General features: G+C 66.7%; 56 protein-coding genes and 1 pseudogene (2 of these 57 only partly in view). 33 read left to right on the forward strand and 24 right to left on the reverse strand.

Features of this window, described 5'->3' with window-relative positions:
• Positions 1–408: the start of an ethanolamine ammonia-lyase subunit EutB gene (locus QNM97_RS25915; protein WP_283820939.1), read on the reverse strand. Its footprint begins 999 nt before the window's first position; 408 of the gene's 1,407 nt are visible here — the first part of the coding sequence; the start codon lies at positions 406–408; its stop codon lies off the left edge, out of view.
• On the reverse strand, positions 405–1,832 hold the full coding sequence (eat, locus tag QNM97_RS25920) for an ethanolamine permease (protein WP_283820940.1): 1,428 nt from the start codon (positions 1,830–1,832) through the stop codon (positions 405–407). The genes QNM97_RS25915 and eat overlap by 4 nt, the downstream gene beginning before the upstream one ends.
• A 161-nt stretch (positions 1,833–1,993) precedes the next feature.
• Between eat and QNM97_RS25925 the strand changes: the two genes are divergently transcribed.
• The 5 genes from QNM97_RS25925 (at position 1,994) to QNM97_RS25945 (ending at position 7,504) form a co-directional block, all read left to right on the forward strand.
• A complete protein-coding gene (locus QNM97_RS25925) occupies positions 1,994–3,520 on the forward strand; it encodes an APC family permease (RefSeq protein WP_283820941.1) in 1,527 nt (508 codons plus the stop codon).
• Positions 3,521–3,575: 55 nt separating this feature from the next.
• Positions 3,576–4,313, forward strand: a complete 738-nt coding sequence (locus QNM97_RS25930) for an IclR family transcriptional regulator (protein WP_283820942.1) — start codon at positions 3,576–3,578, stop codon at positions 4,311–4,313.
• Between the two features lie 160 nt (positions 4,314–4,473).
• Positions 4,474–5,994 carry a catalase gene (locus QNM97_RS25935; RefSeq protein WP_283820943.1) on the forward strand — a complete coding sequence of 507 codons (1,521 nt, stop codon included), beginning with the start codon at positions 4,474–4,476 and terminating at the stop codon, positions 5,992–5,994.
• A gap of 106 nt (positions 5,995–6,100) precedes the next feature.
• Complete coding sequence (locus QNM97_RS25940; protein ID WP_283820944.1) at positions 6,101–6,769, forward strand: nitroreductase family protein; 669 nt, start codon at positions 6,101–6,103, stop codon at positions 6,767–6,769.
• A 291-nt stretch (positions 6,770–7,060) separates the two neighbouring features.
• The gene (locus QNM97_RS25945) at positions 7,061–7,504 is read left to right on the forward strand and encodes an anti-sigma factor (protein WP_283820945.1); all 444 of its coding nucleotides are present in this window, start codon (positions 7,061–7,063) and stop codon (positions 7,502–7,504) included.
• Here QNM97_RS25945 and QNM97_RS25950 read toward each other — a convergent pair.
• A complete protein-coding gene (locus QNM97_RS25950; protein WP_283820946.1) occupies positions 7,476–7,937 on the reverse strand; it encodes an STAS domain-containing protein in 462 nt (153 codons plus the stop codon). The two genes, QNM97_RS25945 and QNM97_RS25950, sit on opposite strands and share 29 nt — an antisense overlap.
• Positions 7,938–8,249: 312 nt before the next feature.
• On the opposite strand from QNM97_RS25950, the gene QNM97_RS25955 reads away from it, so the two are divergent.
• Complete coding sequence (locus tag QNM97_RS25955; RefSeq protein WP_349632367.1) at positions 8,250–8,990, forward strand: SigB/SigF/SigG family RNA polymerase sigma factor; 741 nt, start codon at positions 8,250–8,252, stop codon at positions 8,988–8,990.
• 19 nt (positions 8,991–9,009) lie between these two features.
• Here QNM97_RS25955 and QNM97_RS25960 read toward each other — a convergent pair whose 3' ends face one another.
• Both QNM97_RS25960 and QNM97_RS25965 read right to left on the reverse strand, forming a co-directional pair.
• Positions 9,010–10,188 (reverse strand): zinc-dependent alcohol dehydrogenase, encoded by a 1,179-nt coding sequence (locus tag QNM97_RS25960; RefSeq protein ID WP_283820948.1) that lies wholly within the window; start codon positions 10,186–10,188, stop codon positions 9,010–9,012.
• Between the two features lie 71 nt (positions 10,189–10,259).
• Positions 10,260–10,970, reverse strand: coding sequence for a PAS and ANTAR domain-containing protein (locus QNM97_RS25965; protein ID WP_283823332.1), 711 nt, complete (start codon positions 10,968–10,970; stop codon positions 10,260–10,262).
• Positions 10,971–11,176: 206 nt separating this feature from the next.
• Between QNM97_RS25965 and QNM97_RS25970 the strand changes: the two genes are divergently transcribed.
• Together QNM97_RS25970 and QNM97_RS25975 are read left to right on the forward strand one after the other, a co-directional pair.
• On the forward strand, positions 11,177–11,914 hold the full coding sequence (locus QNM97_RS25970; RefSeq protein WP_283820949.1) for a GAF and ANTAR domain-containing protein: 738 nt from the start codon (positions 11,177–11,179) through the stop codon (positions 11,912–11,914).
• Between the two features lie 22 nt (positions 11,915–11,936).
• Positions 11,937–12,368 (forward strand): nuclear transport factor 2 family protein, encoded by a 432-nt coding sequence (locus tag QNM97_RS25975; RefSeq protein ID WP_283820950.1) that lies wholly within the window; start codon positions 11,937–11,939, stop codon positions 12,366–12,368.
• A 31-nt stretch (positions 12,369–12,399) separates the two neighbouring features.
• Here QNM97_RS25975 and QNM97_RS25980 read toward each other — a convergent pair whose 3' ends face one another.
• Positions 12,400–14,169, reverse strand: a complete 1,770-nt coding sequence (locus QNM97_RS25980) for a glycoside hydrolase family 15 protein (protein WP_283820951.1) — start codon at positions 14,167–14,169, stop codon at positions 12,400–12,402.
• Positions 14,170–14,278: 109 nt separating this feature from the next.
• On the opposite strand from QNM97_RS25980, the gene QNM97_RS25985 reads away from it, so the two are divergent.
• The 7 genes from QNM97_RS25985 to QNM97_RS26015 all read left to right on the forward strand — a co-directional run bounded on the left by QNM97_RS25985 (position 14,279) and on the right by QNM97_RS26015 (position 19,437).
• The gene (locus QNM97_RS25985; protein WP_283820952.1) at positions 14,279–15,640 is read left to right on the forward strand and encodes a glucose-6-phosphate dehydrogenase; all 1,362 of its coding nucleotides are present in this window, start codon (positions 14,279–14,281) and stop codon (positions 15,638–15,640) included.
• A 10-nt stretch (positions 15,641–15,650) separates the two neighbouring features.
• Positions 15,651–16,136 (forward strand): SRPBCC family protein, encoded by a 486-nt coding sequence (locus QNM97_RS25990; protein ID WP_283820953.1) that lies wholly within the window; start codon positions 15,651–15,653, stop codon positions 16,134–16,136.
• Entirely contained in the window at positions 16,133–16,507 is a 375-nt protein-coding gene (locus tag QNM97_RS25995; RefSeq protein ID WP_283820954.1) for a DUF427 domain-containing protein, read from the forward strand. Before QNM97_RS25990 ends, QNM97_RS25995 begins: the two co-directional genes overlap by 4 nt.
• 78 nt (positions 16,508–16,585) lie before the next feature.
• Positions 16,586–17,101 (forward strand): MarR family winged helix-turn-helix transcriptional regulator, encoded by a 516-nt coding sequence (locus tag QNM97_RS26000; protein WP_283820955.1) that lies wholly within the window; start codon positions 16,586–16,588, stop codon positions 17,099–17,101.
• Complete coding sequence (locus QNM97_RS26005; RefSeq protein ID WP_283820956.1) at positions 17,098–17,520, forward strand: organic hydroperoxide resistance protein; 423 nt, start codon at positions 17,098–17,100, stop codon at positions 17,518–17,520. Before QNM97_RS26000 ends, QNM97_RS26005 begins: the two co-directional genes overlap by 4 nt.
• 49 nt (positions 17,521–17,569) lie before the next feature.
• Complete coding sequence (locus tag QNM97_RS26010; protein ID WP_283820957.1) at positions 17,570–17,971, forward strand: DoxX family protein; 402 nt, start codon at positions 17,570–17,572, stop codon at positions 17,969–17,971.
• The gene (locus tag QNM97_RS26015; protein WP_283820958.1) at positions 17,968–19,437 is read left to right on the forward strand and encodes a DHA2 family efflux MFS transporter permease subunit; all 1,470 of its coding nucleotides are present in this window, start codon (positions 17,968–17,970) and stop codon (positions 19,435–19,437) included. The genes QNM97_RS26010 and QNM97_RS26015 overlap by 4 nt, the downstream gene beginning before the upstream one ends.
• Positions 19,438–19,570: 133 nt before the next feature.
• On the opposite strand, the pseudogene QNM97_RS26020 reads toward QNM97_RS26015, so the two are convergent.
• A pseudogene (locus QNM97_RS26020) lies at positions 19,571–19,912 on the reverse strand (HNH endonuclease signature motif containing protein); the annotation flags it as partial.
• 407 nt (positions 19,913–20,319) lie between these two features.
• On the opposite strand from QNM97_RS26020, the gene QNM97_RS26025 reads away from it, so the two are divergent.
• The gene (locus tag QNM97_RS26025; protein WP_283820959.1) at positions 20,320–20,826 is read left to right on the forward strand and encodes an alpha/beta fold hydrolase; all 507 of its coding nucleotides are present in this window, start codon (positions 20,320–20,322) and stop codon (positions 20,824–20,826) included.
• A gap of 17 nt (positions 20,827–20,843) precedes the next feature.
• Here the strand turns inward: QNM97_RS26025 and QNM97_RS26030 are convergent, their stop codons facing one another.
• The 5 genes from QNM97_RS26030 to efeU form a co-directional block, all read right to left on the reverse strand.
• On the reverse strand, positions 20,844–22,844 hold the full coding sequence (locus QNM97_RS26030) for a DUF2339 domain-containing protein (RefSeq protein ID WP_283820960.1): 2,001 nt from the start codon (positions 22,842–22,844) through the stop codon (positions 20,844–20,846).
• Positions 22,845–22,962: 118 nt separating this feature from the next.
• Positions 22,963–23,604, reverse strand: a complete 642-nt coding sequence (locus tag QNM97_RS26035; RefSeq protein ID WP_283820961.1) for a response regulator — start codon at positions 23,602–23,604, stop codon at positions 22,963–22,965.
• Positions 23,601–24,809: a MacS family sensor histidine kinase gene (gene macS, locus QNM97_RS26040; protein ID WP_283820962.1), complete on the reverse strand. Its 1,209-nt coding sequence runs from the start codon at positions 24,807–24,809 to the stop codon at positions 23,601–23,603. Before macS ends, QNM97_RS26035 begins: the two co-directional genes overlap by 4 nt.
• Before the next feature lie 257 nt (positions 24,810–25,066).
• Entirely contained in the window at positions 25,067–26,329 is a 1,263-nt protein-coding gene (efeB, locus tag QNM97_RS26045; RefSeq protein ID WP_283820963.1) for an iron uptake transporter deferrochelatase/peroxidase subunit, read from the reverse strand.
• Positions 26,330–26,380: 51 nt separating this feature from the next.
• Positions 26,381–28,462 (reverse strand): iron uptake transporter permease EfeU, encoded by a 2,082-nt coding sequence (gene efeU, locus QNM97_RS26050; RefSeq protein WP_283820964.1) that lies wholly within the window; start codon positions 28,460–28,462, stop codon positions 26,381–26,383.
• A gap of 177 nt (positions 28,463–28,639) precedes the next feature.
• Between efeU and QNM97_RS26055 the strand changes: the two genes are divergently transcribed.
• On the forward strand, positions 28,640–28,855 hold the full coding sequence (locus tag QNM97_RS26055; RefSeq protein WP_283820965.1) for a hypothetical protein: 216 nt from the start codon (positions 28,640–28,642) through the stop codon (positions 28,853–28,855).
• Between the two features lie 94 nt (positions 28,856–28,949).
• Positions 28,950–29,447 (forward strand): hypothetical protein, encoded by a 498-nt coding sequence (locus QNM97_RS26060; RefSeq protein ID WP_283820966.1) that lies wholly within the window; start codon positions 28,950–28,952, stop codon positions 29,445–29,447.
• 9 nt (positions 29,448–29,456) lie between these two features.
• Here the strand turns inward: QNM97_RS26060 and QNM97_RS26065 are convergent, their stop codons facing one another.
• Complete coding sequence (locus QNM97_RS26065) at positions 29,457–29,984, reverse strand: DoxX family protein (RefSeq protein ID WP_283820967.1); 528 nt, start codon at positions 29,982–29,984, stop codon at positions 29,457–29,459.
• Between the two features lie 111 nt (positions 29,985–30,095).
• Between QNM97_RS26065 and QNM97_RS26070 the strand changes: the two genes are divergently transcribed.
• The 4 genes from QNM97_RS26070 to lon all read left to right on the forward strand — a co-directional run bounded on the left by QNM97_RS26070 (position 30,096) and on the right by lon (position 34,481).
• On the forward strand, positions 30,096–30,605 hold the full coding sequence (locus QNM97_RS26070) for a phenolic acid decarboxylase (RefSeq protein WP_502874963.1): 510 nt from the start codon (positions 30,096–30,098) through the stop codon (positions 30,603–30,605).
• Between the two features lie 98 nt (positions 30,606–30,703).
• Entirely contained in the window at positions 30,704–31,147 is a 444-nt protein-coding gene (locus QNM97_RS26075) for a DUF4186 domain-containing protein (RefSeq protein ID WP_283820968.1), read from the forward strand.
• A gap of 105 nt (positions 31,148–31,252) precedes the next feature.
• Entirely contained in the window at positions 31,253–31,924 is a 672-nt protein-coding gene (locus QNM97_RS26080) for an alpha/beta hydrolase (RefSeq protein WP_283820969.1), read from the forward strand.
• Between the two features lie 217 nt (positions 31,925–32,141).
• Positions 32,142–34,481 carry an endopeptidase La gene (gene lon, locus QNM97_RS26085; RefSeq protein WP_283820970.1) on the forward strand — a complete coding sequence of 780 codons (2,340 nt, stop codon included), beginning with the start codon at positions 32,142–32,144 and terminating at the stop codon, positions 34,479–34,481.
• 82 nt (positions 34,482–34,563) lie between these two features.
• On the opposite strand, the gene QNM97_RS26090 is transcribed toward lon, so the two are convergent.
• From QNM97_RS26090 to QNM97_RS26105, 4 genes are all read right to left on the reverse strand, one after another.
• Complete coding sequence (locus QNM97_RS26090; RefSeq protein WP_208793031.1) at positions 34,564–34,971, reverse strand: PIN domain-containing protein; 408 nt, start codon at positions 34,969–34,971, stop codon at positions 34,564–34,566.
• Positions 34,968–35,180, reverse strand: coding sequence for a ribbon-helix-helix domain-containing protein (locus QNM97_RS26095; protein ID WP_208793030.1), 213 nt, complete (start codon positions 35,178–35,180; stop codon positions 34,968–34,970). The genes QNM97_RS26090 and QNM97_RS26095 overlap by 4 nt, the downstream gene beginning before the upstream one ends.
• Before the next feature lie 83 nt (positions 35,181–35,263).
• Complete coding sequence (locus QNM97_RS26100) at positions 35,264–35,716, reverse strand: hypothetical protein (protein WP_283820971.1); 453 nt, start codon at positions 35,714–35,716, stop codon at positions 35,264–35,266.
• Positions 35,717–35,759: 43 nt separating this feature from the next.
• The gene (locus tag QNM97_RS26105) at positions 35,760–36,929 is read right to left on the reverse strand and encodes an LLM class flavin-dependent oxidoreductase (protein ID WP_283820972.1); all 1,170 of its coding nucleotides are present in this window, start codon (positions 36,927–36,929) and stop codon (positions 35,760–35,762) included.
• Between the two features lie 138 nt (positions 36,930–37,067).
• Here QNM97_RS26105 and QNM97_RS26110 point away from each other — a divergent pair, with 138 nt between their 5' ends.
• The 3 genes from QNM97_RS26110 to QNM97_RS26120 are packed head-to-tail and all read left to right on the forward strand — an operon-like array spanning position 37,068 to position 38,219.
• On the forward strand, positions 37,068–37,427 hold the full coding sequence (locus tag QNM97_RS26110; protein ID WP_208793027.1) for a hypothetical protein: 360 nt from the start codon (positions 37,068–37,070) through the stop codon (positions 37,425–37,427).
• 52 nt (positions 37,428–37,479) lie between these two features.
• Entirely contained in the window at positions 37,480–37,911 is a 432-nt protein-coding gene (locus QNM97_RS26115) for a hypothetical protein (RefSeq protein WP_283820973.1), read from the forward strand.
• A 2-nt stretch (positions 37,912–37,913) separates the two neighbouring features.
• The gene (locus QNM97_RS26120) at positions 37,914–38,219 is read left to right on the forward strand and encodes a DUF6036 family nucleotidyltransferase (RefSeq protein ID WP_283820974.1); all 306 of its coding nucleotides are present in this window, start codon (positions 37,914–37,916) and stop codon (positions 38,217–38,219) included.
• Positions 38,220–38,385: 166 nt separating this feature from the next.
• On the opposite strand, the gene QNM97_RS26125 is transcribed toward QNM97_RS26120, so the two are convergent.
• Positions 38,386–39,102 carry an IclR family transcriptional regulator gene (locus QNM97_RS26125; RefSeq protein ID WP_283820975.1) on the reverse strand — a complete coding sequence of 239 codons (717 nt, stop codon included), beginning with the start codon at positions 39,100–39,102 and terminating at the stop codon, positions 38,386–38,388.
• 66 nt (positions 39,103–39,168) lie between these two features.
• Between QNM97_RS26125 and QNM97_RS26130 the strand changes: the two genes are divergently transcribed.
• Positions 39,169–40,572, forward strand: a complete 1,404-nt coding sequence (locus QNM97_RS26130) for a CoA transferase (protein ID WP_283820976.1) — start codon at positions 39,169–39,171, stop codon at positions 40,570–40,572.
• Between the two features lie 23 nt (positions 40,573–40,595).
• On the opposite strand, the gene QNM97_RS26135 is transcribed toward QNM97_RS26130, so the two are convergent.
• Complete coding sequence (locus tag QNM97_RS26135) at positions 40,596–40,766, reverse strand: hypothetical protein (protein ID WP_208793023.1); 171 nt, start codon at positions 40,764–40,766, stop codon at positions 40,596–40,598.
• Between the two features lie 408 nt (positions 40,767–41,174).
• On the opposite strand from QNM97_RS26135, the gene dnaK reads away from it, so the two are divergent.
• The 5 genes from dnaK (at position 41,175) to QNM97_RS26160 (ending at position 46,780) form a co-directional block, all read left to right on the forward strand.
• A complete protein-coding gene (dnaK, locus tag QNM97_RS26140) occupies positions 41,175–43,025 on the forward strand; it encodes a molecular chaperone DnaK (RefSeq protein WP_283820977.1) in 1,851 nt (616 codons plus the stop codon).
• Positions 43,022–43,657 carry a nucleotide exchange factor GrpE gene (gene grpE, locus QNM97_RS26145; protein WP_006369916.1) on the forward strand — a complete coding sequence of 212 codons (636 nt, stop codon included), beginning with the start codon at positions 43,022–43,024 and terminating at the stop codon, positions 43,655–43,657. Before dnaK ends, grpE begins: the two co-directional genes overlap by 4 nt.
• Before the next feature lie 111 nt (positions 43,658–43,768).
• Positions 43,769–44,980 carry a molecular chaperone DnaJ gene (gene dnaJ, locus QNM97_RS26150; RefSeq protein WP_208793021.1) on the forward strand — a complete coding sequence of 404 codons (1,212 nt, stop codon included), beginning with the start codon at positions 43,769–43,771 and terminating at the stop codon, positions 44,978–44,980.
• 105 nt (positions 44,981–45,085) lie between these two features.
• The gene (locus QNM97_RS26155) at positions 45,086–45,442 is read left to right on the forward strand and encodes a heat shock protein transcriptional repressor HspR (RefSeq protein WP_170320197.1); all 357 of its coding nucleotides are present in this window, start codon (positions 45,086–45,088) and stop codon (positions 45,440–45,442) included.
• A 162-nt stretch (positions 45,443–45,604) separates the two neighbouring features.
• Positions 45,605–46,780 (forward strand): hypothetical protein, encoded by a 1,176-nt coding sequence (locus tag QNM97_RS26160; protein WP_283820978.1) that lies wholly within the window; start codon positions 45,605–45,607, stop codon positions 46,778–46,780.
• 26 nt (positions 46,781–46,806) lie between these two features.
• On the opposite strand, the gene QNM97_RS26165 is transcribed toward QNM97_RS26160, so the two are convergent.
• Positions 46,807–47,958, reverse strand: a complete 1,152-nt coding sequence (locus tag QNM97_RS26165; RefSeq protein ID WP_283820979.1) for an FAD-binding oxidoreductase — start codon at positions 47,956–47,958, stop codon at positions 46,807–46,809.
• A 205-nt stretch (positions 47,959–48,163) separates the two neighbouring features.
• On the opposite strand from QNM97_RS26165, the gene QNM97_RS26170 reads away from it, so the two are divergent.
• Complete coding sequence (locus QNM97_RS26170; protein WP_283820980.1) at positions 48,164–49,297, forward strand: amidohydrolase family protein; 1,134 nt, start codon at positions 48,164–48,166, stop codon at positions 49,295–49,297.
• 40 nt (positions 49,298–49,337) lie between these two features.
• Here the strand turns inward: QNM97_RS26170 and QNM97_RS26175 are convergent, their stop codons facing one another.
• The 3 genes from QNM97_RS26175 to QNM97_RS26185 form a co-directional block, all read right to left on the reverse strand.
• Positions 49,338–50,837: an amino acid permease gene (locus QNM97_RS26175; RefSeq protein WP_283820981.1), complete on the reverse strand. Its 1,500-nt coding sequence runs from the start codon at positions 50,835–50,837 to the stop codon at positions 49,338–49,340.
• 276 nt (positions 50,838–51,113) lie between these two features.
• Positions 51,114–52,028, reverse strand: coding sequence for a serine/threonine-protein kinase (locus tag QNM97_RS26180; protein WP_283820982.1), 915 nt, complete (start codon positions 52,026–52,028; stop codon positions 51,114–51,116).
• Between the two features lie 28 nt (positions 52,029–52,056).
• Positions 52,057–52,485 (reverse strand): nitroreductase family deazaflavin-dependent oxidoreductase, encoded by a 429-nt coding sequence (locus tag QNM97_RS26185; protein ID WP_006369908.1) that lies wholly within the window; start codon positions 52,483–52,485, stop codon positions 52,057–52,059.
• A gap of 125 nt (positions 52,486–52,610) precedes the next feature.
• Here QNM97_RS26185 and QNM97_RS26190 point away from each other — a divergent pair, with 125 nt between their 5' ends.
• Entirely contained in the window at positions 52,611–54,005 is a 1,395-nt protein-coding gene (locus QNM97_RS26190) for an FAD-binding oxidoreductase (RefSeq protein ID WP_283820983.1), read from the forward strand.
• A gap of 541 nt (positions 54,006–54,546) precedes the next feature.
• Here the strand turns inward: QNM97_RS26190 and QNM97_RS26195 are convergent.
• Positions 54,547–56,098 carry the 3' portion of an acetyl-CoA acetyltransferase gene (locus QNM97_RS26195; protein ID WP_283820984.1) on the reverse strand. 845 nt of this gene lie beyond the right edge of the window, so the window shows 1,552 of its 2,397 coding nt (coding positions 846–2,397); the start codon falls outside the window, past its right edge; the stop codon is at positions 54,547–54,549.

Here is a 56,098-nt window from a genome sequence, read left to right on the forward strand (position 1 = left end):
ATCCTGGTTGCGCATCAGTTTGCTCACTGCCGCAACCATTTCCGGGGTCAGCCCGGGCGAGACGGCACGCAGCCGACGCGGGCCCTCCGGATCGCCGACCTGCTCGAGCAACCAGTCCCGCAGCCCGCCGACGGTCAGGTGCGACACCGGCGCGAAGGCCTCGCGGTCGTGGGTGTCGATGATCAGCCGGGTGACCTCGTCGGACTCGTACGGCACCACCGTCTGTTCGAGGAACACCGTCAGCGGGAGGTCGGCGAGCACCCAGGCGGCGGCCGCCCGCTCGGCGTCGGACTCCGCGGCGCACCCGGCCAGCTCGTCGCCCGAGCGTGCGGGCGTGGCCTTGGCCAGCACCTCGACGAGGTCGTCGAAGGTGTAGGTCTGTCCGCGCAGTGTCTGACGGTAGGTCACGAGAGTCCTTCTTCGGCGTCGGCGATGGCCTGGAACTCTTCGTCGGCGGTGGCGAAGACGAGCCGCTTGCGGCTGTAGAAGCCAAAATAGCCCATGATCACCGCGAACACGATCAGACAGCCAGTGGCGGCAGTGATGTCGACGAGGAAGGTCGCGATGACCGCGAGGACGGCGACGACGAGGGCGAACGAGGTGGTGACGATGCCACCGGGCGTCCGGTAGGGGCGCGCCAATTGCGGTTCGCGGACGCGCAGGACGATGTGGCTGATCATCATCAGCACGTAGCTGAGCGCAGCCCCGAAGACCGCCATGTTCAGCAGCATCGCGCCCTCACCGGTCAGTGACAGGCCGAATCCGATGACGCCGGGCACGATCAACGCCAGCGTCGGCGCCTTGCGGGAGTTGGTGACCGACAACGACTTCGGCAGATACCCGGCGCGCGACAGCGCGAACAGCTGCCGGGAGTAGGCGTAGATGATGGAGAAGAAGCTCGCGATCAGGCCGGCGAGGCCGATGTAGTTGACGACGGTGTGCGCCGCGCCGCTACCCAGCGCCTCGACCAGCGGGTTACCCGAATCCTGCATGGCCTCGGCGCCACCGGCCCCCGACACCAGGAACAGCACCAGCGCGCAGGTGAACATCAGTGCGCACATCGCCGCGATGATGCCGCGCGGCACGTTGCGGGCCGGGTCCTTGGCCTCCTCGGCGGCCAGCGGGACACCCTCGACCGCGAGGAAGAACCAGATCGCGAACGGGATCGCCGACCAGATGCCCAGATATCCGTGCGGGAGGAACGAACTCGCGCCTGCGGCGTCGGTGGGCGCGATGTCGGTCAGGTTGGCCCACGAGAAGTCGCCGAGCGCCGCGATCGCGAAGATCAGCAGCCCGAGCAGGGCGATCGCGGTGATCACGAACATCACCTTGAGTGCTTCGCCGACGCCGGCGAGGTGAATGCCGATGAACAGTGCGTACGCGGCGAGGTAGACCCACCAGCCGTCGGTGATGCCGAACAGATGCAGGGATTCGACGTAGGACCCGATGAACGTCGCGATGGCAGCCGGGGCGATCGCGTACTCGATGAGCACGGCGGTACCGGTGGCCATCCCGCCCCACGGCCCGAGCGCACGACGGGCGAAGGTGTATCCGCCGCCGGCCGCGGGCAGCGCCGAACTCATCTCGGCCATGCCCAGCACCATGGCCAGATACATCGCGGCGATGATGACCGCAGCGATCGCGAGACCTCCGAAACCGCCCTGGGCGAGGCCGAAGTTCCAGCCGGAGTAGTCACCGCTGATGACGTAGCTGACGCCGAGTCCGGCGAGCAGCACCCACCCGGCGGTGCCCGTCGCGAGTCGGCGTTTGTCCAGGTAGTCGGTGGTGGCAGCGGTGGCGTCGGCGACGCGGCCGCGGTCGGTGGTGCTCATGGGCGCCTCTTTCGGTGGGAGGCGAGATCGGCGTCGGTCTCGCCAAGAAGGGAACGAGAATCGACGCTACGAGGTGTGTGTCACATCACAATGGCGCTCATGTAAGGCATGTCGAGAATCGTGGGCAGCGACATTCTCACGCTGGTTAACACGGATGAAACATGAAAACGATGCGCGGAAACGCGCTCTCGGTCACCGTGGAGGGCGCCATGTCCTCGTCGATCTCTCGCCGTCGCGCCACCGGATCGCCACTCGTCGCCGACGAGTCGCCCGTCCGGGGGCTCACGCGTCGTCAACTCCCCTTCATACCCGTCTTCGCGCAATCGGTGGCGGCCATCGCCCCGGCCGGCACGTCGGCGGTGACGCCACTGTTCGTGATCGCGGCGATCAGTGGTTCCGGCGGTGTGCTTGCCTTCGCCACGGCCGCCGTCGTCATCATGCTCGTCGCCGCATGCATCCGACCGATGGCCCAGCGACTGGCGGTGGTCGGCGGGCTGTATTCCTATGTGGCCCAAGGGTTCGGGCCTCGTGTGGCGTTGCCGACGGCGTGGTCGGCGATCCTCGGCTACGGCTCGGTGAGCATGGCCGGACTACTCGCCGTCGGGCTGTATCTGAGCCACATCGCGGTGAGCCTCGGCGTGGCCGCCGCGCCGTCGGTGATCGCGATGTGCGTCATCGTCGTCGTGTCCGCGGCGGTGATGACGGTACTGATGGTGCGCGGGGTCAAGGTCTCGGCGACGGCGATTCTCGGCATCGAGGTCGTCGCCGTCGTCATCATGGTCGGGCTGATGCTGTGGTTGGGGATCACCCACCGCGGTGCCGGGTACTCGGCGGCCTTCACCTCGCACATCGACCCCGGCTCGATGGGTCTCAACATCGTCGTTGCGGTCAGCGCCTTCGTCGGATTCGAATCGGCGACCACCCTGTCCGCCGAAGCCCGACGGCCCTTCCGCAGCGTTCCCCGCACCCTGATGTGGACGCCGCCCGCGGCCGCGGTGATCTATCTGCTCGCGGTCACCTCGCAGTCGGTGGCGATGGCCGGCGCCCCCGAGCGCATCCGCGAGAGCCCCACGCCGCTGGCTGCCCTGTTCTTGTCCGAAGGCACCCGCGTCGCGTCGGTGATCCTCGACCTCGGCATCGCCACCTCCTTCTTCGCCTGCGCGCTGGCCTCGGTGAATGCGCTGGTCCGGGTGCTGTTCACGCTCGGCCGCGAGCAGGTCGTGCCCGCCGGTTTCGGCCGGGCCCACCGACGGTTCCACACCCCGGCGTTCGCGACGGTGTGCGCGATGGGCGTCGTCGTCGCCGGGCCGCTGATCTTCCTGTGGTGCGGCGGCAACCCGCAGACCGGTATCCGCGACTTCTTGACGCTGAGTGCGCTGGGCTACATGGGCAGCTACCTCACCGCGTGTCTCGCGGCGCCGGCGATGTTGCGTCGGATCGGCGAGGCGAGCCGCGCGATCACCGTGCTGGGTGCGGTGACGGCGACGATCCTCGTGGTGCTCCTCGTCACCGGATTCACCACCGACGTCGGCAGCGGGCGGGCGCTGTGCGCGATCTACGTGACCTCGATGATCGTTGTCGTCGCCGCGGTGGCCGTGATCGCGCGATACGCGCCGACCCGATTCGGCCGCGTCGGTGTCTTCGACGCCACGAGTCGCGACGACATCCTCACGGTCACACTGCGATGACCCGGGAGACTGCGATGACGCGGGACCCTGCGATGACGCGGCGGCAGGTGTTCTCGTGGCGATAGGCCGACCCGACCGCGCCGACTCGGTGGCGCGGGCACTGCAGATCATCGAGGCGGTCGCCGACCTGGGGCTGGGCACCACCGGCAGCGAGATCGCCCGCAATCTCGGGTTCCCGCAGGCCAGTACCTACCGGCTGCTCAACGGGCTGGTCGCCGACGAGTACCTGGTGCGGACCGCCGACCTGCGCGGCTTCGCGCTGGGTACCCGGCTCTCGACGATGCTGTCGGGGGTGCTGCCACCACCGGTGCCCGCACGGGCGCGGGAGCTGATCGACGAGTTCCGGTCGTCGGTGCGCTTCGCGGTGCACCTGGTCTACTTCCGGCCCACCACGCTGCGGGTCCTCGACCCCGACCCCGACCATCCGCTGACCGGTATCGGTGAACTCATGCGCTATCCGCACGCGTCGGCGCCCGGCAAGATCCTGCTTGCGTCGCTGTCGCAATGGCGGGAGGTGGTCGGCACCTCACCGGCACCTCTCACCCCGGCAACGATCATCGACCTCACCCGCCTCGGCGATGAGATCGCACAGATTCGCCGGACCGATGTCGCGATCGACGACGGTGAGCTCGTCTGCGATCACGCCCACGTCGCCGTGCCGATCCTCGACGTCGACGGCGATGTCCGTGGCGCGGTGATGATCGGCGGCGTCTCCACCCGGCTCGACGCGATCCGTTCGCTGGTCGACGCGGCGAAGGGACTCTCCTCGGCGCTCGGTCCGCTGCTGTTCTGACCCCGACATGGACAGCGGGAACCGGTGAGCGGTTACCCTCGAAGCAGTGGTGCTCGAGAAGCCTGGCACCCTCGCGCTCGCCTTTGCGATGCGAGCCGGCGCCACAGCCCGGCGTCGGCGATGGACACAACCAATCCGGCTCAACGCCGTTGGAGGCGATATGTCCGAGAACAACGATTTCTACACCACCCGCGACTCCGGAGCCCCCGCGGGCAGCGACGAACATTCGCTGACCGTCGGCGTCGGCGGGCCGATCGTGCTGCACGATCACTATCTGATCGAGCAGATGGCCCAGTTCAACCGGGAACGCATCCCGGAGCGACAGCCACACGCCAAGGGCAGCGGTGCCTTCGGCACCTTCGAGACCACCGAGGACGTCTCGGCATACACGTGCGCCGGGTTGTTCCAACCAGGGGTGAAAACCGAGATGGTGGCCCGGTTCTCCACCGTGGCGGGGGAGCGTGGTAGCCCCGACACCTGGCGTGACCCAAGGGGTTTCGCGCTCAAGTTCTATACCGACGAGGGCATCTACGACATGGTCGGCAACAACACGCCGGTCTTCTTCGTCAAGGATCCGATGAAGTTCCAGCATTTCATCCGCTCGCAGAAACGCCGCGCCGACAACAACCTTCGAGACCACGACATGCAGTGGGACTTCTGGACCCTCTCGCCCGAGTCGGCCCATCAGGTCACCTGGCTGATGGGTGACCGGGGCATCCCGAAGACGTGGCGGCACATGAACGGTTACAGCTCGCACACCTATCTGTGGGTCAACGCGCAGGGTGTGAAGTCCTGGGTCAAGTACCACTTCATCAGTGATCAGGGCATCGAGTTCTTCACCCAACACGAGGGCGATCAGATGGCCGCGGCGGACACCGATTTCCACACCCGGGATCTGTTCGAGTCCATCGCCGGCGGCGACCATCCGAGCTGGACGCTGAAGGTTCAGATCATGCCCTACGACGACGCCGTGTCGTACCGGTTCAATCCGTTCGACCTGACCAAGGTGTGGCCGCACGGCGACTATCCGTTGCAGGAGGTGGGCCGGATGACGTTGCACACCAACCCCACCGACAATCACGCTCAGATCGAGCAGGTCGCCTTCGAGCCGAACAACGTGGTGCCGGGCATCGGGTTCAGTCCCGACCGGATGCTGCTGGGCCGGGTGTTCTCCTACGCCGACGCGCACCGGCACCGTCTGGGCGCCAACTACAAGCAGATCCCGGTCAACGCCCCGCGCAACGAGGTGCACACCTACTCCAAAGACGGTGCGATGCGGATCAATCCGGTGACCGACCCGGTGTATGCGCCGAACTCCAAGGGTGGTCCAGCAGCGACGTTCGCCGGGCAGGCCGAGCCGCAGTGGGCCGCCGACGGCGACATCATTCGCAGCGCCTACGTCGATCATCCCGAGGACGACGACTGGGGTCAGGCGGGCACGATGGTGCGCGAGGTCCTCGACGATGCCGCCCGGGATCGTTTGGTGGACAACATTGTCGGGCATCTGCTCAACGGTGTCAGCGAGCCCGTGCTGGCCCGGGCCTTCGAGTACTGGAGCCGGGTCGACACTGATCTCGGCGCCAAGATCAAGAAGGGCGTCACCGAGAAGGCCGACGAGCCCGACCCGAAGAAGGACGAGCAAGGCAATCCGGCGCGCTCGTCGATGCAGCAGAAGGTCTAGCTCGGCAGCCGAATACAGATACCACGTGAGCGGGCTCCGACCCCCGATTTTCCGGGGTCGGAGCCCGCTCACGTGGAAGCCGTATTCGTGGTGGGAGGATTGGGGTATGGAATTCGACGACGTCATCCGCACGACCTTCGCCGCACGCGAGTTCACCGACGACCCGGTGTCCGACGAGGTGCTGTGGGACATCCTCGACACCGCACGCTTTGCGCCCAGCGGTGGTAACCGCCAGGGTGCGCATGTGATCGCGGTGCGCGACCCGGACACCAAGCAGGCGATCGCCGAATTGAGCAAGACCGGTGCCCGCCGCTACCTGGCCCAGCGTGCCGTGGGTGAAATGCCGTGGAACGTCGTGCATCCCAGTACGGTCACCGACGCCGACCTCGCCGCCACCGAAGGCGTCGACGAGTTCGTCGCACCGCTCGCCGCCGCGCCGGTGCTCCTGGTGGTGACGGTCAACCTGGAGGTCGTGGCGTCGATGGACAAGGATCTCGACCGCATCGGGGTGGTCCCCGGCGGCTCGATCTATCCGCTGGTGTGGAACATCCTCACCACCGCGCGCTCCCGCGGATGCGGCGGCACGATCACCACGATGGCCGTCACCGAGGAACCCGGCGTCCGCGAACTCCTGGCGATCCCCGACACCCACGCGGTGGCGGCGGTACTGCCGCTGGGCAAGCCGGTCAAGCAACTCACCCGGCTGCGGCGGGAACCCGTCGAGGACTTCGTGACGCGAGAACGCTTCGACGGCAACCCGTTCACGCCGATGTGATCGACCAGGCCGCGATGGCCGGCCTCGCGTGCGCAATGCGCGCAGCAGAAGACGTCGTTGCCGCACATGTCGCAGATGGCCATCGCCGTCTCCTCGTCTGATGGTGGCCTCCTGCACCCGGAGATCCCGCAGTGAGAGATACCCTCGGGCAGCGGCGTCACACCCAGCTCATGACTGCCGAAGCGTGGTCGGAGGCGGGTGCAGACATCTCCGGCACGCAACGGGGGTTTTGCCCGGCGAAGGGATGGGTAAGAACCAAGTCAGAAGCCAACCATCGTGAGGAGAGGATCAGTGACAGACAGCGGCGTGAGTGGCGGCGGCGGGCAGACGGTGATCGTCGACCTGTTGGAGGCCTCCGGAGAACCGGTGGAACTCGCCGTTGGCGCGGAGTCCGACCGGCTCTCGATCATCCGGTCGGTCGTCGAGCGCACCCTGTATCTCGCCGACTGGACCGTCGACGAGGTCACCGACGTCAAGATCGCGATCGACGAGATCTGCTCGCAGCTCATCGCGGCCGCCGTTGCCGGTGCGCGGGTGCAGCTGTCGCTGACCGTCGGCCCGACCGGTGCGGTGGCTCGCGCGGCGGGCGCGGTGATTCCCGGATTCGAGATCGACACAACAGGTTTCGGGTGGCGGGTGGTGACCACGCTCACCGACGCGCACACCATCGAACGCGTCGATCGTCCCGATCACCGAGATCTCGCCGTCACGATCGGCAAGACGCGGCAGCGGTGATCACCGCCCACCCGGCGGCCTCGACCGAATCGTAGACGTCGATACCCGCCTCTCCGGCGCATGCGCGGATCGGCCGTGCGATCGGGGTACCGCCGACCACGGCGACCGGAATGCCCTGGTGAGCGGCCTCGCCATGGAAACCGACCAGAACCCCCAGACCGGATGCGCTGAGGAATCGGACCTGCGTGAGGTCGAGGACGACACCCTCGGGTTGCTTGGCCAGCACCCTGTCGAGGGCCACCGCGAAATCGGCGGTGGTCTGCATGTCGATGGCGCCGGAGAGTTGCTGCACGCAGAACGAACGCCCGACGGCCATGGGTGTCGACGCGCAGTCTCGATGCGCCGCTGAGAGATTCGGTGCGTCCTGGTCCGGGGTGTGGGTGTCCGGGGCGCTCGCCGGATGGAAGGTGAGGTTGGTGTCGAGCTGTTTCATGGCGGCCTCCGTCGCATAGGTGACATCGGAGTCAGTGAAAGATCGGAGTCGGTGAAAGGATGCGACGAGACGAAAAATGGTTCAGTCCGCGCCGCTCGCAGCTGCTTGACTGAACCGCTGTGCTCAACCGTACGGACCGGCGGGTAGGTCTTCAAGGGGGTTTCGGGTCCGGAGCAACTGGGTACGGTGACAAGAGAGCCATATCTGCCGGTCAACCGCCCGAGAATGCTCCTCGGGCCATGGAGGATTTGTTTGTCGTCGTCTACGCAAGGACAGGATCGCCGTGATGACGAGTACGCCGACGTCATCCCGATGCTGGCGGAGATGCGGGCCGAATCCGACGCCGACCATCGTTCGGTTCTGCGGGATCGGGTGATCGAGCGCTGCCTGCCGCTGGCCGAGCATGTGGCCCGCCGTTTCGCCGACCGTGGGGAGGCCTTCGACGATCTCGTCCAGGTCGCCCGGATCGGGTTGGTGAACGCGGTGGATCGCTTCGACGTCGAGCGCGGAGCGAATTTCCTGTCGTTCGCCGTGCCGACCGTGATGGGTGAGGTCCGACGGCACTTCCGCGACGGCACCTGGAGTATGCGCGTGCCGCGTCGCAGCAAGGAGATCTCACTACGGATCGGCCGGGCCGCCGATGAATTGGTGCAGCGTCTCGGGCGTTCGCCGCGGCCCAGCGAACTCGCCGAATTCCTCGACCTGTCCGTCGACGAGGTCATCGACGGTCTGATGGCCCGGTTGGCCTACAACTCCATCTCCATCGACGCCGAGGCCGACGAGCAACGGCAGTCGATCGGCGACACCCTCGGCGACGACGACGAACACCTCGCTCAGGTGGAGGACTACGTCACGCTGGCCCCGGCGATGGCCCGACTCCCCGAACGTGAACGAAACATTCTGTCGCTGCGCTTCTTTCGTGGGATGTCGCAGAGTGAGATCGCCGCGGAGGTGGGCATCTCGCAGATGCACGTGTCGCGGCTGCTCTCCCGGACCTTACGCGCCCTGCGGGAGGAGCTGTCCGATCCCGAGGACGCTCCTTCCGCCGGGTGACCGCGATCGCCGTGTGCCCTCAGGGCTTGAGGGTGATCTTGACCGCGCCGTCCTGCTTGTTCTGGAAGATGTCGTAGGCGTGCGACGCCTCGTCGAGCGAGAGTTCGTGGGTGGCAAAGGAATCCACTCCGAGCGGGTCGTCGTCGCCGAGGAGCGGCAGGATGTCGGGGACCCAGCGTTTCACGTTCGCCTGACCCATCCGGAGCTGGATCTGCTTGTCGAACAACGTGAGCATCGGGATCGGGTCGGCCGTGCCCCCGTACACGCCGCTCAACGAGATGGTGCCACCGCGGCGGACGGCGTCGATCGCGGTGTAGAAGGCGGCCATCCGGTCCACACCGGCGTGCTGCATGAGTGGCTCGGCCACCGCGTCGGGGAGCAGACCGACCAGCCGCTGGGCCATCTGATTGACCGGCGAGCCATGGGCTTCCATGCCGACGGCGTCGATCACCGAGTCGCTGCCGCGTCCGTCGGTCCGTTCCCGGACCGCCTCGGCCACGTCGTCGACGGCGTCGAGGTCGATGGTGGTGATGCCGCGGGCTTCGGCACGGGCCAGGCGTTCGGGTACCCGGTCGACGGCGATCACCCGCGCACCCCGATGGGCGGCGATGCGGGCGGCCATGTCACCGATAGGTCCGAGGCCGAGCACCGTGACGGTGCCGTTGTCGGGGATGCCCGCGTACTCCACGCCCTGCCAGGCGGTTGGCAGCACGTCGGACAGGTAGACGTACCGGGAGTCCGGTGCGTCGTCGGGCACCTTGATGTGGGTGAACTGTGCTTGCGGCACACGGAGGTACTCGGCCTGCCCGCCGGGCACCGACCCGTAGAGCTTCGAGTAGCCGAACAGGGCCGCGCCCATCCCCTGATCGCGGACTTGTGTTGTCTCACATTGGGTGTAGAGCCGGTCATCGCACATGCGGCAGGTGCCGCACGAGATCTGGAACGGGATCACCACACGGTCGCCGACCCGCAGCTCGCCGGTGTCGGCGCCGACTTCCTCGACGACCCCCATCGCCTCGTGACCGAGGATGTCCCCGGGACGCATGAAGGCGCCGAGGACCTCGTACAGGTGCAGATCGGACCCACAGATGTTGGTGGAGGTGACCTTGATGATCGCGTCCGAGGGTTCTTCGATCTTCGGATCGGGTACCTCGTCCACCGACACCGTGCGCTTGCCCTGCCATGTCACCGCTCGCATGTGATCCTCCTGGTCGCTGATGGTCTCCCCTCAGCGTGCCCAGGTTGTCGGTGCGTCAAACATGGGGTGCGTCAAACATGTTCGGCCGGGCCGTGATTGGACGGTGGTGGCTCGCCCGGCACCGATCCGTCCGGCACCGACTCGTGGGCGGTGAGCAGCAGGTGGTCGAAGTTTTGCCGGACGGCGTCGGGTACCTCGATCGCCTGGCTGCCGGTGAGGATGCTGCGGCACAGGCTGCTGATCTTCATGTTCGTGGTCTGCGATCGCCACTTGAGTACCTCGAAGGCCTGCTCCGCGCTGACGCGGTAGGCGAACATGATCATGCCCTTCGTCTGCTCGATGACACCCTGGCTTTCGCGAAAACGGTTGATGTGGTGGTCGATCTGGTCCTTGACGACGTTCGTCTCCCACCCGTCCATGTCCAGGTAGACGCCCTTGGTGCCGATCGCGGTACCCGACGCGTCGAGGAGCGGATGCCCGATCACGACGACGTGATGGAGAACGCCGCGCGTGTCGATGATGCGGTGCCGGCTGGAGAACGGGCTGTGCTCGGAGAGCATCCGCCCCACCAGGCGCTCGAAGTCCTCGCGATCGTCGGGATGTTTGTGACCGACCATCAGTTCGGTCGTCGGCTCGACCTCGCCGGGAGCATAGCCGTGCAGGGCGGCGACCTCGTCGGACCATTCCCATCGCTGCGTGGCGAAGACGAAACGGAAACTCCCGACATTGTGGACGCGCGCCGACGCATCGAAGGCAGCGTCACGTCCGGCATCATCGAGCACTGAGAAACCTCCACAAGCGAGTTCAGTAGAAGTGCCAGCGGTCTCGGGCATGATCACCTTACTCACCCGCCCCACCGCCGTCATCTTCGTCTCGTCCGCCCATCCCCCGTGTCCAGGGGTTTTGCCGGAGGCGGCCGCCGATTCGGGACCTTGGTCCCGCCGGACGGCTGCGAGCGGGGGTGAATGGGAGTACGCAGGGAGGGATGATGCACTCCGAGGATTCCGGCGCAGCCATCCACGCGAAGATCGCCGAACTCGCGCGCGCCGTGCACGGGGTGTCCGAGGCCGAGTTCGGGCCGGACCGCGTCATCCGTCACGTCACCGAGTCGGCGGTGCAGATCCTGCCCGACGTCGACCATGCCGGGTTCACCATGGTCGTGCGTGATGCGGCGGGCACACCCACGCTCGAGTCGACGGCCGAGACCGATCTGATCGCCCGTCAATTCGACGTGCTGCAACACGAGTACGGTGACGGGCCGTGCTTCGCGGCCATCTGGAATGAGCGAATCGTCGGCATCGACGACGTCGAGACCGAGCCGCGGTGGCCCGAACTCATGCGGGCGGTGCGTGAACGCACCCCGATCCGGTCCAATATGTCGATCCAGCTGTATGTGTCCGACCGGGAACTCGGTGCGCTCAACCTGTTCTCCGGCACGCCGCACGCCTTCGGCGAGCAGACCCGCGATCTGGCCGAGACCCTCGCGACGCATGCGGCGATCGCGCTCAACACCGCGCACCGTGGCGAGCAGTTCCGCAGTGCTCTGGCCAGCCGAGACCTCATCGGGCAGGCGAAGGGCATGATCATGGAGCGCTTCCGCGTGGACGCGGTGCGGGCCTTCGAGATCATCAGGCGCCTCTCCCAGGAGTCCAACACCCCGGTCGCGGAGGTGGCGGCGCGGATCGTCGCGGCCGAGGAGTTCGACGATCGGGAACGCAGTTCGTGAGCGCCGGGTAGCGTCGGACGCCATGGATGCGCAGCGCGTGGCCGACACGCTGGAGATACAGCAACTGTTGACCGGGTACGCCAGGGCCGTGGACACCCGCGACTGGCCGCGGTACCGCTCGCTGTTCACCGCCGATGCGACGATCGATTACCGCTCATCGCCATTCGGGATCGTCGGGACCGTCGACGAGGTGGTCGAGTGGCTGGAAGCGGGGCTCTCGGCGCTGCCGATGACCATGCATTACGTGATGAACATCGACGCGACCATCGACGGCGATACCGCCACCGTCACCGCGCAGTTCTACAACCCGATGCAGATACCGGGCTTCGACGAGTTGAGCACGTGCGGCGGCTACTACCACCACACGATGGTCCGCACCGCCGACGGCTGGCGCAGCAGCGGTATGCGCGAGGAGATTCTCTGGTTCGTCAATTCGCCTGTGCCGCAGCAATGATCACGGTGTGCGCCGGCTTCCGCGGGCGCGTTCAGTCGACCGCACCGGCCAACGCGTCGGCGGCGCGAACAAAGGCCAGGTGCGACAAGGCCTGAGGGACGTTGCCCACCTGTCGCCGGTCGCCCGGATCGTATTCCTCGGAGAACAACCCGAGGTCACTGGCGGAGTCACAGGCCCGCGTCATGAGTGTCTCGGCGTCGTCGATGCGTCCGCTGCGGGCGTACTGTTCGACGAGCCAGAATGTGCACGCCAGGAACGGGTGTTCGGTGCCGGAGACGCCGTCGACGCCCGATTCGGAGCGGTAGCGGGCGACCAGTCCGTCGGGCATCAGGTCGCGTTCGATGCGTTCGACGCAGGCGAGCATCCGCGGGTCGTCCGGCGCGCAGAATCCGATCTGCGGCAGTTGTAGGAGTGCGGCATCGACCTCACTGGTTCCGGCATATTGCACGAAGTACCCGCCGTCGGGATCGACCATGCGGCTGTCGATCTCGGCGCGCAGATCGTCGCGGTGCCGCTTCCACTTGTCCAGCGGGCCGGTCAGGCCGAAGTCCTCGATCGCCTTCACACCGCGGTCGAAGGCCGCCCACTCCTGGGCCCGCGAGTGGGTGAAGAACTTCGGTTCGCCACGCATCTCCCAGATGCCCTGGTCGGGCTGGTCGAGGTAGGCCTCGACGCGCTTGAGCAGGTGCCGTTGCAGGGGCCAGGAGAAATCCGTCTCGGGGAGTCCGGCCGTCCGCGCGGTGTGCAGTGCGACCATCACCTCGCCGATGGTGTCGGCCTGGAACTGGTCGACGGCGGCGTTGCCGACCCGGACCGGGGTCGAGTTCTCGTAACCGGGCAGCGGCAACTCGCGTTCGGGCAGATCACGTTCTCCGGCAATGCCGTAGAGGATCTGTACCCGTTTCGGGTCACCGGCGATCGCACGCATCAACCAGGTGCGCCAGTGGTCGGCCACATGCAGGAAGCCGTGGCAGATCAGGACGTCCAGCGTCAGTGCCGCGTCCCGTAGCCACACATACCGGTAGTCCCAGTTGCGTTCCCCGCCAGGCATTTCCGGTAGTGAGGTGGTGGCGGCGGCGACGATGCCACCGGTGTCGAGGTTCGACAGTGCGCGCAGGGTGACCAGGGACCGGACCACCCGATCGCGATGCGGCCCTTGATGTTCGATGTGGCTCGCCCACTCGGTCCACCACTGTCGTGTCGTCTCGAGGGCGGTGTCGACGTCGAGTGGCTCCGGTTGCGGCCGGTAGGAGTGATACCAGGTGAGGACGAGGTCGCGGTGCTCGCCGGCGTCGACGGAGAAGCCTGCGCGGTGGACGTGATCGGTGGCGCGCAGGGTGACACCACGGAGTATCACGGCATCCGGTCCCGCGATCGCCAGGAGGGCGGGTTCGTCCTCGCCGACCTGGCGTACCCAGGGGACCGACCGGGCGTAGTCGAAGCGCATGCGCAGAGACGTCGTGAACTCGACGGTGCCGGTGATCCCGACGACGCGGCGCACCAGGTCGACGCGCCCGCCGTCGACGGGCATGAAGTCGTGGACCTCGGCGACACCGGTCTCGGTTTCCCACCGGGTGACCAGGATGAGCGTGTTGCCGTCGTAGTGGCGGCCGACCGGGGTCGCGTCGCCTGCCGGTTTCAGCGACCAGCTGCCGTGTTCGTGGGAGCCGAGCAGCGACGCGAAGATCGACGGGGAGTCGAATCGTGGGACGCACAGCCAGTTCACGCGTCCGGTGCGGGAGATCAATGCCCCCGTCCGGCAGTCGCCGACGAATCCGAGGTCCTCGATGCGGGTGGTCATCAGACGATTCTGCACGGACTCGCGCCGCTCCGGGTGTGAGTAGGCTTCGGACGAGGCCTGTTGCGTCCACCGGTCCGGTGTTCACCGGACATGATCACCAGGAGAAGCCATGACGGATACCACCCTGATCATCTTCGGAGCCACCGGTGATCTGACCAAGCGGCTGCTGCTGCCCGCCCTGGGGCAGCTGCTCGACCGCGAGCCGGATCGCCGGGTACATCTCATCGGGGTCGGCCGATCGGAGCGCGACGCCGACACCTGGCGCGGCGAGGTACGTGAGGCGTTCGGTGACGATGCCGGCGCCACTGCGCGGGCTCTTGCCGAGGAGACCGTGTATCGGCAGGGTGACCTGACCAGCTCCGACGATCTGTCGCGGCTCCTCGGCGAGGCCAAGGGACGTCCGGTGCTGTACTTCGCGGTGCCGCCGGCGGTCACCGAGAAATCGTGTGAAGCGTTGCGGGATGTGGACATTCCGGACGGAACGATCCTCGCTCCGGAGAAGCCGTTCGGCACCGACGAGGCCAGCGCGCACGCGCTGAACCAATTGCTCACCCAACTCGTCCCCGAGGAGCAGGTCTTCCGCGTCGACCACTTCCTCGGGCAGTCGGTGCTGCTCGATCTGCTGAGCGTGCGCTTCGCGAACCGGATGTTCGAGCCGGTCTGGTCGGCCGACCACATCGAATCCGTCGTCATCCGCTACGACGAGGATCTCGGGTTGGAGGGGCGCGCCGATTTCTACGAGGGCACCGGCGCATTGCGGGACATGGTGCAGAGCCACCTGTTGCAACTGCTCGCGGTGGTGGCGATGGATTCGCCGGCGACACTCGGTGAACGTGACCTGCGTGATGCGACGGGCGCGGCGCTGCGTGCGGTGCAGATCTGGGACGACGACGCGGTCGCCCATTCCCGTCGGGCGCGCTACACCGCGGGAGAGGTCGACGGCAAGCAGTTGCCGTCCTATGTCGACGAGAAGGGTGTCGACCCCGCGCGGAACACCGAGACGCTGGCCGAGGCGACGTTCGGCGTGCGCACCGCACGCTGGGATGGGGTGCCGTTCACGTTGCGCTCCGGCAAGGCCCTGGCTCCTCCGGTCAAGGAGATCGCGCTGACGTTCCGGCCGGTGCGCCATCTACCCGAGCAGTTCGGCGCCGAGGTGGCACCGAATGTGTTGCGGCTCAAGCTCGGTCCGGATGTGATGAACCTGCAGCTGAACATCCACGACGGCACCAACCCGTTCGCCGTCAAGACCATCGACTTCGACGCCGATCTCGGTCACGGGTCGGTCCGGGCCTACGCCGAGGTGCTCTCGGGCATCCTCGACGGCGACGCCACCCTCGCGGTCCGCGGGGATGCGGCCGAACAATGCTGGCGCATCGTGCAACCGGTGATCGACGCGTGGGAGGCGAACAAGGTGCCGCTGGAGGACTATCCGGCGGGCAGTTCGGGCCCGCAGTCCTGGCCCAGGCTCTGACGGCGTCGGGATGAAATCGACCGCCCGACTGCAGATCGCCGATGTGACAGTACAATTCGGTGTCGCCGCTGAGGTTGCCTACGACTATCTCAGCGATCCCGGCCGCCGCGCCGAATGGCAGGCCAGCCTGCTCCGGGTGGCCGACGAGGCCGATGTGGGCGAACCGGGTGAGGCCGGCTCGAGTTGGATCGACGTCACCGCGGTCCCCTTCGTCCGGCCGACGATGGAGGTCGTGGAGAGCCGCCGCGCGCAGCGGTGGCGCGAGATCGGGCGGTGGGGGCCGGTCGATGCCGTACTGAGTCTCGACTTCGAGGCGCAGGGCGACCATTCGACGCTCGTGCGTGCCCGTGCGCATCTGACCGTTCCGATTGTCGCCGCACCCGGGCTGCTCGGTATCCGCGTCCTCGCTCCCGCCGCGCTCGCCGCCGATCTCCGCACTGCGGCAGGGATTCTCGAAAACAAGCAGACAACCGATCCGCACCAGGAGGCATCATGAGCGACCGACCACGACTCACCCCGGACGCCACCCATCCGATCACCGTCGAACCGACGCCCGGCCGGGTGCGGGTGTGGCTGGGCGAACAACTTATCGCCGACACCACGCACGCGATGACGCTGCGCGAGGCCACTTATCCTCCGGTGCAGTATATTCCGCGCGACGACGTCGTCGCCGACGTGCTCACCGCGAGTGCGCACAGCACGTACTGCCCGTACAAGGGTGACGCCGGCTATCACGGTCTGCGCGGAACCGACGGCTCCGAGGCGCCGGACAAGGCGTGGTTCTACGCCGAGCCCTATCGGGCGGTGGCCGAGATCGCCGATCATCTGGCCTTCTATCCCGATGCGGTGCGCGTCGAGATCGACTGACCGGCGGAACCGTGTTGCGCAACTAGGTTGTGCAACACATAGTTGCGTGGCACCTGGTTGAGGGTTATCGTCGGACCCATGGCGACTCCTCGTCTCGACGACCAACTGTGTTTCGCGCTGTACGCCGCCTCGCGCGCGGTCATCGCCGCGCAACGCCCTGGGCTACGAGAACTCGGACTGACGTATCCGCAGTATCTGGTGATGCTGGTGATGTGGGAGGAACGGTCGGTGCCGGTCGGTCGGCTCTGTGAACGTCTGCACCTCGATTCCGGAACCGTGTCGCCACTGGTCCGAAGGCTCGAGGGGGCCGGTCTCGTCGAACGTCGGCGTTCGGTCGAGGACGAGCGGTCGATCATCGTCGAGCTGACGCCCGCCGGGTCGGCGTTGGGGGAGCGGTCGGATTGCGTTCTGGCGGCACTGCTGGAGGGTCTGACCGCGGCGGCCGACCAGTCCGTGCAGCCGGAGTTCGTTCCCGACGACGTCGTTCCGCTTCGATCGTTGCTCCACAACTTGATCGGAGAGCTCGACAGGCTCAACAACCTCGACACGTCCGACAAGACCGATAAGTCCGACAACAAGGGAGTATCAGCATGAACCATCTCTATACCGCCGAGGCGCTCGCCACCGGTGACGGCCGAAACGGGCACGGGCGCAGTGCCGATGGCCGTCTCGATCTCGATCTGGCCACGCCGAAGGAACTCGGCGGAAGCGGGGAGGGCACCAATCCCGAGGAACTGTTCGCGATCGGATATGCGGCGTGTTTTCACAGTGCACTGCGGATGGTGGCGCGGTCGGAGAAAGCCGACGTCACGGATTCGGCTGTGGGCGCACGGGTATCGCTGGATTCCGACGAGGCCGGGAAGTTCGGTATCTCCGTGGATCTGGAGATCAGCCTGCCCGCGGTGGACGCCGCCGCGGCCCGCGATCTGGTCGAGAAGGCGCATCAGGTGTGCCCGTACTCGAACGCGACCCGCGGCAACGTCGAGGTCACGCTCTCTCTGGCCGACGACTGAGAACGGGCCACCGATGACCTCGACGAGTAGTCTGCCAGCCCCATCCCCGATGCCCCAAACCCGTGGCCGTGCCGTCGCCCGAATCGCGTTGGGTGCTGTTCTCGCGCTTGCCGGCATCGGACACATGACATTCCAGCGCAACGAGTTCCAGGCGCAGGTGCCCGACTGGGTGCCCCTCGGCAAGGATGCCACCGTCCTGGCGTCAGGCGTGGTGGAGATCGGTCTGGGTGCGGCGCTCATCGCCCTGCCGAGGTACCGGCGGATCGTTGCCGGCATCGCGGCGCTGTTCTTCATCGCGGTGTTTCCGGGCAACATCCACCAATATGTTGCGCACATCGACGCTTTCGGACTCGATTCGGATGCCAAGCGATTGGGGCGCCTGTTCGGTCAACCGGTGCTGGTGCTGTGGGCACTGGCTGCCGGCGACTATGGGGCACGTAAGGGCCGATGATCTCCGACGGTCGCGATGATCAGTCGGGAACGCTTGCCGCCGCGTCGGCGCGTGGCCGCTGGCTGATCGTCGCGGCCGTTCTGGGTTCCGGCGTCGCGTTTCTCGACGGGACCGTGGTCAATGTCGCCTTGCCGGCGATCGCGCGCGACCTCGACACGGATCTGCGTGGGCAGCAATGGGTTCTGGACGGGTACATGCTGACCCTGAGCGCGCTGCTGCTGGCGGGTGGGGTGGCCGGTGACCGATACGGCAGGCGGGCGGTGTTCGTCGGCGGGCTCGTGGTGTTCGCGGTCGCGTCGGTGGGTTGCGCACTCGCTCCGAGTATCGAGTGCCTTGTCGTCGCCCGGCTCGTGCAGGGCCTGGGAGCGGCCGCCGTCGTTCCGGGCAGCCTCGCGTTGATCAACTCGGAGATCGCCCCCGACGATCGAGGTGCCGCGGTCGGCTTGTGGGCCGGGATGTCCGGGGCCACCACCGCGTTGGGGCCATTCGTCGGCGGGTGGCTCGTCGATTCGGTGTCGTGGCGTGGGGTGTTCTATCTGAGTGTCCCGCTGGCGCTGGGAGCGATATGGATTGCACTGCGCCATGTTCCGGAGTCGCGTGATCACACCGAGCATGCACGGCTCGACATGCTCGGCGCCCTCACCATGATTCTGGGGCTGGCCGGTGTCATCTACGCGCTGATCGAGGGGCCCGCCCGTGGCTGGTCCGCGCTGTCGGTCGGAGCCGCCGGTATCGGGTGCGCCGCGCTGGTCGTTTTCGTGATCGTCGAGCTGCGGGCGCGCGATCCGCTGTTGCCGCTGAGCCTGTTTCGGTCGCGTCAGTTCACCGGAGCCAATCTCACGACCCTGCTCGTCTACGCCGCGCTCGGCGGAGCACTGTTCCTGCTCGCCCTGCAGTTGCAGCAGAGCATGGGGTATTCGGCGTTGGAAGCGGGTGCTGCGATGTTCCCGAGTACGGTGATCATGCTGTTTGGGTCGCCGCTGTCGGGAAAGGTCGCGCAGCGCACCGGACCTCGACTTCCGATGACCGTGGGACCCCTTGTTGCCGCAGTAGGTCTGGGGCTGATGGCGCGTGTCATACCCGGAGTCGGATATCTCGGGGGTGTGTTGCCCGGGGTGGTGATGTTCGGGCTCGGTATGACGATCACGGTGGCGCCGTTGACCTCTGCCGCGTTGGCCGCTGTCGACGACAGCCGTGCGGGCACCGCCTCCGGCGTCAACAATGCAGTCGCCCGCCTCGCCGGTCTCCTCGCAGTCGCTGTTCTACCCGCAGTCGCCGGCCTCGACGCCGGACCCGGCCAGCCCCTCGGAAGCGGATTCCAGGCCGCCATGATCATCGCCGCAGCATGTTGCGCCGCAGGCGGTCTCGTCGCACTGCTGACCATTCGGAAAGGTACCGGCTTCCGCCCGCAAGTCATGCCCGCGGTCAACTCCGCATGCCAGGACGCCACGACTCGAACCGGATAACCACCGTGTGGGCGACAACCCTTCCCTCGATGGTCGACGCGCCCTCCCTCGATGGTCGAGGTGCGACGAGCGCAAGCGAGGAGCCTCGAGATCCGTTGAGCCACAGCTGGTTCCATCCCACAGCGAAACCCCGTCACCGCGGATAGGTGACAATCGCCTGCCCCGTCCGTCGACTCCGCCACTGCACCCTCCGATCCAGAAGGAGCGTCGGCACCCACTCGGCAAGATGCTTGCGTTGGTGATCGGCCCTACATAACGGGATGAGGTCACCGAGCACCGTCCACCCGCCAGCTTCGGGGTCGGTGTGGTTGAACGGCCGCCAATGATCAAGGTCGCACCGGTGTGACGGCATCCCGCAGTACGGAAACCGGCACCACGCATCGTTGGCCAGCACCTCAGCGCGCAAGGTGGCGCTGGGTGCATACGTCAATGCCCCAGGTGGTGGCACGGTATGACCACCGTGTCCGGTCGGATCCTTTCCGATGGTCGAGGTGCCGAGGAGCGCCAGCGACGAGGCCTCGAGACCCCGCTCGCCGATGAGTATCCGCACCTCCTTTCCAACCGAACCAGCACCGGCACAAGCGGTCTCGAGGCTCGCCGCACGCGGCTCCCACCTCGACCACCGGGGGAAGGGCAAGCGTCGGAAGGTGGAAGCGCTCGACCATCGGGGGAAGCGGCTATCGACCATCGGGGGAAGCGGCTATCGACCACCGGGGGAAGCGGGCTATCGGCTACCGGACGGGAGCGGCTCTCGACTACCGGAAGGGAGCGGCTGTCGACCACCGGGGAAGGAGTTCTCAAACGTTTGGAAAGCGGTGCGATGAGTTTTGTCGGTCCCGGTGGTCAACCTTGTGAGCAACTCACCAACGCAAGGGGGCCATCATGACCAGACGGCTGTTGTTTCTGCACGGTGCGGGCGGGTTTGTCGAGGACGCCACGCTCGCCGACGAACTCGGTGCCGCGCTCAACACGGAGGTCCGTTATCCGCGGATGCCCGCGGATGACATGTCCTACGAGAGCTGGGCGAGGCCCGTCCGTATCGCGCTCTCGCGCACGCGCGCCGACGACGTCGTCGTCGGTCATTCCTTCGGCGCGTCGATCCTCCTGCGGGTTCTCGCGGAGACGCCCCGACCGACCCCGGCGTCGGTCATGCTGTTGGCCATGCCCAACTGGGGCCCCGACGGCTGGGATCTCGCCGAATACGCACTCACGAGCCCACAGCCCTCGATCGCCGCTTCGTTGCACCACTGCCGCGATGACATGGTCGTCGGCGCCGATCACCTCGCCCTCAACGCGTCGCTGCTGCCATCGGCCCGCGTCCATGAATATCCCTCGGGTGGGCACCAATTCGATGGTCTGGCAGAGCAGATCGTTGCGGCCGGCAGCTGAGTGCGGAGTCACGACGGTCACGAGGTCCTCGGTTGTACCCGGCCGTCATCGGAGTTCAACGACTGCGCGTAGACCACACCGAGCGTCAGCAGGAGCAATCCGACGACGATGAAGGCGATGACCCGGAACAGCCCGTCGAGGGCGGCGAGGTCGAAGAGGAACAACTTGGCGACCGCGGCGGCGACGATCACCAGGCTCACCGTCACCGTGAGGGTGCGCGACGAGCCGTGGAGTCGACGAGCCCAGATGAGTCCGGCAGTGGCGGTCAGCACCCAGGTGATGGTCGCGACGGTGTGGCCCGCGCGGAATCCGCTGTCGCCTCCTCCGCTGATCGCGCCACCGAGGCCGACGCAGATCTCGGTGACCAGTGACAAAGAGATCAGGCTGCCGATGGTCCCGATGGTGGGCACGTCGCTGCGACGAACGCGGGCCCACGACCAGGTGAGCGTGGCCACCGCGGCAAGCGAGACCGCCGCGACGATCACCAACTGGGCCTGCGTGGTTGGCGGCAACGAGTTCCTGAGCACCATGCGATCGATGGCTCCGAGGGACATCGAGCCGAATAGCGCGAGGCCGGTGAACACGGTGCCGATGATCTGCATCTGCAACGCCAATCGGGTTGTGACACATGCACCAACAGAGACGACGAGGCCGACACCGGCCAGTCCGATGACCAATCCTGGGCCGTCGAGACCGGCCATCAGTGCACCGCAGGTGGCAACGGCACTCGCCGCCAACCACACCGTCCGTACCGCGGATGTGACACCGCGCAGGTGGCCGGTAGTCAGCGCCAGAGTCGCCAGAACGACGGCTGTCAGCGCCATCATGATCGAGGCGACCACCGGGCCTGCGATCGGAGTTGCCCCGAGCATCGGCACCAGAGTGGCGCTCGCGACCAGCGTCACGATCAGCGGTTGCGTCGAACTGCGGAGCAGGACAAGCGCCGAGCCCATCGCAAGGAGCGTGTTGACGCCCAGCGCGATGACGACGAACCACTGCACAGCATCCGGGGAGGTGAGCGCACCCTCGACCACCGCGTAACAGAGCGGGAGCGTGGCGACCGCGGTATTGGTTGCGAACATCGCAATCCAGTTACGTCCCAGCTGAATCCACAGGGTGGCCGCGGCGTAACTGAGCAGGAAGCCGACGAGCACGTCGTCGATACCACCGGTGATGAACGGCGCGAACGCCACCAGCGGGATGCTGACCATCAACGCCAGTGCCTGACTGTTCCACCAGTGCGCGATCCCGAGACCACCTGCGGCGATGACAGCCGCCAGGATGAGCGCGACGTAGTCGGGCACCCAGTGATAGATCGCGGTGATCGCCAGCACGTCGAACAGGGCAGTGGCCACGCCGGTGGCAACGAGAGCCGCAGCACCCGAACGTTTTCCGGAATCTCGGCCGAGAATGGCACCGATGCCGACGAGTGTGACAGCCAAGAGTGCGCCGCCGGCCACCCGCAGCTCCGGCCGGAGCAAGCCGGCCTGCGCGGCCAGAACCAGCAACAACACCACGCCGATCAGCGTGATCCCGACTCCGGCCGCGGCGAGGAGCTTGCCGACGAGTCCGCGTTCGGCGGCCTGCGAGATCCGTTCGGACATCGTCTTTCTCGGTGGTATCGGTGAACGATGGCCGGCCGGAGGATAGGGCGGACGGGATGGTATCGACTCAACCGGCATGGGGCTGAACGGCATCGGCCCAACCGGCATCGCGTACGGCGCAGGCAGCACCGGCTGATAGGTGGGGATCGCATAGGGCGCAGGCATGGGCTGATGGTGATGAGGCGGGGACGGGACGGCCTGCGGCGGAACCGGCTGTGGCGGAACCGGCTGTGGCGAGGGCTGCGCCGGGACAGGCGCGGCACCGAGGATGCTCTGCAGCGTCGTCATGTCGTCAGAGATGGAGGTCATGGAGCGGGCGATGTCGGCGAACTGGCCGCTGATCCGCTCGAGCACAGTGACTGTCGTGTCACTCTGCGCGGGCGTGGGCTCGCCGGGGGCAGGTGTGTGGTTCATGAGGACAACTGTGCTGGCGCGAAGGCTGCCGATCATGAGTAGATCTACCCGGATGCCGTGAGTGAAGCGCCGTTGACCTGCGGAGAAGCCTGGTCGGCGTCGTTCGGGCGGATGGTGCTCAGTCGTCGTCGAGGCCGTGTTCGATGGCGTACCGTGCCAATTCGACCCGGTTGGCCAGCTGCAGTTTCCGCAGGGTGGCGCCGACGTGGTTCTCGACGGTACGCGGGCTGATCGACAGCCTCGTGGCGATCTGCTTGGACGACAGCCCCTTGGCGACCTCACGCAGCACCTGGGTCTCCCGGTCGGTCAGCACGGGGGTGTCGGGGCCCGGATCGCGCGCGATCCGCCTATATTCGCCGAGCACCAATCCGGCCAGGCCGGGCGTGAACACGGCCTGCCCTTCGGCGGTCGCGCGGACCGCCGCCACCAGTTCGTCGCGGTGAGCGCTCTTGACGAGATAGCCGGTGGCACCGGCCTTGACGGCGTCGAGGACGTCGTCGCGTTCGTCGGACGCCGAGAGCACCAACACCCGGGCACCCGGGCAGACGACGAGGAGTTCGGTGGTCGCTTGTGCGCCACTGCCGTCGGGCATCTGCATGTCCATCAGCACCACGTCGGGCTGGACCGCCGCGGCGCGGGCGGTGGCCGCGCGGACGCCGTCGGCGGTGGCGACCACCTCGAATCCTTCGTCGGTCAGGTCGCGGGCGACCCCGTCGCGCCACATCGGGTGATCATCGACCACCATCACACGTACCGTCATCGCCGCCTGCCTTTCTCCACCGGGATCGTCAGTTCCCACTCGGTTCCCGTGCCCGGCGCCGAATGTAGTTGGGCCCTACCACCGAGGTGCTCGATGCGTCCGACGATCGAACGATCGATCCCCATCCGTCCTTCACTTCTCGCTTGGGCGAGCCGGCCCGGTGCGATCCCCACCCCGGTGTCGCGGACGCTGATGATCACCTCGTCGTCGAGGTCCTCGAGAAGTACATAACTGTGCGCCTCGGGTCCGGCGTGCAGTGCTGAATTGGTGAGGATGTTGTCGATGGCCGACATCACCTCGGCGAGAACCGTTGCCGGTAGTGGAACCGGATCGGGCGGTGCGCTGACCGACACCCCGTCGGCGGCCAACGCTTGCAGCGCTGCACCGAGATCGGTCTGCGTGTCGGAGTCGCCGTCGGCCGGCCGCGCTGCGATCAGCCGGCGCAGGCGCTGCTCCTGCTGGGCGGCGAGCGCCGCGAGTTGCGCTGTCTCACCACCGATCTCGGCTCCTCGTCGGGCGACCAGTGCCAGCACCTGCAGCACGCCGTCGTGCACCTCACGGGCAAGGCGTTCGCGTTCGGCGGCCTGCGCGGCCGCGCGGATCGCGGTGGTCAGCCGTTCATGGGTGACGCGCGCCCGCGACGCGGCGAGCCCGATCGCCATGCCGGTCATCAACAGCAGCAGCGCGGTCGCGTTGCGGCCGAAGTTGAGGATGATCTCGCCCTTCACATAGAAGTTGGTCAGCCCCACCGCGGCTCCGCCCAGAAGCCCCCACCACGGCCCGCCCAGAAGTGCGCTGGAGAGAACACAATTGGTCATCCAGAGGGTCGTCGGCCAGGTCTGGTTGTTCGCCACCCAGGCCATGTCGGCGACGTAGGAGGTCGACAGCATCATCACCGCCGATACCGCGACTTCCGACGCCACGAACCACCAGCGCCGGCCGAATCCCACGAGATAGCCTGCCGCCCAACAGATGTTGGCGACGGCCAACAAGCCGAACAGCGCCCACGTCAGTCCCGGCCGATCCAGGTCGTGGTTCACGACGATCTGAAAACCCAGCGCGTAGCAGAAGGATGCGAGCCGGAAGATCTGCGCGGCCCGCCACAGCGGGCCGACGGGATCGAGGTCGTCGACGCGTAGCCATGGTGGGAAGATGCGGTCGAGGCCGGTGGAGACAGGGGTGACCGATTGCGGTGACTTCGGCATCCTCACCCCGCAGGTACTGGTGGTCCCGGCCGTGTGCACACGACCATCGTGGTGCGACCAATCCTAGGGCATGTCTCCCAATTCCCTTTGCGCGTCTTTGCGGCTCGATGGCCCCCTGGCGGCGTTGTCGTTGGTCACGATAGCTCCGCTATCGCTCCCTCCTCCGCCTTGCCAGGAAACCATCGACCTCGCAAATCCATCGCAGAGGAATTGGGAGACACGCCCTAGCCATCGCCGACCGGCGGAACTGACCGCCGTCAGGTCAGCAGGCCACGGGCGTACCAGTCGTCGGCCGAGCGGACGCCGGGCACCACGAAGAAATAGCCGCCCCCGAACGGCTGCACGTAGTCGATGAGGGGCTCGCCGACGAGGCGCAACTGGATCGTCTCGAACTGGCGCACCACGTCTTGCTGATAGGCGAGGAAGACATGGCCGGCCTGGATGTTGCCGTTCGGGTCGACGCCCAGATCGTAGTTGTAGGAGCGGCGGATGAGGCGCTGGTTCTCGGTGGCCGGTGTGCGAGGGTTGGCGATGCGAATGTGCGCGTCGAGCGGGATGACGGTGCCCTTTGGGTCGGCCGCATAGTTCGGTGTGTCGAACTCGGCGTTGCCGTCCAGTGGTGCGCCGGTGTCTCGGCGGCGGCCGAACATGTTCTCCTGCTCGTTGATCGACACGCGGTCCCAGAATTCGACGAGCATCCGGATCAGTCGCACCACCTGGTAACTGCCACCTCGAGCCCACCGCGGTTCGCGCGGATCGTCCACCCACACCAGCGATTGCGCCTCGGACCCGGTCGGATTGGCGGTACCGTCCTTGAACCCCAACAGGTTCCGTGCCGTTCCCGAAGGACGCGGCGGCGAGTTGTATCCCTCGATCTTCCACCGGATCTGCATCGCCCCGCGGGTGTGACGGGTGATGTCGCGGATCGCGTGATGAATGGTGTCGGGGTGATTGGCGCACAGTTGCAACGAGAGGTCGCCGTGCATCCACGCCGGATCTGGGGAGTCATCGGGAAAGATCCGCATCGGCTTGAGCTGCACCGGTTTCGACGACGCCAGGCCGAACCGCTCGTCGAACAGACTCGCACCGAGGCCCAGCGTGGTGGTCAGCCCGTCGGCGGGCATCTGCGGGCCCAGCAGGTCGGAATCCGAGGGCGGTGCCGACACCCCGGCATCGGTCGGTGCGCCGCCTGCGGTGAGGGTGCGGGCACGGGTGGTCAGCGTCTTCATGAGATCGACGAGGTCGGCGCGCGAGGTGCCCTCGACGACGTCGAAGGCGGCGACGGCCGAGAACGCCTGCTTGTCGGCCGGCTCCGGTGTGAGGACTCCCGACTGATGCTCGGAATGGAAAGGATACGAATCACTTTCGGACGGACCGGAGTGCGCCGAGCGAGCATCGGCGGCGACGCCACCGGCGATCAGGCCTGCGGTCAACGCGGTACCTGCGGTTCCGGCGGCCGCGCCACGCAGGAAGCTCCGTCGGTTCACCGCGGAGGGGCTGGGGTCGAAATGCTTGCGCATGTGGGGTTCTCGGCTCTCGCTACAACGAAGTCGGAATCAGGTCGGTGTCGGTCACGAGCTGGGCGGGACCTCGAGCAGCCCGGGCTCGTTGGACAACGACTGCAGTACGGCGCCCAGCGCGGCGTTGACCTGCTGGCGTTGGGCCAGGGTCACCGTGTCGCTGGGCTGCCAGCCGTCGGGGGTCCGGGTGGTGTTCAGTGCGGCGTCGAGGGTGTCGAGACCTCGGGTGATGGTGGCGACCAAACCGGGGTCGCGGGCCTGCACCAGCGGGGCGACCTCGGCGAGCACCACGCGCGTGACCTGGGTGTCGGCGGAGGTGGCCGCATAGGCGGTGTGCGAGCCCAGATCGTCGATCCCGGAAAGGTGGTCGCGTTGGGCATCCTCGAGGATCTCGTGGACCCGGATGGGCAGGTTGGTCGGATCACCGGCCTCGTCGTCGGTGGTCAGATTCTGCTGGACGACGCCGATGTCGGTGGTCAATTGGTCGATCACCGGCAGCAGCTGGGACGGACCCTGACCGTGGTAGAGGCCGTACTCGACGCGGTGCAGTCCGGTGAAACCGGGATCGTTCACCCCGTCGGGAAGACCATCGGGCAATCCGTCGACGGCCTGGCCCTTGTCGCCGAAGCTGTCGTAGGAGGCACCAACCCTTTCCCAGTCGAGTTGCGCGGTCAGCCAATCTCTTTGGGCGCCGGCGAGATCTCCGGATGCCACCGCCGAGCGCAGGGTGGCGACGTCGCCTGCCAGGGTCGTCAGCGTCTGCGCGGCATATGCCTGATAGGCATTGTTGGGGCCGGTGAGGTCGGCGGTGGTGACCGGTTTGACGGCAAGGACATTCGCGACGTCGTGCCCGGTCACCGTCACCGCTGCGCTGCGGGTGGTGCCCCCCGGCATCAGACACACGAACGAGTACGTCCCCGACCCGAACGTGGCCGTGAGAGTGGCGGTGGTCCCCGGCCCGAGAGTCTCGATCTCACCGACGACACCACCGGATGCGTCATCGAGGTTGATCTCCCCGGCGTGCGACGACTTGTTCGCCACGTCGATGCTCTGGGTACCCGAATGCGCCGAATTCCATTCGTGCGCACAACTGTCGGCGGTGATCGTCACGGTGGTGTCGGTCGATGTGGGAGTGGGGAGGGCGAGGATGACCACGACGGCGACGAGCACCGGAACCGCGATCAGTGTCAGGGTGACCGGGAGGGTGCGTTGCTGGGCCCACCGTTCCCACCGTGGCGGTGCCGGCTCGGTGGTGTCGCGCGCGGCGGGATTCTCCTCGGAGGTGCTCGCGGCGGCCGGGACAACGGCGCCGGCGCGCACGAACATCGTCAGCACCACCACGAGGTAGACGGCCCACGCCACGATCTGCAGCACCGTCATCTTGGGGGTGAGCTCGGTGGTTCCGCTGATCAGCGTCACCCACCAGGAGGTGGGATCGATGTGGGCCGTCAGATCGAAGGCGACCCACGAGCTTCCGGGTAGGAGTCCGGCATCTTGCAGGTCGCCGAGACCGTAGGCGAGGACGCCCGCCGCGATGACGATCAGCGCCAGTGCCGTCCAGTTGAAGAACTTGCCGAGGTCGAGGTGAATCGCTCGCCGATAGAGCAACCAGCACAACGTGATTGCGATGGAAATTCCGATGGCGGCGCCGATCAACGGCGCGACCGTCGATCCCGACGCCTTGACCGCGGTCCACAGGAACAGCGTCGTCTCGAGACCCTCGCGGCCGACGGCGAAGAACGCGGTCAGCGTGAGCGCGCCCGCGCCGATGGCCAGGGCGCGGTCGACGTCGCCGCGCAGTTGCCCCGACAGCGAGCGAGCGGTCTTGCGCATCCAGAAGATCATCCCGGTCACCAGGACGACCGCGACCACACTGAGCGCGCCGCCGATCGCCTCCTGCGCCGAACTCGACAGGATGGTGGTCGAGTAGGTGAGTACCGCCGCGAAGCTGCCCGCCAGTGAAACCGCACCGAGAACGCCGAGCCAGATTGCGGCGGTCGAGACCTGCCGTGTGGCGGGGAGAGTGGCATTGGCCTTGTGCAGGGCGGCGAGCAGGATGCTGACGACCAGTCCGGCCTCGAGTCCTTCCCGGAGTCCGATCAGCAGATTCGGCACCGCGTCAGCCCAGTTCATGAGAAAGAAAGGTATGCCTTGGCTGCCCTTCGTGGGGTAAGGATTGCCTGAGATCATTCTCACCAATTGCACTGCGGCGTAGAGTGATTGGGAGAACTGCGACAATTCGACCCAGCTCTTTGGGGCTACTTTTCCAGCGGTTTACCGACCCTTGGATATTGGGAGATCGGAGTCGAGATGAACAGGGTGATCGTCCGGTGTGATCGAGGCGCCTACTATTCGACGATCTGGTGGCCGTTGGGCTCGTTCAAGGCCGCGCGGTTCGGGCCGATGCGCGTGCAGCGTTGCCCCGTGCATCATGCGTGGGAGAAGACGCGGCGGGTCGATCCGTCGCAATTGTCCGACGACGTGGTGGCGTCTGCGCGAGCCACGACCGACTGGCCGATCCCGTAGGCGTGTTTGTCCTCGGGTCGCGTCTCGGGGACGACGGGGTCACGATTCGATTAGTCGAGTTAACGATCGTGAAGCCACGGCCGATACTCAGCGCATGAACAGCACACGGAGGAACCGGCTGGTAGCCGGAGCGCTCACGGTCGCGTCTGCGGCGGGAATGCTGATCGGCGCAGGTACCGCGTCGGCTGACGACACCCTCGGTCGGCTCGATGACCGCACTTGTCAGGGTGTCAGTCCCAACATCGTCGATCTGCCCTACACGGTGGGAATCCACGCTCAGCAGGCCCAGAAACCGATCATCCACAACAGTGTGACGCTGTACTTGACCAAGCCGGTGACGTTCCTCGCCCCCTACTCGGCCGGCGGCACCCTCACCTGGCGGAATCCGGTGACCGGACAGCACGGAACGCAACGATTCTCCGACTCGATCCTGCGGTACCAGCTACTGATGCCGTTCGCCGACATGTCGAGCATGCCGACGCTCTACCTCCACCCCGGGGTGGGCCCGCTCGACGTGTCGATCACAGCCCAACCCAAGGGGTTGGTGCCTGTTGCGCCGGTGACGTGCACCGTGCGGTTCACGGTGATCTGACGGGCGGGCTCAGGCCGACTGTGCGGCCAGAGCCTTCTTGCGGCGTGAGAGGACGCCGAAGGCGCCGCCGACCGATGCCAGCAGCGCGGCGAGACCGACCTTCTCGTGTGCGAGCGGGTGCTTGACGACGGCGTCCAGCGAGTAGCGCCCCGGTCCGGTCAGAACGATTGCAGCAGAGGACAATCCGAGTACTGCGGGATACTCGAAACCGCCGTTCTGCGAGAAGAACCCGCTCGGGCGGTGGACGTCGGCGGCGGCGATCATCGCCGCGGTCCCGACGGCCGCCGCAACCCGGGTGCCCGCACCGAGCACGACGAGTCCGCCCGCAGCCTCACTGATGCCGGCGGCCACCGCCGACGGCTTGGCCGGCTCGAAGCCCATCTTCTCCATCCCGGCGGCGGTGCCGTCGATGCCGGGGCCGCCGAACCATCCGGCGAGTTTCTGGGTGCCGTGGGCGAACAACGTGGCACCCACCGCGACACGCAGGGTCAGCAGGCCGGCATCGAGTGCCCGGGAATTCTTCGAGGTACGAGGCATGGGTGTTTCACCTTCCTAACGTTTGGTCTAACAGGACTCTAGTCCGTTTACTTGGAGGCGTCGTCCCCGGGGTGGGAAGGGCCTTGGATGGACGCGGGCACAATCGGCACCATGAGCAACATCGAGCCGATCCAGGACCTGTCCGGACTCGTCGGGCATCGCTTCATCTACACCTACTCCAATGGGTGGCAGTACGAGATGTACGTGAAGAACGCGTCGACGATCGACTACCGCATTCATTCGGGGATGGTGGGTGGCCGGTGGGTGAAGGATCAACGCGTGGACCTCGTGCAGCTCGACGACGACGTGTACAAGGTGTCCTGGAACGAGCCAACCGGAACGAGCGTCGTCGTCAACGTCCTGCCGAGAAAGCGCAGACTGCACGGAACGATCTTCTTCCCACGATGGGTCGAGGAGAACGGCTCCGCCACCGTCGTGTTCCAGAACGACCACCTCGACGAGATGCGCGCCCTGCGCGACGCCGGGCCCACCTATCCGATATTCGTCGTGCCCGAGTTCGCCCGGATCACCCTGTTCGAATTCGTCGGCGCCGACGACGAGTCGGTGATTTCGGTGGCACCGGGAGAGTTGCCCGAAGGCTTTGCCGATCGGACGAATTGAGTCCAATCGGAGATTGTGACGGCAATATCGCGTCGGTTCTGAGCCGGATCAACCATCGAGCCGAAGCCATTGACGTCACGCGCCTCTAACCTGGTCCCATGCATGAGCAGCCGACCGAGGAAATCCGCGCCGTCGTGCAGCGGGTCACCGGCTACCGGTTCCGCTCCCGCTTTCATCTGCGACGGCACGAGCAGGCCATCGTCGCCCGAGACGGCATGAAACTCATCCGGATTCACGCGGCCGATCTGCTGCGTGCCCGACTTGCGCCGGCGCATCCCCGTAACGACGGAAAACAGACGCCGTGGGGTGGTCACCCGGTGTTTCGCGCGCAGCACGCCACCGGAACCTGTTGTCGGGGTTGCCTTTACCGACTCCACGGGATCGCGGCGGGGCGCGCGTTGACGGCCGCGGAACTCGACTACGTCTGTGACGTGGTGTGCTGCTGGATCGGTATGGAGATGGCGGATGGGCCTGCTGTGTCACCTCCGCCGGTCCCGGGTCGGCGCTCGGCGCGGAGTTCGGGACAGGGGACGTTGTTTTGAGGTGGCGCGTCGATCCCCTGGAGGTGTGTCGACTTCGGCGATGTGTGTCCTGCAGGACACACGAACGCCAGGTCGGCACACGTTTGCCTCCGGCGAGGGGTGACGATGGACGATGAGACGACCGGCGCTGCAATGGCCGGCGAATTTTATACCGAGACACTCGATTACGATGGTGGCCGGGCCGTCACGGTGTATATCCCGCCGACGAAGCCGGAGGCCATCGTTTTCACCGGCGACGGCCAGTCCACCCGGCGTCGGGTGCAAGCGCTCGACGCGGGCGCCGCCGAATCCACCATGGTGGTCGGCACTCACCGCTCGGCGGATGAAACGGTGCGTCTGCAGGAATATTCGCCGCCGATCGCGCCGGAACGGTTCGCTGCACATGAGAGATTCTTCGTCGGCGACGTACGACGATGGGTGGCGTCGCGGTTCGGTGTGGACCTGCCGCCGGAGCGGACTGCCGTGTTCGGGGTCTCCGCCGGGGCGGAACTGGCTCTGGCTATTGGGCTTCGGCACCCGTCGATCTACGGCGTCGTGCTCGGCGCGTCGCCCGGTGCCGGTTACCGCCCGCCGGTGACCATGCCGGTGCAACTGCCGCGCGTGTATCTCGTCGCGGGCACCTCGGAACCGTTCTTCCTCGAGAACGCTGCGCGATGGGCGACGGCACTTCACGGAGCCGGAGCGGACGTCGTCATGTATGAGCGGGACGGATCGCACGGTGGGGCGTTCTGGAATACGGAACTCTCGCTGATGGTCCGGTGGGCGTTCGGGCGGTGAGTTCTCCGCGCTGTCGGCCTCCCCGGGATGCCTCGAGCAGGGTCGGAGGGCGGGTCGATCCCTGAATGTGGGTCGACTTCGGGAATGTGTGTCCTGCAGGACACACATCGGCCAGGTCGGCACACAAACACGCCCGTTCGCCCACGGCGGAAACCGCCCCGGGAACAAACTTCCTGCCAGCAGAGTTGAGTCCGTCAGACTGAACTTTGGAGGTTAGATGTCTGAGCAGACATATTCACTGCCGGTCCTGTTCGTTCCCGATCTCGTCGTCCTGCCCGGCATGGTCGTGCCGATCCCACTCGACGACGCAGCCCAGGCGACTGTTGATGCGGCTCGGGCCAGCGAGCCCGGAAAACTGCTGGTCGCGCCGCGTCTGGACGACCGGTACCCGACCCACGGGGTGGTTGCGTCGATCGTGCAGGTCGGGCGCATCCCCGGCGGCGGCCAGGCGGCCGTTGTCAAGGGTGAGAAGCGGGCACACATCGGCACCGGTACCACCGGCCACGGCACAGCGCTGTGGGTCGAGGTGACCGAAATCGACGAGGCCGAGGCCACAGCCGAGACCAAGGCGCTCGGCGCCGAGTACAAGAAACTCGTCCTCGCAATGCTCCAGCGCCGTGAGGCGTGGCAGGTCATCGACGCGGTCAACAAGATGAGCGACCCGTCGGATCTCGCCGACACCTCTGGCTACTCGTCATGGCTGACCGACGTCCAGAAGCGTGAGCTCCTCGAGACCGACGACGTCGCCGCGCGGCTGCAACTGCTGATCGACTGGACCAGCGAGCACATTGCCGAGACCGAGGTCTCCGACAAGATCGCCGACGACGTCCGCAACGGAATGGAGAAGCAGCAGAAGGAGTTCCTGCTCCGTCAGCAGCTCAACGCCATCCGCAAGGAACTCGGTGAGGACGAGCCCGACGGCGCCGACGACTATCGCGGTCGCGTCGAGGCCGCCGACCTGCCCGAGAAGGTCCGTGAGGCCGCGCTGCGCGAGGTCGGCAAACTCGAGCGTTCGAGCGACCAGTCGCCCGAAAGCGGTTGGATCAGAACCTGGTTGGACACGGTGCTCGACCTGCCGTGGAATGTCACGACCACCGACTCCGCCGACATCAAGGGCGCGCGCGAGATCCTCGACGCCGACCACCACGGTCTCGACGACGTCAAGGACCGCATCGTCGAATACCTTGCGGTGCGGGCACGTCGGGCCGAGCGTGGCCTGCAGGTCGTCGGCGGCCGCGGCTCCGGCGCGGTGATGGTCCTCGCCGGCCCGCCCGGTGTGGGCAAGACGTCGCTGGGTGAGTCCGTGGCCCGAGCGCTGGGCCGCAAGTTCGTGCGCGTCGCCCTCGGCGGTGTGCGTGACGAGGCCGAGATCCGCGGTCACCGGCGCACCTACGTCGGTGCGCTGCCCGGTCGGATCGTGCGTGCCATCGGCGAAGCGGGATCGATGAATCCCGTTGTGCTGCTGGACGAGATCGACAAGGTCGGCTCCGATTTCCGTGGTGACCCCGCGGCGGCGCTGCTCGAGGTCCTCGACCCCGCGCAGAACCACACCTTCCGCGACCACTACCTCGATCTGGATCTCGACCTGTCCGACGTCGTGTTCCTCGCGACCGCCAACGTCATCGAGAACATCCCGTCGGCGCTGCTCGACCGCATGGAACTGGTCACGATCGACGGCTACACCGAGGACGATAAGGTGGCCATCGCCCGCGACTATCTGCTGCCCCGCCAGCGTGAGCGCGCGGCCCTGACCGCAGAGGAGATCACGGTCACCGACGACGCACTGCGCGAGATCGCCGCGAACTACACCCGTGAACCGGGTGTGCGGCAGTTCGAGCGGTTGCTGGCCAAGCTGATGCGCAAGGTGGCGACCAACATCGAAAACGGTAGTGCCGCAGTACCGGTCACCGTCGGCGAGCCAGAGCTCAAAGATCTGCTGGGCCGTCCGCGCTTCACCCCCGAATCGGAGGAGCGTACCGCGGTACCCGGCGTCGCGACCGGGCTCGCGGTCACCGGAATGGGCGGCGACGTGCTGTTCATCGAAGCCAACCGTACCGATGCCGGTGAGGGAAAAGGCGGTCTGCAACTCACGGGCCAGCTCGGCGACGTGATGAAGGAGTCGGCGCAGATCGCGCTGTCCTATGTGCGTGCGCACGCATCCGAACTCGGTGTCGAACCGAAGGCGCTCGACGGGACCATCCACGTGCACGTGCCCGCGGGTGCGGTGCCCAAGGACGGACCGAGTGCCGGCATCACGATGGTCACCGCGCTGGTATCGATGGCCACCGGACGCAAGGTCCGCGCCGAGGTGGGCATGACCGGTGAGGTCACCCTCAACGGCCGGGTGCTCCCGATCGGCGGACTGAAGCAGAAATTGCTTGCCGCGCAACGCAACGGACTCACCCAGGTGTTCATCTCGCCGCGCAACGAGGCCGATCTCGACGACGTGCCGGCGGAGATCCTCGAGGATGTGACGGTGACGCCGCTCGCCGACGTCGCCGAGATCGTCAAGCAGGCTCTCGAGCCTGCCGCCGACGAGGTGAGTGCCGCGGCCTGATCTGCCGACGGTTCACGACAGGACCGAGCCCGGGGAGGTATACCTCCCCGGGCTCGGTGGTGACGTGGGTATCCCGGTGCAGTCAGGGAACGATGGTCGGCGGCGATCCATCCATGAGTCGAAGAATGCTGAAGTGCCGATGATCGAGGGTTGCAATCAAAGAAGTCTGATACGCGTCCGCGAGGACGATGTTGGAGGCATCGGTGACGCCGATCGGTATGTCGGAATATCGCTCGACGATGGCTGTCGCCGTGACGATTCGACTCCTCGTCATTGATGCCAGTTCCCATGCGCCGGAAGTCAATTCCGACAGGACCACCTGTTCGGCTCGAGTGCCGTGTCTGGTCAGTAGGAGATAGTCGAGTTCGGCGATGACGAACGGCGAAATGACCAGTGGACCGGAGTGGGATTCGATGATCTCGGCGACGGCACTGTGCTGCGGTTCCGCGGAGTCGAAGTAAGCGAGAAGGGCGCTGGTGTCGAGGATCACTCTCCGAACCCGTCGAGCAGTTCCTCAGCGCGTTCGGCAATCGGCTCGCTGCCTACGAACAGACCGCCCCGCGGCCGGGGCTTCTGCCCGTCGAGCGCAGCACGGAGGGCTTCGCGCACCACCTCTGCCTCCGAAATCGAACGACGGCGGGCTTCGAGCTCAATGGCGCGTTTTAGGTCGTCGGGTAGGTACAGGGTCGTCTTCGCCATGCCACATATGGTACCGCCGGTGGTATGACGTGGCGCGGATTCCGGGCGTGGTTGGTCCGTACTCGAACCACGAGGGCGTTCGCTCAGCGGAAGATGTCGTTGACGATGTCGTCGCCGATGCCGAATCCGGCGCCCATGGCGACCGACCGCCCGAAACCGCTGCCGAGGAATCGCTGCAGCATTCCGCCGCCCTGTGGGGCTCCGTAAGCGGGCTGCGCATACTGGGCCGGCTGCTGGTACTGGGGTTGCTGATACTGCGGCTGCTGATACTGAGGTTGTGGGGTCGTCGGCGCCACCTGCTGCACGTGTGAATCGATCATCGCGTGCATCGACTGGAGCAGGTTGGTCATCTGCCCCTCCTCGTCGCGGATCGCGAGCGCGACCTCCTTGAGGTCCAGCGCCCACTCACGGGCGTCGGAATTGCCGGATGCGGCTGCCGCCTGGAGCTTTTGGGCCAGCGCCGACAGCGCTGTCGCCGTCTGCTGTCCTTGCTGCTGCAACTGCTGATAGGCCTGATCGACCTGGTTCTCGTCCATGTGCACTCCTCATGACACCGGTGACGCAACAACGCCACAGTACTCATCGGTGTGCAGTTGCGCCCCCATCGGACGAATTTGCCGGAATTCCGAAGTTTGTTCCGCCGCAAGCAAAGTCGCCGGCAGTGAAGCCGGCGGCGCGTCCGGTGTCGTCGGTACTCCACAGCGTCGTCGACAGCTCGCGGCGCACCAGTGGGATCACCTCTTCGGCGAATTGGGTGAGCACCTCGCGCTGACGCTCGTACGGCAGTACCGGATTGATCGAAATCGACTGCAGATCATGATGATACGAACGGTGATAGTCGATGATCTTCTCCGCGACCCGCTGCGACGACCCGACCAGCGCGGGCCCGCGTTCGACGGCGTCGGTGATGGTGGCGAACATGTTGACCTTGCCGATCCGGGTCTCGCCCGCGAACTTCTCGCGATTACGGGCGGCGATGCCCTCGTAGACCGGTCGATACTCGGCGATCGCGTCGTCGGTGGTGGCGGCCAGGAACAGACCGCCCGATCCGGACCCCACATATGCCCGGGCCGGATCGTGGCCGTACTCGGCGTACTTCTCCCGATACCGATCGATGAGCACCTGATAGTTCTCGCGCGGTTGCAGCGCGTTGGCGGTGACGATCGGGTCGCCGTATCGGGCGGCGAGGTCGACGGCGACGGTGGAGGTTGCCGACCCGTGCCAGATCCGGAACGGCCCGGAAAACGGCCGCGGCACGGTGCTCACCCCGTCGAGCGGTGCATGATGCTCGCCCCGCCAGGTGACATTCTCCTCGCGCAGGAGCCGCCGGAGCAGTGCGTAGTTCTCGCTGAGGTAGTCGTACTGATGCTCGAGCCGACGGCCGAACATCGGGAAGTGCTTGTCCTCGTTGCCCTTGCCGATCACGATCTCCAGGCGCCCGCCGGAGAGCTGGTCGATGGTGGCGTAGTCCTCGGCGACGCGCACCGGGTCGAGCAGGCTGAGCACGGTCACCCCGGTCGACAGCAGAATCCGGTCGGTGGCCGCGGCGAGCGCACCGAGCAGCACCGTCGGCGACGACGACAAGAACTCCCCGGCATGACGCTCACCAACGGCATACGAGTCGATCCCGAGCTGCTCGGCGAGTACCGCGTTCTCGACGACGCGCGTCAGGCGCGTGTGCGAGGAGAGGAGTTCACCGGTGACCGGATGGGGTGTGTGCGGAACGATGTCGAGAACTTGAAAGCGCACGTCGCCACGCTAACAGTGGGGTACCGGGCCTCCGGAAGCCTTGCGATCACCCTGAATCCAGCGGTCCGCATCTGCGCCGAACGCGAGGACTACGGTGAAAGACGAAGTCTCGTATATGTGTCAGCAAAGGAGCTCTCCATGTCCGACCTGCCCAAGATCACCGACCAAGAGATGCGGACGATCATCCAGTACTCGCAGCCGTATTCGGTGGTGGTGCTGCGCGCGGGGCCCGAGTTCGGCAAGCCCGAGTCGAAGGACTTGATCTGGGAGCACAGTCGACGCAACTTCTCCCTGCGCGCCAAGGGCGATCTCGCCGTCATCCTCGGTGTCACCGAGGACGACTCCGACATCCGCGGTTTTGGGATCTTCGACAAGGACGTCGAGACGACCGCGAAGATCATGAACGACGACCCGGGTGTACAGGCCGGCGTCTTCGAGTTCGACGTCCACCCGGTCCGCGGATTCCCGGGCGACGCGTTGGCGCCCAAGCCGGACTGACGGTGGCATCAAGGGCGCGGCGAACTCGTTGCGCGCCGATATCATCGACCCTGTGACCGCTGACGTCCGTCGACCCACCCGCAGACGCGGGACGTTGTTCACCTATGCGGAGCTCGCGGAATCCCTGGCCGCCGGCGAGTACGACTGGCATCTGGCGGTCCGACTACTCCGTGAACTGGTTCTCCGGACGCAGCGGTTGACCGACGTCGTCGACATCGATGAGGTCCATCGGAGTCCGCCACCCACCGGCACGCGCGGATGGGACGCCATACTGGGCGGGGTCGCGCATATCACCGGGCGCGATCGTGTCAGCGATCCGGAGATCTTGGCATGGTGCTTTGAACCGGACCGGTTCTGCACGGATGCGATGTTCGACCCGTTTGGCGTGCCGCCCAAGTATTTCTGGACTGACTACCTCCGGACCCCGGTGGAGTTGCAGACGCGCAACGTGGTGTTGCCGGTCGGCAATCTCGAGGGAGTCTGAGCGTGGCGCGAACGTTGACGGCGTCCGAGATCCGGGAGCTGTTGCGTGCTCTCGACTCGGAGTTGCAGGCGAGAGGAAAGGCCGGCGTTCTCTTCATCGTCGGCGGGGCGGCAATGGCCTTGGCGTACAACGCCGATCGGGCGACTGAGGATGTGGACGGAACATTCGAGCCGCGCGACGTCGTGCTTCAAGCGGCCGCATCGGTCGCTGCGCGCGAGGGTGATCTCGACCCCAATTGGCTGAGCGACGGAGTACGTCCTCGCAAGGAAGGCGATGGTGACGCGCAAGTCGCAGGGGGACATCGATGACGCAGTGCGCTATGCCATCTCCTGTCGATCAGCACACAAGAGGCGCTGGAAGCGGTCGTGTCCCGGTACTTTCCCGGTCGGCGGTTCGGTGCCCAGGAACTCTTCTTCGAGCGGATCATCGAGTCCCTCTGAGCAGTGGCGGTGAGGCGTCGCGCAGCAGCACCACTCATGGCCGGGCGCGGGCCGCCAACCAGGCAGCCGTACGTCGCGCGGCGTGTTCGAGAGCCGGGGAGGGCCGATCCGAGATCCTCGGCGCGGCGACGACCACCACGGCCAGTAATCGCCTGCCGTCGAATACCGGTACCCCGGCCACCCGCAGCGCCGACTGCACCGAACCATCGCTGAGGGCATACCCGCAAGCGTGAATCTCATCGATCTCGCGGCCGAAGGCGACGGCATCCCCGGGCGAGGCGTGCTCGGCGAGCAGCGCTGCGCGCTCGTCCGCCGGTAGGAACGCCAGCATGGCCCGACCACCGGCCGTGGCGAGCAACGGTCGAGGCACGTGATCGCGCACCACGGCGCCGATCTCCGCGGGAACCTCGCCCACCCCATGCAGGTACACCAGGTCGGATCCCACCAACACCGCCAGCGCCACCGGGGCCTCGATGACGGCGTTCAACTCGGTGAGTTCGTCTGGCGTCAGAGGTGGCTGATCGGCGTGGCCGGCAATGAGCCGCAGCGTGCGCAGGCGTTGGCCGAGTCGATAGCCCGCGCCGACGCGGGTCAGATAACCGCATGCCCGAAGGTCGTCGACGAGGTCGTGGGTCGAGGAGACCGGCGCTTCGATCTCGCGCGCGATATCGCTCAGCGACAAGGGTTTTCCGGCGCGGGCGACACACTCGAGGATGTGGTCCGCGCGCGGAATGGCGCGATGTCGGCGCATGTCCACCACCTTACGTAAATACGAAAGCCTGGTCGGTGCGCTGTCGGCGATGGCCACAGTAGGGACATGGCCCCGACACCTTCGTCCCCTGACTCGTCCACCCCGGACTCGTTCACCTCGGTACCCGCGACGGTCTCCGACCTCACCGCCCTGCTCGGTACCGACACCGGGGAATGCGTGATCAGCGGAGAAGCGCCGACGACTTCGTCGCCACATCGGATCGCGGAGGCGTCTGCCGCAGGGATCGGAGCCCTCGGGGTCCAACTCGCCGCACTCGCCGGCGGTCCGCGCGTGACCGTCGACCTCGCCACGGCGCTCGATCAACTCCGGGCGGCATTTCTCACCACCCTCAACGGTCGGCATGTCCACACCGTCGTCGAGGACCCCTCGGCTTTGGGTAACAACGACTTCTACCGTACGAGTGACGGCCGGGGGATCTTTCTGATCACCACCTATCCTCATCAACGCGACGCGGTGTGTGTGGTCCTGAACTGTCCGCCGGTCAAGTCGAAGATCGCGGCCGCGGCCGCAGAATGGGGCGCGGTCGATCTCGAGGACGCCGTGTACGCCGCGGGGGGCGTGGCGGCCGCGGTGCGCACGGCCGACGAATGGGCCGAGCACCCCGTGGGCCGGGAGAGCGCCACGCATCCGGTGATCCGACTCGAGCGCATCGGTGACGCCCCGCCCCGGCCCCTTCCCCACACGTCGATGTGGCCGCCGCTCCACGGGATACGGGTGGTCGACATGACCCACGTGATCGCCGGGCCGGTGTCGACCAAGCTGCTCGCGACCTTCGGTGCCGATGTGTGTCACGTCAGCCGCCCGGACCTTCCCGATCCCCTGGCGATGGTCGCCCTCACCGGCGGTGGTAAGCGCAACGCGTACTGCGATGTGCGACAGCCGGATCAGGCCGCGGCGTTGCACACGCTGATCGACGCCGGCGACGTCTTCGTCAACTCCTATCTGGGACTGGGCAACCGGGGCCTCGCGGCCGACGATCTCGCGCTCGAACATCCGGGCACCGTCGTCGTCGACTACCACTGCTGGGGATCTGGGTCGGCCTGGCGCGACCGCGGCGGCTTCGATCAGCTCGCCTGCGCGGCAACGGGTTTTGCTCTCGAGGAGGGTGGAGGGGTGCCTGCCCTGCCGCCGACACAACTGCTCAACGACTATCTCGCCGCCTATGTGGGGGCCGCCGGGGCCTTGGCGGCATTGCGCCGACGGGCCACCGAGGGCGGGACATGGCGCGTGCGAGTCGAATTGGCGCGGGTGTGCACCTGGGTTCGCTCATTGGGAATCGTCGACGCCCTCCCGGGGCAACGGATCGGGCCGCCGGTCGCGTCCGCCGACGGCTGTGACGGTCCGCTCGGGCGCCTCGTCGAACCTTCGGTGCCGATGGTGTTCGAGGGTCTGTCGACCCCGACACACCGCGCGCCGACACTCCTGGGGACTGCGCCCTTGCGGTGGTGACCGGCGTGAGGGGCCCGCCCGGCTCACTCGGCGTCGTCCTCCTCACGCCCGAGCATCCCGACCGCGACCCAACTCAGCGCCACCACCACGCCACCGACGACGGCATATGGCGTGTTCGTGTCGATGACCGCGAAGCCGACGCCGTAGAGCATCGTGATGGCCAGGGCCACGAAGGACAGGACACGACGATTCATGATCTCTACTCCTCGAACTCGGCGGCCACCTTTTTGGTGGACCCACGCAGCGCGACCCCCGAGGGGATTATCGGCCCAATCGCGCCTGGTCGTGAGCGGATCTCACGACCGAAACGTGTGACCTGGGGTCACGTGCGCCAAACCTGAGCGAACTCCGCTCAACTTTTTTCGTCGAATCGGGAACATCTGTGGCACCCCACCCGTTGGACCGATCGAGAAACCTGAGCGATGCTGGCTCAACTTGAGTTGACCTGGACCGGCTCAACCCGGTAGGACATGAGTCGGAGGCACTGAAGTCTGCCCCCGGAGCGCAGGTTTGCCACAACCACACTCTCGTGGTGGGCGTCAAGCCTGCCACGGGGGAGCAGGACTTGGGTGCACACCCAGAAACCAGGAGGAATAGCAAAGATGTCTCGTGCTGTCGGAATCGACCTCGGCACCACCAACTCCGTGGTGTCGGTACTCGAAGGCGGCGAACCGACCGTCATCGCCAACGCCGAAGGCTCCCGCACCACTCCGTCCGTTGTCGCATTCGCGCGCAACGGCGAGGTGCTCGTCGGGCAGCCCGCCAAGAACCAGGCGGTCACCAACGTCGACCGCACCATCCGCTCGGTCAAGCGCCACATGGGCGAGACCGACTGGAACGTCGCGATCGACGACAAGAAGTACACCCCGCAGGAGATCAGCGCCCGCACGCTGATGAAGCTCAAGCGCGATGCGGAGGCCTACCTCGGTGAGGACGTCTCCGACGCGGTCATCACCGTGCCCGCCTACTTCAACGACTCCCAGCGGCAGGCCACCAAGGAAGCCGGCCAGATCGCCGGCCTCAACGTGCTGCGCATCGTCAACGAGCCGACCGCCGCGGCCCTGGCCTACGGCCTGGACAAGGGCGAGAAGGAACAAACCATCCTGGTCTTCGACCTCGGTGGCGGCACCTTCGATGTCTCGCTGCTCGAGATCGGCGACGGAGTGGTCGAGGTCCGCGCGACCTCCGGCGACAACAATCTCGGCGGTGACGACTGGGATCAGCGCATCGTCGATTGGCTCGTCGAGAAGTTCAAGAGTTCCTCGGGTATCGACCTGACCAAGGACAAGATGGCCATGCAGCGTCTGCGTGAGGCTGCCGAGAAGGCCAAGATCGAACTGTCGGCGTCGCAGTCGACCTCGATCAACCTGCCCTACATCACCGTCGACGCCGACAAGAACCCCTTGTTCCTCGACGAGCAGCTCTCGCGCAGCGAGTTCCAGAAGATCACCTCGGACCTGCTCGAGCGCACCCGCGCTCCGTTCCAGGCGGTCATCTCCGACGCCGGCATCTCCGTCGGCGACATCGATCACGTTGTGCTCGTTGGTGGTTCGACCCGTATGCCCGCAGTCACCGATCTGGTGAAGGAACTGACCGGCGGCCGTGAGCCCAACAAGGGCGTGAACCCCGATGAGGTTGTCGCGGTCGGTGCTGCCCTGCAGGCCGGTGTGCTGCGCGGCGAGGTCAAGGACGTGCTGCTGCTCGACGTGACCCCGCTGAGCCTGGGCATCGAGACCAAGGGCGGCGTGATGCACAAGCTGATCGAGCGCAACACCACCATCCCGACCAAGCGGTCGGAGACCTACACCACCGCCGAGGACAACCAGCCGTCGGTGCAGATCCAGGTGTATCAGGGTGAGCGTGAGATCGCCTCGCACAACAAGCTGCTCGGCTCCTTCGAGCTCGGTGGCATCGCTCCTGCGCCGCAAGGTGTTCCGCAGATCGAGGTGACCTTCGACATCGACGCCAACGGCATCGTGCACGTCACCGCGAAGGACAAGGGCACCGGCAAGGAGAACTCCATCCGCATCCAGGAGGGCTCGGGCCTGAGCAAGGACGAGATCGACCGGATGATCAAGGACGCCGAGGCCCACGCCGACGAGGATCGCAAGCGTCGTGAAGAGGCCGAGACGCGCAACCAGGCCGAGTCGTTGGTGAACCACACCGAGAAGTTCCTCAAGGACAACGAGGACAAGGTGCCCGCCGACGTCAAGGACAAGGTCAACGCGTCGATCGCCGAGGCCAACGAGGCGCTCAAGGGCAACGACATCGCCTCCATCAAGAGCGCGATCGAGAAGCTCTCGACCGAGTCGCAGGAGATGGGTCAGGCCATCTACGCGGCATCGGCCGCCGAGGGCCAGGCCGCTGACGCCGCCGACGGTGGCAGCGCGACCGCCGGCGACAACGACGTCGTCGACGCCGAGGTCGTCGACGAGCCCGAGGAGAAGAAGTGACCGCTCCGGGCGCCGGGAGCGGAGCTGGTTCCGAGGAGCCGGTGACGGTGACCGATCGTCGTCGCATCGACCCGGAAACGGGTGAGGTGCGCGAGGATTCGGCCGCCGGGCCGGGTCCGGCAGAGGCCGAGCCCGCCGCGGCGATCCCCGATCCCGAGCCGAGCACCCCGCACTCCGACGAGGTCGCCGACCTCACGGCGGCACTGCAGCGCGAACGCGCACAGTTCGCCAACTACAAGCGGCGTACCGAGGAGGAGAAGCAGGGCCGGGTGGCCTACGGCAAGCAGGTTCTCATCGAGAAGCTGCTGCCGGTCCTCGACGACCTCGACCGTGCCCGCGAGCACGGCGACCTCGAGTCCGGTCCGCTGCGTGCGGTCGCCGACAAGCTGGCCGCCACGCTGACCGGCGAGGGTGTCGTCAAGTTCGGTGAACCCGGCGACGTGTTCGACCCGGAACTGCACGAGGCCGTCCAGAACGACGGCAGTGGTTCCGAGCCGGTCCTCGGCGCGGTCTATCGCAGCGGTTACCGCCTGGGCGAGAAGGTGATCCGCACCGCGATGGTCACCGTCACCGACCCGGCGCCGGCAGCGCAGGAGAGCGGCCCGCAGGACGCTCCGACCGGTGCACAATAATCACCTGCACAACCATCCGGCGATGCGCGGACGCCCACGCGGCGTCGCGCATCGCCGGATATCGGAACATACTTCATCCAGACATGTTCATTGAGAAGGAGGTGACGTCTGGTGGCTCCGCAACGAGAATGGCTCGAGCGTGACTTCTACAAGGACCTGGGCGTTGCTTCTGATGCTTCGTCTGAAGAGATCAAGAAGGCTTACCGCAAGCTCGCCCGTGAGCTGCATCCGGACGCCAATCCGGGTGACACGCAAGCCGAAGAACGCTTCAAGCGGGTGTCCGAAGCCCACAGCGTGCTCGCCGACCCGGACAAGCGCAAAGAGTACGACGAGACGCGAGCGATGTTCGCCGGCGGACGATTCCGTGGCGGCGGCAATGGTTTTCCCGGTGGCTTCCCCGGCGCCGGCGGCGGCACCCGCTACTCGACCGAGACCGGTGCCGATTTCAACATCGGCGACCTGTTCGGTGGTGGCGGTGCCGGCGAGGGAGCCGGCGGATTCGGCGACCTCTTCGAGGGCTTGTTCAACCGCGGCGGTTCGGGCGGCACCCGCACCTCGACCGCGACCCGGCCACGGCGCGGCAACGATCTCGAGACCGAGACCACGTTGTCGTTCAAGGACGCGGCGTTGGGTACGACCGTCCCACTCCGGGTGACCAGTCCGGCACCGTGCACCACCTGCCACGGCAGCGGTGCCAAGCCCGGCACCAGTCCGCGAGTGTGCCCGAACTGCAACGGATCCGGCTTCGTCAGCCGCAACCAGGGCGCGTTCGGGTTCAGCGAGCCGTGCCAGGATTGCCAGGGCACCGGCTCCCGCATCGACGACCCCTGCACCGACTGCGATGGCAGCGGCGTCAAGGTGCGCTCGCGCACCATCAACGTCCGCATCCCGTCCGGCGTCGAGGACGGCCAGCGCATCCGGCTGGCCGGACAAGGCGAGGCCGGACGCCGGGGCGCGCCGTCGGGTGACCTGTACGTCGTGGTCCACGTGACCCCCGACAAGGTGTTCACCCGCAGCGGTCACGACTTGCGCGTCCAACTGCCGGTGAGCATCTCCGAACTGGTGCTCGGCTCGACGGTCTCGGTGCCGACGCTCGACGGATCGGTCGGGGTGAAGATCCCGCCGAACACCAGCGACGGCCGCACCCTTCGGGTCCGTGGCCGCGGCGTGCCCAAGCGCGCCGGCGGTGCCGGAGACCTGCTCGTCACCGTCAAGGTCGAGGTGCCCCGCAAACTCGACGACGCCGCGGTGGAGGCCATGCGTGCCTACGCCGAGGCCGAGAAGTCCAGCGGTTTCGATCCTCGGGCGGGTTGGGGGCGATGAGCCATGGCAGAACGCAAGAATCGTGGGCGGCCCGGCGCTGAGGGCACCGGGCCGGCCGGCGGTTTCGAGGGTTTCGAGGGCGAGGTGAGCGCTACCGCCACCTTCATGATCTCGGTGGCCGCCGAGCTCGCCGGAATGCACGCGCAGACCTTGCGCACCTACGACCGGCTCGGGCTGGTGACCCCGCAACGCACCAGTGGTGGTGGACGACGCTACTCCTCGCACGACGTCGAGGTGCTCCGCGAGATCCAGCGGCTCTCCCAGGAGGAGGGCGTGAACCTCGCAGGCATCAAACGGATCATCGAGCTCACCAACCAGGTCGACGCGCTCCAACAGCGGGTGCACGAACTCCAACGCGAGGTCGACGCACACCGCGCCCGCCGCGGCGGTGAATTGGTCCCCGTCCCGCGGACCAATGCGCTCGTCGTCTGGCAGCCCCGGCGCCGACGCACCGAAGAGTGACTTCCCTGCAGTGTGACCCCCTGCAGTGTGACCAACCGAGTAACGATTCACTGATCCCCGACGACAGCGATCGGTAAGCGGCCTGTGGGCCGCGCACCGATCGCGCGTTAGTCTGTGGCGGCGTGTCATCCGAGGTCGGTGACCTGACAAGGGAGGTGAACGGTGAGCGAGTCACCCGAGATCTCCATCGCCGAACCCGCAGTGCTCGGGGTCTCGGTGGTGGGCGACGAGATCGCGACCGTCGTCCGCGACGCCACCGGCGAGATCGTCGCCAGCAATCACGTCGAGCTCGCCGACGAATCACCGAATGCGGCGCTCGATGCGCTGCGTGAGCTCGTCGACTCCGCGCCCTTCACGATCGACCACATCGTGCTGACCTGCGCTCGCCCCGACGTGCGGGCACACCTCGAGTTCTCGCTGAACGCACCCGGCGCACCCGAGTGGGCGTCGGCGGTGAGCTTCGTCGACCTCCCGTACGCCCTGGCCCAGGTTGCGCACCGCGACGCCACCGGCGATGTCGCCGCCGTCGTCCTCGACCGCTCCGGGGCCCTGGCCTCCGGTGCCTCGATCGCCCTCGTCAACGCCGAGCACTCGTCGGTACACGCCTCCGCCGCCGTCGCCGCGACCCAGTCGGTGCCGCTGACCGACCCGCAGGGCGCCGGCAGCCTCGTGGCGCATCTGAACTCACTGACACGCGGAGCGGGCGCGACTCGCGTGGTCGCGGTCGGTTCCGGCGCACAACTGCCCGACGCCGTGCGTGCCATCGAGACGGCGACCGGCACACCGGTGACCGTGGCCGCCGCACCGGTGTTCGCGCTGGCGCAGGGCGTCACCGAGGTGATCGCCGCCGACACCCGCGCGATCCCGGTCGCCGCGGCTGCCGTCGGACCGGTCGCAGCGGCATCGACCGTCGGGACTGCCGCCGCCGCGCCGGCCACGGCGATGGGCGGGGTGGGTGTGCGCTGGTGGATCATCGGCGGGGCCGCCGGGCTCGCCGCGTTGCTGTGCGTGGTCGCGCTCGTGGCGCTGTTCACCGGCAAGGACGACTCGGGCACGCCCGCCGCGGTCACCTCGACCGTCACGGTGCCCGGTCCGACCAGCGAGGTCACCGTCACCCGTACCGGCCAACCCGACACCCAGACGGTCGTCGACCAGCAAACCGTCACCAGCACCGTCACGCGGCCACCGGTCACCAGTACGGCCACCCAGACCGTCACCTCGACGGCAACGGCGACAGCGACGGCCACGGTCACCGAGCAGGAGACCGTCACCTCGGTGGTGACGACGACCGTGTCCGCCCCGCAACTGGGTCCGGGCAACCCAGGTGCGGGCGGATAGCTGCCGCAGCAGCGACGAGACACGCCCTAGAACATGGGGTCGTGCTGGATGAGGCTGGCCCGCACCCCGGCGATGATCAGCCCGCGCCGGGTGTTCTCCACCATCATCGGTGAGCCGGTGATCAGGGTCTGACGGTCGTCCCAGGTACCCGAAGCGCCGACGACGTCGACGAGCCGACCGATGCGGTGTTCGATACCGAGCTCGGCGGGCCGGACCGGGTCGTCGAGCCACCACGGATCGGTCTGCTCCTCCGACACCGCGGTGATCGTGAGCCACGGATTGGTCGTCGCGATCTGCCGCAACACCGGCAGGTCGTACAGCTCGCCGGGGTACCGCGCGCCGTAGTAGACGTGCGTGGGCGGTGAGGTCGCCAGAGCCGACATCTCGATGAGCAAGGCGCGTAGTGGCGCGAGACCGGTACCGCCGGCCACCATCAGCACCTCACGGTCGCCGTCGATGTGCAGCGTGCCGTGCGACTGACCGAACGTCCACACGTCCCCGGGCTGCGTCTGGCCGACGATCGCCGGACTGACCGTGCCGCCGGGTACCGCGCGCACGTGGAACTCCAACTCGCCGTGCGGATTGGGCGGAATCGCCGGTGAGAGGTTGCGCCACACCTTCGGCCACTGGGGGATCTGGGTCTCGAGGTACTGGCCGGTGTTGAATCGCAGTGGCGTGTCGGTGACAAGTCGTACCACCGCCAGACCGCGGCTGATGCGGAACTTCTCCACCACGCGGGCGGTCCAGGTCGCCGGCCCCGACGCGGTCTGCGCCGCTCCGCGCATCACACCGGTGACGAGCATCATCGCCTGCCCGACGGTCCGCTGGGCCTCGTCGTCCCACTGATCGCCGAGCGTGACCGCGAACTCACCCATCAACGCCCGGAAGATCGCCTGATAGTGCTCGGGCTGTACCCCGTACTTGCGGTGGTCGCGCCCGAGTTGCGCCAGGAACTCCACGAGTTCGGCCTGTCCGTCGGGGCTCGGGATGACGTCGAGGACGTGGTCGATGACGTGGTAAAACGCCTCGCGCTGCTGCGACATCATCGCGCCGAACAGTTCGCGCAGGTCGGGGTCGATGGCGAACAGGCGCGTGTAGATGTTGCGGGCGAAGCGATCGGGATCGTGGGCGATCAGGTCGCGGAGTTGATGCAGCACATGGCGGGAATGACTCGCCATTGCGCACACCTCCCACCGATCACTGGTCACCGATCACCGGTCAACCGACAACATCTCCATTCTGCCCTGCGTCACCGACAGTTCGGTTCACCCGCAGGCCGTCGCCGTGGCGCAGCCGACCCACCGATGGCGACGACCGGTGATTCTTTTCGTCCGTCGAACGCATGAGATGCGTCAACAACTATGGCAATCTCGAATGGTGACAATGTTGGCCGGAACGATATCGGGAATCGTCGACGCCCACGTCCAACAATGGAATCCGCGTCGAACACCGTGGTCGCGCAATCCCGTCGCGCGTGGATACCGATTTGTCCCCAAAGTGGGGGACAGGCTCTTTTCTGTCGCCGTTCCCCAAGCCGAGCGCGATTATGTGTTGACCCCGCACATCATCGGCCGTGCGTACGAGCCGCGACACTATGGTGCCGACATCGCGCCGGTGGCGCAAGTGGTCGGGGTGGGTATCGAGTCGGTGGTGGTGTCCGAATCGTACTGGCGCCTCGGCGATGTCGAGGAGCCAGACGCGAGCCGACAGGCCGTCGACGAGATCGACTACGTGCTGGGACTGCCATTCGGGGTCGGCGTGGCCCCGACGCTCGGTGCGGTGATGATGCGAGCCGACCCTCGGGCCGAGGGCTTCGAGGCGCGCCTGGACGCGCAACGCGCGCTCAGCGATCGGGTGCGCGGTATCCAGGTCAACGCGACGCGCCATCCGGACCCGAAGGTCCGATCGGCCGGGCCGGTCGACGGCATGCTCGCATCGGCCGACTTCCTCTCCGGCGTCGAGAAGGTCGCCGCCCGCGGGCTCGCCGTGGAGGTCTTCGTCTACTCCCACCAGCTCTACGACGTGATCACCCTCGCCCGCGAATTCCCGGACACCACCGTGATCGTCGACCATTTCGGTTGTCCGGTAGGCGCTTTCGGCCCCGTCGGGCTGCGCACCGGGACCACCGCGGCGGCCCGCGCCGACATCCTGCGCCTGTGGCGCGAGCGCATGACCTCGATTGCCGCCGAACGCAATGTGGTGGTCAAACTTTCCGGGCTGGCCATGCCGGTTCTCGGCTACGGCCGTGAGCCGTGGGGCAACATCGGTGCCCGCGAGACCCTGACGCAGATGATCGGCCCGCTGGTCCAGCACGTCGTCGGTCACTTCGGTGCGAGCCGGGTCATGTTCGGCTCCAACTTCCCGATCGACAAACCGAATGCATCGATCGACACCGTCATCGCGAGCCTGACCGAGATCCTCGAACCCTGGGGAGGCAACGTGCTGGGCAATGTTTTTCGCAACACCGCGCGCCGCGTGTACGGCATCACCGCGCCGGAACACACGCGCGCGGGGTGAGGTCTGCCGCCCGGCACCCCTCACCCTGCGCGGCGGTCCGTCAGTCCCGATCCTTCGCCTCGGTCTCGCCGGGGCCTTCGGGCACCGGCGGTTGCGGCATCACCGGGTACTCGCCGGTGTAGCCCTGGCGTTGTCGGGAGATCGCCAACACCTTGCCGCGGCAGGCGAACCAACCGCCGGTCAGCAGTGGGATACCGACGATGATGGCGATGAGATTCCAGTAGTTGTCCCAGCACATCAACACCACGACGGCCGCAAGGAACAGCAGCGTCAGGTAGCTGGTGTACGGCGTGCCCGGCAGCCGGAAGGCCGGCCGCGTGAGAATGCCCTTCTGCTCCCATCGGTACAGCTGGATCTGGCAGGCGACGATCATGCCCCAGGTCGAGATGATGCCCAGCGCCGAGAGATCCAGGGCGATGTTGAAGGCCTCGGCCGGGACGAACAGGTTGAGTACGACGCCGAGCAGAGTCAGTGCACCGGTCAGCGCGATGCCGCCGAAGGGCACGCCGTTGCGGTTCATCTTGGCCGTGAACGCCGGGCCGCTGCCGTTCATCGCCATCGACCGCAGGGTGCGGCCGGTGGAGTAGAGACCGGCGTTGAGGCTCGACAGCGCCGCGGTGAGGACGACGAGGTTCATGATGCCGCCGGCGGCTGGGACGCCGATCTTGGAGAAGAACGTGACGAACGGACTCTCGCCGGCCTTGTAGGTGGTGTAGGGCAGCAGGAGTGCCAGCACCACCAGCGATCCGACGTAGAACACGGCGATGCGCACGATGACCGAGTTGATGGCGCGCGGCATGACCTTGGCCGGTTCGGCGGTCTCACCGGCGGCGGTACCCACCAATTCGACTGCGGCGTAAGCAAAGATGACGCCGGAGGTGACGATCACCAGTGAGAACATGCCGGTCGGAAACATGCCACCGTTGTCGGAGATCACACTGAATCCGGTGGCGGCGCCGTCGATGTCGAAGCGTCCGCCGAGGAAGATGATGCCGACGACGAGGAAGGTGACCAGTGCGGCGACCTTGATGATCGACGCCCAGAACTCCATCTCGCCGAACAGCTTCACCGAGATGATGTTCATGGCCATCACGATGCACAGGGCGACCAATGCGATCAGCCACTGTGGAATCGCCTCGAACATACCCCAATAGTGGACGTAGAGCGCGATCGCGGTGACGTCGACGATGGCGGTGGCCGCCCAGTTAAAGAAGTAGAGCCAACCGGTGACGAAAGCTGTTTTTTCGCCGAAGAACTCACGCGCGTAAGAGACGAACGACCCGGATGACGGGCGATGGAGCACCAGCTCGCCGAGGGCGCGCAGGATGAAGAACACGAACACGCCGCAGACGGCGTAGGTGATGAACAGGCCCGGGCCCGCATCGTGGAGTCGGCTGCCGGCGCCCATGAACAGGCCGGTGCCGATCGCGCCGCCGATGGCGATCATCTGGATCTGCCGCGGCTTCAGACTCTTGTGATAGCCCTCGTCCTCATGGGTCAGAGCGGAATTGTCGTACGAGGTCGATGATTCGGCCGTCAATGGTTCCCCTAGGTGTGGGTCGACAGGTGGTGGGTCGACCGGCGTCGTCGGCCGCGAGCGGGTTGCACTGCGGCACATGTGTGATGGACGGAAACCCAAGTTAGGGAGCGGTTGTGACATGAATGGGAGATCCATGTAAACAAATTCGCGATTCGCCGACCCGGACATCGGACCACTGGGCACGAAAAGAACTGCCCCGAAACGGATGTGGGCCGAATGTCCGATTTAACATGACGGCCGGGTGTGGTCGGCGTCACATCGGCAGGGGATCGCCGATCAGCCCGGATATCCGCGCACGCGGCGCCGCCGTCGCGGATTGTGTGCCGGTACCGGCACGTCACGCAGGGCGCGGGAGATGATGTCGACGAACTCGGTGCACGTCTGGTAGCGCTCCTCGGGCTTCTTGGCGAGCGCCTTGGCGAACACCGAATTCAGCGCCGACGGAAGCCAATCGCGGCGCCGGGTGAGCTTCGGCGGCTCGTCACGCAGGTGGGCGTAGGTGATGGCGAACGGCGTGGACCGCGGGAACGGCGGCAGCCCGGTGAACAACTCCACCAGCGAGCACGCGAACGAATACACGTCGGTGGCGGGGGAGAGTTGTTGTGCTTGAAGCAGTTCGGGTGCGGCGTAGGCGATGGATCCCTGCACACGACCGTTGCGGGCCAGCGGCCGGGTGTCGTCGAGGAGTCGTGCGATACCGAAGTCGCTGAGCATGGCATCGGTGTCGTCGGAAGTGGAGGTCAACAGGATGTTCGCGGGTTTGACATCCCGATGCAGGATCTCGCGGGAGTGTGCATAGTCCAGGGCGTCACCGATCTGAGCTGCCACGCGTAGTACCGCGGGCACCCGCGGCTGTTGATCCTCACGCGGGATCAGCGACATCGCCGACGGCCCGGCGACGTACTGCATCGCCAGCCAGAGCTGCGTCCGCGGCGGCGACGAATCGACGAGCATCTCACCGCGCGAGACCATGGCCACGATGTGCGGATGATCGAGGAGCGACGCGATCGCGAACTCTCGCTCGAAGCGTTCTCGCGCCCGGCCGGTGTCGCCGTCGTCGGCGTGGAGAACCTTCAGTGCGAGCGGCGTCGACTCGTCGGTGCGGTGCACCCGGTAGACGTCGGCGCTGCTGCCGTGACCGACGGCGGCGTCGACCACAAAACCCGCGACCGTCTCGCCAACCCCGAACATCTCGTCAGGATATCGGCTGGTGCCAAAATCACTTCTTGGGCGTCAGGCGGAAGATCGGGAAGACACGGCCCTCGGCGGTTTCGGTGTATTTCAGGAATTGCTCGGACGCCGAGACGAAACCCTGCCACGCCTGCTCACGCTGCGCCGGATCGAGTTCGGTGGCGGTCGCCGGATGCTTTTCGATCCCGGATTTCTCGCCGGCGTATTCGATGGTGATCTCCGGATTCTTGCGCAGGTTGTGCACCCACGCCGGATCCTTCGGAGAGCCGGCCGCGCTCCCGACGATGAAGCGGCCTCCGGCGCCATCGGGCAGCGACATCAGTGGCGTCACCCGCTGCGCTCCCGATTTGGCGCCGATGGAGTGGACGAGGACGAGGTTACGGCCGAAGCCCATGGTGGTGACGGTGCCGTCGTTGGCGTGGAACTCGTCGATGATGGTCTTGTTGAAGTCGGTCATCACTCCATAGTGCGTGAGGGCGACGGTGGAGTGTGGACGTTGGCCAAACGTTCACCGCAGGGGCGTGCCGGTGCGGGTCTCAGGAAGGGACACGGGCACCCGGCGGCCACGCCTACGCTGAACCCATGAGCAGTGTGCACACGAGTACCGAGATCGGCAGCGTGGACCTCGCCGATCTGCGCGCCGACCTCCCCGACCAGATGATCGTCACCGACCCCGACATCCTTGCCGGGTATCGGCAGGACAGAGCCTTCGACCCGACGGCCGGTACACCGCTCGCGCTCATCCGCCCAACGACCACCGAGCACATCCAGACGGTGGTCCGCTGGTGTGCCGCTCGTCGCGTCCCGATCATCACCCGAGGCGCGGGCACCAGCCTCTCGGGAGGTTCGACGGCCGTCGACGGCGCGGTGATGCTCTCGACGGAAAAGATGCGTGAGATGAGCATCGACACCGCCACCCGAACCGCGGTGGTGCAGCCGGGGCTGTTCAACGCCGAGGTGAAGGCCGCTGCCGCGGCACACGATCTCTGGTATCCGCCGGACCCGTCGTCATTCGAGATCTGCTCGATCGGCGGCAACGTGGCCACCAACGCCGGCGGACTGTGCTGCGTCAAGTACGGCGTCACCACCGACTACGTGCTCGGTATGCAGGTGGTGCTCGCCGACGGCCGCGCGATCCGCCTCGGCGGCAAGCAACTCAAGGATTCGGCCGGGTTGTCGCTGACCAAACTGTTCGTCGGCAGCGAGGGGCTCCTCGGGATCATCACCGAGGTCACCTTGCGGCTGCTGCCACCGCAGGCGTCGGCGTGCACGGTGGTCGGTTCCTTCGCGTCGGTGCATTCGGCGAGCGAGGCGGTTCTGGCGATCACTGCCAGGATTCGGCCGACGATGCTCGAGTTCATGGACAAGGTCTCGATCAACGCCGTCGAGGACATGCTGCGGATGGGCCTCGACCGGGACGCGGGAGCACTGCTAGTCGCGCAGTCCGACGCGCCGGGCCCGGCCGGTGTGGCCGAGGTCGAGATCATCCGCGAGGCCTTCGAGTTTTGCGGTGCGTCCGAGGTCTTCGACACCGCCGACGCCGCCGAAGGGGAGGCGTTCACCGCTGCCCGGCGCGCCGCCATCCCCGCGGTGGAGAAACTCGGTTCGCTGCTGCTCGAAGACGTCGGGGTGCCGCTACCGGCACTGCCCGCACTGATCGACGGGGTCGGCAAGATTGCGAGCGACAACGCGGTGATGATCTCGGTGATCGCCCACGCCGGAGACGGCAACACCCATCCGCTCATCGTGTTCGATCCCGACGACGCCGACGAGCACGACCGCGCACAGAAGGCGTTCGGCCAGGTGATGGACCTCGCGATCTCGTTGGGCGGCACCATCACCGGTGAGCATGGCGTCGGCCGCCTGAAGAAGGGCTGGCTGCCCGATCAGGTCGGCCCCGACGTCATGGAGCTGACCGCCGCCATCAAGGCCACCCTCGATCCCGACGGCCTGCTGAATCCCGGTGTGATCCTCTGACCCACCCCTCCGGGTGGCCGGCCCTTCCTCCGCTGGTGTGCCGCCGCCCGCCGGCGGCCGCTTCTCCCGCTGGTGTGCTTCTACCCGGCGGCGGCCATTCCTCCCGCTGGTCGAGGTGTGAGGAGCGTTAGCGACGAGCCTCGAGACCTTTTGTGCCGGTGCTGGTTCCGTGTCGGCGTTGTCGTGTCGCCGGGTCTCGAGGCCCTCGCCCTGGCGGGCTCGGGCACCTCGACCATCGGCGGGGTGGTGGCCGCCACCTGGTGGCGACGTTTTCTCCCGCTGGTCGAGGTGTGAGGAGCGATAGCGACGAGCCTCGAGACCTTTTGTGCCGGTGCTGGTTCCGTGTCGGCGTTGTCGTGTCGCCGGGTCTCGAGGCCCTCGCCCTGGCGGGCTCGGGCACCTCGACCATCGGCGGGGTGGTGGCCGCCACCTGGTGGCGACGTTTCACCCGCTGGTCGAGGTGTGAGGAGCGATAGCGACGAGCCTCGAGACCCGTTGAGACACAATGCCTTCCGCGCCACCACCCCGAACCCGTAAAACCCTACCGCCCCGTCCACCGCGGGGGACGCTTGGTGACGAACGCGCTGATCCCCTCGATGGTGTCCTGACTGATCAGCAGCGAGTCGAGGACCGAGGAGGTCGCCTCGATCGCCTCGACCGGGTCGTCGATGGCCTCGGCGTCGGCCATCGCCTGCAACGACGCCCGGACCGACGTCGGCGAACCGGCCAGGATCTCCTGTGCCACTTGACGTGCGGCGACGAGTGCCTGGCCGTGGTCGGCGATGCGGCTGACCAGGCCGATGCGGTAGGCCTCGGCGGTGTCGATGCGGCGGCCGGTGAGGATCATGTCGCGGGCCAGTGCCGGGCCGATCGCGCGCGGTAACCGCACGAGTCCGCCCGCGGCGGCGGCCAGGCCCACCTTGACCTCGGGCAGGCCGAAACTCGCCTTCTCGTCGGCGACGATGACGTGGCACGCCAGGGCGATCTCGAGACCACCACCGAGGGCCACGCCGTTGACGGCGGCGATCACCGGCTTGGGTAGTTCCCGGCGCGAGGTGAGACCGCCGAAACCGTTCTTCGGGACCGCGAGCATCGCGTCACCGGCCATGTGCGCCAAATCATTTCCGGCGGAGAAGGCCTTGTCGCCCGCGCCGGTGAGGATCGCCACCCAGAGGTCGGCGTCGGCGAAGTAGGCGTCGAAGATCTCGTCGAGTTCGGCGTTGGCCGCCGGGTCGAGGGCATTGCGTGCCGCCAGCCGGTTGATCGTCACTTCGAGGACATGACCATCGCGACGAATGACGACGTTCTCGTACTCCTCCCGAAAGCCGGGCGGTCTGACCGGGAACAACTCGGACATCCGCTCATCGGAGACGGCCACGCGATTTCCGCGGGCGAAGGACCGGACGACGATCGGCGAACCGATCGGATCGGTGCCCGCGGTGAGCAATTCGAGGAGTTCGTCGTCGCCCTCGGCGCCGTTGGCAACGAAGCGCGCGCCGTCGACGAGCCGGCCGACGACGATGGACTTTCGACGGCCGTTCTTGTCCGCGGGCAACACGGTGAAACTTTCGATGGTCGCGGCGCCGTCGGCGTTGCGTCGTTCGTCGACGGGCGGTCGGCTGTTGAGTTCTCGCTGGATGCAGGCGTCGTCGCCGGCCCTCCACGGGGTCGGTGTGGCGGAGTAGATGCCCACCGAGTACTTGCTCATCAGGCCGCCGTTGGCGGCAACGAGACCGAAAGCGCCAGGGCGCAAACGCACTCGATCGACGACCTCGGCGATGGCGTGCATCGAATAGTTGTTGCCCGGGCCGCCGAAGTAGGGCAGTCCGCCGGTGACGGTCAACCCACGCGGATCGTCGGCGCGCAGGCCGAAGGCATCGCAGATGTTGAACACCGCGATCGGGAAGCAGCTGTAGAAGTCGAGGAAGGCGATGTCGTCGAGGGTCAGGCTGGCCATGTCGAGGGCGGCGTTCATCGCGGCGATCGACGCGGGACTCGTCGACATGTCGTCGCGTTCCATCAACGGCCGCTCCCGCAGATCACTGTGCCCGTGCACGAATACCCAACGCGCGGGATCGATTCCGAGTTCGGTG

It is taken from the genome of Gordonia sp. L191, assembly GCF_030077625.1.
In the GTDB taxonomy this organism is placed as follows: Bacteria; Actinomycetota; Actinomycetes; order Mycobacteriales; family Mycobacteriaceae; genus Gordonia; species Gordonia polyisoprenivorans_A.

What these genes read in the sequence shown, in the direction of transcription:
- QNM97_RS25990 (WP_283820953.1), top strand. Translation starts at nt 15,651, where the DNA reads ATGAAATCGACCGCCCGACTGCAGATCGCCGATGTGACAGTACAATTC.
- QNM97_RS25950 (WP_283820946.1), bottom strand. Translation starts at nt 7,937, where the DNA reads ATGAAACAGCTCGACACCAACCTCACCTTCCATCCGGCGAGCGCCCCG.
- QNM97_RS25960 (WP_283820948.1), bottom strand. Translation starts at nt 10,188, where the DNA reads ATGCGAGCGGTGACATGGCAGGGCAAGCGCACGGTGTCGGTGGACGAG.
- QNM97_RS26130 (WP_283820976.1), top strand. Translation starts at nt 39,169, where the DNA reads ATGGCCCCGACACCTTCGTCCCCTGACTCGTCCACCCCGGACTCGTTC.
- QNM97_RS26155 (WP_170320197.1), top strand. Translation starts at nt 45,086, where the DNA reads ATGATCTCGGTGGCCGCCGAGCTCGCCGGAATGCACGCGCAGACCTTG.
- lon (WP_283820970.1), top strand. Translation starts at nt 32,142, where the DNA reads ATGTCTGAGCAGACATATTCACTGCCGGTCCTGTTCGTTCCCGATCTC.
- macS (WP_283820962.1), bottom strand. Translation starts at nt 24,809, where the DNA reads ATGCCGAAGTCACCGCAATCGGTCACCCCTGTCTCCACCGGCCTCGAC.
- QNM97_RS26075 (WP_283820968.1), top strand. Translation starts at nt 30,704, where the DNA reads ATGCATGAGCAGCCGACCGAGGAAATCCGCGCCGTCGTGCAGCGGGTC.
- QNM97_RS26100 (WP_283820971.1), bottom strand. Translation starts at nt 35,716, where the DNA reads ATGGACGAGAACCAGGTCGATCAGGCCTATCAGCAGTTGCAGCAGCAA.
- QNM97_RS26000 (WP_283820955.1), top strand. Translation starts at nt 16,586, where the DNA reads ATGGCGACTCCTCGTCTCGACGACCAACTGTGTTTCGCGCTGTACGCC.
- efeU (WP_283820964.1), bottom strand. Translation starts at nt 28,462, where the DNA reads ATGAACTGGGCTGACGCGGTGCCGAATCTGCTGATCGGACTCCGGGAA.
- QNM97_RS26170 (WP_283820980.1), top strand. Translation starts at nt 48,164, where the DNA reads ATGTTGGCCGGAACGATATCGGGAATCGTCGACGCCCACGTCCAACAA.
- QNM97_RS25985 (WP_283820952.1), top strand. Translation starts at nt 14,279, where the DNA reads ATGACGGATACCACCCTGATCATCTTCGGAGCCACCGGTGATCTGACC.
- QNM97_RS26015 (WP_283820958.1), top strand. Translation starts at nt 17,968, where the DNA reads ATGATCTCCGACGGTCGCGATGATCAGTCGGGAACGCTTGCCGCCGCG.
- QNM97_RS25925 (WP_283820941.1), top strand. Translation starts at nt 1,994, where the DNA reads ATGAAAACGATGCGCGGAAACGCGCTCTCGGTCACCGTGGAGGGCGCC.
- QNM97_RS26010 (WP_283820957.1), top strand. Translation starts at nt 17,570, where the DNA reads ATGCCCCAAACCCGTGGCCGTGCCGTCGCCCGAATCGCGTTGGGTGCT.
- QNM97_RS25935 (WP_283820943.1), top strand. Translation starts at nt 4,474, where the DNA reads ATGTCCGAGAACAACGATTTCTACACCACCCGCGACTCCGGAGCCCCC.
- QNM97_RS25975 (WP_283820950.1), top strand. Translation starts at nt 11,937, where the DNA reads ATGGATGCGCAGCGCGTGGCCGACACGCTGGAGATACAGCAACTGTTG.
- QNM97_RS26080 (WP_283820969.1), top strand. Translation starts at nt 31,253, where the DNA reads ATGGACGATGAGACGACCGGCGCTGCAATGGCCGGCGAATTTTATACC.
- efeB (WP_283820963.1), bottom strand. Translation starts at nt 26,329, where the DNA reads ATGCGCAAGCATTTCGACCCCAGCCCCTCCGCGGTGAACCGACGGAGC.
- QNM97_RS26025 (WP_283820959.1), top strand. Translation starts at nt 20,320, where the DNA reads ATGACCAGACGGCTGTTGTTTCTGCACGGTGCGGGCGGGTTTGTCGAG.
- QNM97_RS26005 (WP_283820956.1), top strand. Translation starts at nt 17,098, where the DNA reads ATGAACCATCTCTATACCGCCGAGGCGCTCGCCACCGGTGACGGCCGA.
- QNM97_RS26110 (WP_208793027.1), top strand. Translation starts at nt 37,068, where the DNA reads ATGTCCGACCTGCCCAAGATCACCGACCAAGAGATGCGGACGATCATC.
- QNM97_RS26060 (WP_283820966.1), top strand. Translation starts at nt 28,950, where the DNA reads ATGAACAGCACACGGAGGAACCGGCTGGTAGCCGGAGCGCTCACGGTC.
- dnaK (WP_283820977.1), top strand. Translation starts at nt 41,175, where the DNA reads ATGTCTCGTGCTGTCGGAATCGACCTCGGCACCACCAACTCCGTGGTG.
- eat (WP_283820940.1), bottom strand. Translation starts at nt 1,832, where the DNA reads ATGAGCACCACCGACCGCGGCCGCGTCGCCGACGCCACCGCTGCCACC.
- QNM97_RS25940 (WP_283820944.1), top strand. Translation starts at nt 6,101, where the DNA reads ATGGAATTCGACGACGTCATCCGCACGACCTTCGCCGCACGCGAGTTC.
- QNM97_RS25955 (WP_349632367.1), top strand. Translation starts at nt 8,250, where the DNA reads ATGCTGGCGGAGATGCGGGCCGAATCCGACGCCGACCATCGTTCGGTT.
- QNM97_RS26190 (WP_283820983.1), top strand. Translation starts at nt 52,611, where the DNA reads ATGAGCAGTGTGCACACGAGTACCGAGATCGGCAGCGTGGACCTCGCC.
- QNM97_RS25995 (WP_283820954.1), top strand. Translation starts at nt 16,133, where the DNA reads ATGAGCGACCGACCACGACTCACCCCGGACGCCACCCATCCGATCACC.
- QNM97_RS26035 (WP_283820961.1), bottom strand. Translation starts at nt 23,604, where the DNA reads ATGACGGTACGTGTGATGGTGGTCGATGATCACCCGATGTGGCGCGAC.
- QNM97_RS26125 (WP_283820975.1), bottom strand. Translation starts at nt 39,102, where the DNA reads ATGCGCCGACATCGCGCCATTCCGCGCGCGGACCACATCCTCGAGTGT.
- QNM97_RS26030 (WP_283820960.1), bottom strand. Translation starts at nt 22,844, where the DNA reads ATGAACCACACACCTGCCCCCGGCGAGCCCACGCCCGCGCAGAGTGAC.
- QNM97_RS26095 (WP_208793030.1), bottom strand. Translation starts at nt 35,180, where the DNA reads ATGGCGAAGACGACCCTGTACCTACCCGACGACCTAAAACGCGCCATT.
- QNM97_RS26055 (WP_283820965.1), top strand. Translation starts at nt 28,640, where the DNA reads ATGAACAGGGTGATCGTCCGGTGTGATCGAGGCGCCTACTATTCGACG.
- QNM97_RS26180 (WP_283820982.1), bottom strand. Translation starts at nt 52,028, where the DNA reads ATGTTCGGGGTTGGCGAGACGGTCGCGGGTTTTGTGGTCGACGCCGCC.
- QNM97_RS25980 (WP_283820951.1), bottom strand. Translation starts at nt 14,169, where the DNA reads ATGACCACCCGCATCGAGGACCTCGGATTCGTCGGCGACTGCCGGACG.
- QNM97_RS26065 (WP_283820967.1), bottom strand. Translation starts at nt 29,984, where the DNA reads ATGCCTCGTACCTCGAAGAATTCCCGGGCACTCGATGCCGGCCTGCTG.
- QNM97_RS26185 (WP_006369908.1), bottom strand. Translation starts at nt 52,485, where the DNA reads ATGACCGACTTCAACAAGACCATCATCGACGAGTTCCACGCCAACGAC.
- QNM97_RS25970 (WP_283820949.1), top strand. Translation starts at nt 11,177, where the DNA reads ATGCACTCCGAGGATTCCGGCGCAGCCATCCACGCGAAGATCGCCGAA.
- QNM97_RS26135 (WP_208793023.1), bottom strand. Translation starts at nt 40,766, where the DNA reads ATGAATCGTCGTGTCCTGTCCTTCGTGGCCCTGGCCATCACGATGCTC.
- QNM97_RS26165 (WP_283820979.1), bottom strand. Translation starts at nt 47,958, where the DNA reads ATGGCGAGTCATTCCCGCCATGTGCTGCATCAACTCCGCGACCTGATC.
- QNM97_RS26070 (WP_502874963.1), top strand. Translation starts at nt 30,096, where the DNA reads ATGAGCAACATCGAGCCGATCCAGGACCTGTCCGGACTCGTCGGGCAT.